The organism is Yoonia vestfoldensis SKA53 (assembly GCF_000152785.1).
Taxonomy (GTDB): domain Bacteria; phylum Pseudomonadota; class Alphaproteobacteria; order Rhodobacterales; family Rhodobacteraceae; genus Yoonia; species Yoonia vestfoldensis_A.
Genome location: NZ_CH672414.1, coordinates 2,890,319 through 2,946,694 on the forward strand (window position 1 = coordinate 2,890,319; position 56,376 = coordinate 2,946,694).

The 56,376-nt window shown below is 61.4% G+C and carries 58 protein-coding genes (2 of these 58 only partly in view); 26 read left to right on the top strand and 32 right to left on the bottom strand.

Features of this window, described 5'->3' with window-relative positions; genetic code table 11:
* On the bottom strand, positions 1–876 hold the 5' portion of the coding sequence (gene sucC / locus SKA53_RS14095) for an ADP-forming succinate--CoA ligase subunit beta (RefSeq protein WP_007206845.1). Its footprint begins 318 nt before the window's first position; 876 of the gene's 1,194 nt are visible here — the first part of the coding sequence; the start codon lies at positions 874–876; its stop codon lies off the left edge, out of view.
* A gap of 247 nt (positions 877–1,123) precedes the next feature.
* Positions 1,124–2,086 (bottom strand): malate dehydrogenase, encoded by a 963-nt coding sequence (mdh, locus tag SKA53_RS14100; RefSeq protein ID WP_007206847.1) that lies wholly within the window; start codon positions 2,084–2,086, stop codon positions 1,124–1,126.
* Between the two features lie 157 nt (positions 2,087–2,243).
* Between mdh and SKA53_RS14105 the strand changes: the two genes are divergently transcribed.
* Positions 2,244–2,999, top strand: a complete 756-nt coding sequence (locus SKA53_RS14105) for a sulfite exporter TauE/SafE family protein (protein WP_007206848.1) — start codon at positions 2,244–2,246, stop codon at positions 2,997–2,999.
* Here the strand turns inward: SKA53_RS14105 and SKA53_RS14110 are convergent, their stop codons facing one another.
* Positions 3,000–3,302 (bottom strand): hypothetical protein, encoded by a 303-nt coding sequence (locus tag SKA53_RS14110; RefSeq protein WP_242601276.1) that lies wholly within the window; start codon positions 3,300–3,302, stop codon positions 3,000–3,002.
* Positions 3,303–3,471: 169 nt separating this feature from the next.
* Between SKA53_RS14110 and SKA53_RS14115 the strand changes: the two genes are divergently transcribed.
* From SKA53_RS14115 to SKA53_RS14150, 8 genes are all read left to right on the top strand, one after another.
* Positions 3,472–4,314, top strand: coding sequence for an HpcH/HpaI aldolase/citrate lyase family protein (locus SKA53_RS14115; RefSeq protein ID WP_007206850.1), 843 nt, complete (start codon positions 3,472–3,474; stop codon positions 4,312–4,314).
* On the top strand, positions 4,311–4,856 hold the full coding sequence (locus SKA53_RS14120) for an NnrU family protein (protein WP_007206851.1): 546 nt from the start codon (positions 4,311–4,313) through the stop codon (positions 4,854–4,856). The genes SKA53_RS14115 and SKA53_RS14120 overlap by 4 nt, the downstream gene beginning before the upstream one ends.
* Before the next feature lie 4 nt (positions 4,857–4,860).
* Positions 4,861–5,064: a DUF1737 domain-containing protein gene (locus tag SKA53_RS14125; RefSeq protein ID WP_007206852.1), complete on the top strand. Its 204-nt coding sequence runs from the start codon at positions 4,861–4,863 to the stop codon at positions 5,062–5,064.
* Complete coding sequence (locus tag SKA53_RS14130) at positions 5,061–6,086, top strand: MaoC family dehydratase (protein WP_007206853.1); 1,026 nt, start codon at positions 5,061–5,063, stop codon at positions 6,084–6,086. Before SKA53_RS14125 ends, SKA53_RS14130 begins: the two co-directional genes overlap by 4 nt.
* Positions 6,087–6,316: 230 nt before the next feature.
* A complete protein-coding gene (sdhC, locus tag SKA53_RS14135; RefSeq protein WP_007206854.1) occupies positions 6,317–6,700 on the top strand; it encodes a succinate dehydrogenase, cytochrome b556 subunit in 384 nt (127 codons plus the stop codon).
* A gap of 12 nt (positions 6,701–6,712) precedes the next feature.
* Positions 6,713–7,084, top strand: coding sequence for a succinate dehydrogenase, hydrophobic membrane anchor protein (gene sdhD / locus SKA53_RS14140; protein ID WP_007206855.1), 372 nt, complete (start codon positions 6,713–6,715; stop codon positions 7,082–7,084).
* Between the two features lie 18 nt (positions 7,085–7,102).
* Complete coding sequence (sdhA, locus tag SKA53_RS14145; RefSeq protein ID WP_007206856.1) at positions 7,103–8,908, top strand: succinate dehydrogenase flavoprotein subunit; 1,806 nt, start codon at positions 7,103–7,105, stop codon at positions 8,906–8,908.
* Entirely contained in the window at positions 8,908–9,183 is a 276-nt protein-coding gene (locus tag SKA53_RS14150) for a hypothetical protein (protein WP_007206857.1), read from the top strand. Before sdhA ends, SKA53_RS14150 begins: the two co-directional genes overlap by 1 nt.
* A 53-nt stretch (positions 9,184–9,236) precedes the next feature.
* Here SKA53_RS14150 and SKA53_RS14155 read toward each other — a convergent pair whose 3' ends face one another.
* Entirely contained in the window at positions 9,237–10,283 is a 1,047-nt protein-coding gene (locus SKA53_RS14155; protein ID WP_007206858.1) for a glycosyltransferase family 4 protein, read from the bottom strand.
* A gap of 201 nt (positions 10,284–10,484) precedes the next feature.
* Between SKA53_RS14155 and SKA53_RS14160 the strand changes: the two genes are divergently transcribed.
* A complete protein-coding gene (locus SKA53_RS14160) occupies positions 10,485–11,264 on the top strand; it encodes a succinate dehydrogenase iron-sulfur subunit (protein ID WP_007206859.1) in 780 nt (259 codons plus the stop codon).
* Positions 11,265–11,306: 42 nt separating this feature from the next.
* Positions 11,307–12,152, top strand: coding sequence for an urea carboxylase-associated family protein (locus SKA53_RS14165; RefSeq protein ID WP_007206860.1), 846 nt, complete (start codon positions 11,307–11,309; stop codon positions 12,150–12,152).
* Here the strand turns inward: SKA53_RS14165 and deoD are convergent.
* From deoD to SKA53_RS14180, 3 genes are all read right to left on the bottom strand, one after another.
* Positions 12,149–12,853: a purine-nucleoside phosphorylase gene (deoD, locus tag SKA53_RS14170; protein WP_007206861.1), complete on the bottom strand. Its 705-nt coding sequence runs from the start codon at positions 12,851–12,853 to the stop codon at positions 12,149–12,151. The genes SKA53_RS14165 and deoD overlap by 4 nt on opposite strands.
* 82 nt (positions 12,854–12,935) lie before the next feature.
* On the bottom strand, positions 12,936–13,262 hold the full coding sequence (locus SKA53_RS14175; protein ID WP_040483011.1) for an H-NS family nucleoid-associated regulatory protein: 327 nt from the start codon (positions 13,260–13,262) through the stop codon (positions 12,936–12,938).
* Between the two features lie 96 nt (positions 13,263–13,358).
* A complete protein-coding gene (locus tag SKA53_RS14180) occupies positions 13,359–15,326 on the bottom strand; it encodes a protein meaA (protein WP_007206863.1) in 1,968 nt (655 codons plus the stop codon).
* Positions 15,327–15,464: 138 nt separating this feature from the next.
* Between SKA53_RS14180 and SKA53_RS14185 the strand changes: the two genes are divergently transcribed.
* The 4 genes from SKA53_RS14185 to SKA53_RS14200 all read left to right on the top strand — a co-directional run bounded on the left by SKA53_RS14185 (position 15,465) and on the right by SKA53_RS14200 (position 20,678).
* Positions 15,465–16,862 (top strand): 1-acyl-sn-glycerol-3-phosphate acyltransferase, encoded by a 1,398-nt coding sequence (locus SKA53_RS14185; protein WP_007206864.1) that lies wholly within the window; start codon positions 15,465–15,467, stop codon positions 16,860–16,862.
* Between the two features lie 115 nt (positions 16,863–16,977).
* Positions 16,978–18,273: a crotonyl-CoA carboxylase/reductase gene (ccrA, locus tag SKA53_RS14190; RefSeq protein WP_040483012.1), complete on the top strand. Its 1,296-nt coding sequence runs from the start codon at positions 16,978–16,980 to the stop codon at positions 18,271–18,273.
* A 171-nt stretch (positions 18,274–18,444) separates the two neighbouring features.
* Complete coding sequence (locus tag SKA53_RS14195) at positions 18,445–19,971, top strand: ATP-dependent DNA helicase (protein ID WP_007206867.1); 1,527 nt, start codon at positions 18,445–18,447, stop codon at positions 19,969–19,971.
* Complete coding sequence (locus SKA53_RS14200) at positions 19,968–20,678, top strand: SDR family oxidoreductase (RefSeq protein WP_007206868.1); 711 nt, start codon at positions 19,968–19,970, stop codon at positions 20,676–20,678. The genes SKA53_RS14195 and SKA53_RS14200 overlap by 4 nt, the downstream gene beginning before the upstream one ends.
* On the opposite strand, the gene SKA53_RS14205 is transcribed toward SKA53_RS14200, so the two are convergent.
* The 14 genes from SKA53_RS14205 to trpS all read right to left on the bottom strand — a co-directional run bounded on the left by SKA53_RS14205 (position 20,675) and on the right by trpS (position 32,531).
* Positions 20,675–21,424 (bottom strand): TIGR02186 family protein, encoded by a 750-nt coding sequence (locus SKA53_RS14205; RefSeq protein WP_007206869.1) that lies wholly within the window; start codon positions 21,422–21,424, stop codon positions 20,675–20,677. The genes SKA53_RS14200 and SKA53_RS14205 overlap by 4 nt on opposite strands.
* Positions 21,421–22,338 carry a sulfite exporter TauE/SafE family protein gene (locus tag SKA53_RS14210; protein ID WP_007206870.1) on the bottom strand — a complete coding sequence of 306 codons (918 nt, stop codon included), beginning with the start codon at positions 22,336–22,338 and terminating at the stop codon, positions 21,421–21,423. Before SKA53_RS14210 ends, SKA53_RS14205 begins: the two co-directional genes overlap by 4 nt.
* Before the next feature lie 133 nt (positions 22,339–22,471).
* On the bottom strand, positions 22,472–23,278 hold the full coding sequence (locus SKA53_RS14215) for a purine-nucleoside phosphorylase (RefSeq protein WP_007206871.1): 807 nt from the start codon (positions 23,276–23,278) through the stop codon (positions 22,472–22,474).
* On the bottom strand, positions 23,262–24,230 hold the full coding sequence (locus tag SKA53_RS14220) for an ABC transporter permease (protein WP_007206872.1): 969 nt from the start codon (positions 24,228–24,230) through the stop codon (positions 23,262–23,264). The genes SKA53_RS14215 and SKA53_RS14220 overlap by 17 nt, the downstream gene beginning before the upstream one ends.
* The gene (locus SKA53_RS14225) at positions 24,231–24,653 is read right to left on the bottom strand and encodes a hypothetical protein (RefSeq protein ID WP_007206873.1); all 423 of its coding nucleotides are present in this window, start codon (positions 24,651–24,653) and stop codon (positions 24,231–24,233) included.
* Positions 24,650–25,744, bottom strand: a complete 1,095-nt coding sequence (locus SKA53_RS14230) for an ABC transporter permease (RefSeq protein WP_007206874.1) — start codon at positions 25,742–25,744, stop codon at positions 24,650–24,652. The genes SKA53_RS14225 and SKA53_RS14230 overlap by 4 nt, the downstream gene beginning before the upstream one ends.
* A gap of 2 nt (positions 25,745–25,746) precedes the next feature.
* Positions 25,747–27,351, bottom strand: a complete 1,605-nt coding sequence (locus tag SKA53_RS14235) for an ABC transporter ATP-binding protein (RefSeq protein WP_007206875.1) — start codon at positions 27,349–27,351, stop codon at positions 25,747–25,749.
* 76 nt (positions 27,352–27,427) lie between these two features.
* The gene (locus tag SKA53_RS14240) at positions 27,428–28,423 is read right to left on the bottom strand and encodes a BMP family lipoprotein (RefSeq protein ID WP_040483013.1); all 996 of its coding nucleotides are present in this window, start codon (positions 28,421–28,423) and stop codon (positions 27,428–27,430) included.
* 188 nt (positions 28,424–28,611) lie between these two features.
* Positions 28,612–29,031 carry a GNAT family N-acetyltransferase gene (locus SKA53_RS14245; protein WP_007206877.1) on the bottom strand — a complete coding sequence of 140 codons (420 nt, stop codon included), beginning with the start codon at positions 29,029–29,031 and terminating at the stop codon, positions 28,612–28,614.
* Positions 29,028–29,612, bottom strand: a complete 585-nt coding sequence (tsaB, locus tag SKA53_RS14250) for a tRNA (adenosine(37)-N6)-threonylcarbamoyltransferase complex dimerization subunit type 1 TsaB (RefSeq protein ID WP_007206878.1) — start codon at positions 29,610–29,612, stop codon at positions 29,028–29,030. The genes SKA53_RS14245 and tsaB overlap by 4 nt, the downstream gene beginning before the upstream one ends.
* Positions 29,613–29,629: 17 nt before the next feature.
* The gene (locus SKA53_RS14255; protein ID WP_007206879.1) at positions 29,630–30,193 is read right to left on the bottom strand and encodes a NifU family protein; all 564 of its coding nucleotides are present in this window, start codon (positions 30,191–30,193) and stop codon (positions 29,630–29,632) included.
* Between the two features lie 87 nt (positions 30,194–30,280).
* A complete protein-coding gene (locus SKA53_RS14260; protein WP_040483330.1) occupies positions 30,281–30,736 on the bottom strand; it encodes a universal stress protein in 456 nt (151 codons plus the stop codon).
* A gap of 190 nt (positions 30,737–30,926) precedes the next feature.
* A complete protein-coding gene (locus SKA53_RS14265; RefSeq protein ID WP_040483331.1) occupies positions 30,927–31,421 on the bottom strand; it encodes a VOC family protein in 495 nt (164 codons plus the stop codon).
* Between the two features lie 93 nt (positions 31,422–31,514).
* On the bottom strand, positions 31,515–32,531 hold the full coding sequence (gene trpS / locus SKA53_RS14270) for a tryptophan--tRNA ligase (protein WP_007206882.1): 1,017 nt from the start codon (positions 32,529–32,531) through the stop codon (positions 31,515–31,517).
* A gap of 87 nt (positions 32,532–32,618) precedes the next feature.
* Here trpS and SKA53_RS14275 point away from each other — a divergent pair, with 87 nt between their 5' ends.
* Positions 32,619–33,308, top strand: a complete 690-nt coding sequence (locus SKA53_RS14275; RefSeq protein ID WP_007206883.1) for a rhomboid family intramembrane serine protease — start codon at positions 32,619–32,621, stop codon at positions 33,306–33,308.
* A 52-nt stretch (positions 33,309–33,360) separates the two neighbouring features.
* Here SKA53_RS14275 and murJ read toward each other — a convergent pair whose 3' ends face one another.
* The 3 genes from murJ to SKA53_RS14290 are packed head-to-tail and all read right to left on the bottom strand — an operon-like array spanning position 33,361 to position 38,897.
* Positions 33,361–34,923, bottom strand: coding sequence for a murein biosynthesis integral membrane protein MurJ (gene murJ / locus SKA53_RS14280; RefSeq protein ID WP_007206884.1), 1,563 nt, complete (start codon positions 34,921–34,923; stop codon positions 33,361–33,363).
* A 22-nt stretch (positions 34,924–34,945) separates the two neighbouring features.
* Entirely contained in the window at positions 34,946–37,738 is a 2,793-nt protein-coding gene (locus SKA53_RS14285; protein ID WP_007206885.1) for a [protein-PII] uridylyltransferase, read from the bottom strand.
* On the bottom strand, positions 37,719–38,897 hold the full coding sequence (locus tag SKA53_RS14290; protein WP_007206886.1) for a penicillin-binding protein activator: 1,179 nt from the start codon (positions 38,895–38,897) through the stop codon (positions 37,719–37,721). The genes SKA53_RS14285 and SKA53_RS14290 overlap by 20 nt, the downstream gene beginning before the upstream one ends.
* Positions 38,898–39,003: 106 nt before the next feature.
* Between SKA53_RS14290 and rsmI the strand changes: the two genes are divergently transcribed.
* The 3 genes from rsmI (at position 39,004) to gshB (ending at position 41,238) form a co-directional block, all read left to right on the top strand.
* Positions 39,004–39,864: a 16S rRNA (cytidine(1402)-2'-O)-methyltransferase gene (rsmI, locus tag SKA53_RS14295; RefSeq protein WP_007206887.1), complete on the top strand. Its 861-nt coding sequence runs from the start codon at positions 39,004–39,006 to the stop codon at positions 39,862–39,864.
* Entirely contained in the window at positions 39,861–40,217 is a 357-nt protein-coding gene (locus SKA53_RS14300; protein WP_007206888.1) for a YraN family protein, read from the top strand. Before rsmI ends, SKA53_RS14300 begins: the two co-directional genes overlap by 4 nt.
* A gap of 67 nt (positions 40,218–40,284) precedes the next feature.
* Complete coding sequence (gshB, locus tag SKA53_RS14305) at positions 40,285–41,238, top strand: glutathione synthase (RefSeq protein WP_007206889.1); 954 nt, start codon at positions 40,285–40,287, stop codon at positions 41,236–41,238.
* A gap of 38 nt (positions 41,239–41,276) precedes the next feature.
* Here the strand turns inward: gshB and SKA53_RS14310 are convergent, their stop codons facing one another.
* Genes SKA53_RS14310 through cobU form a run of 4 tightly spaced genes read right to left on the bottom strand, consistent with a single transcriptional unit; the run spans position 41,277 to position 44,671 of the window.
* Positions 41,277–42,791, bottom strand: a complete 1,515-nt coding sequence (locus tag SKA53_RS14310) for a YifB family Mg chelatase-like AAA ATPase (protein WP_007206890.1) — start codon at positions 42,789–42,791, stop codon at positions 41,277–41,279.
* Positions 42,792–42,832: 41 nt separating this feature from the next.
* On the bottom strand, positions 42,833–43,522 hold the full coding sequence (locus tag SKA53_RS14315) for a glutathione S-transferase (RefSeq protein WP_040483332.1): 690 nt from the start codon (positions 43,520–43,522) through the stop codon (positions 42,833–42,835).
* Positions 43,523–43,580: 58 nt separating this feature from the next.
* Positions 43,581–44,159, bottom strand: coding sequence for a histidine phosphatase family protein (locus tag SKA53_RS14320; RefSeq protein ID WP_007206892.1), 579 nt, complete (start codon positions 44,157–44,159; stop codon positions 43,581–43,583).
* Positions 44,156–44,671 carry a bifunctional adenosylcobinamide kinase/adenosylcobinamide-phosphate guanylyltransferase gene (gene cobU, locus SKA53_RS14325; protein ID WP_007206893.1) on the bottom strand — a complete coding sequence of 172 codons (516 nt, stop codon included), beginning with the start codon at positions 44,669–44,671 and terminating at the stop codon, positions 44,156–44,158. The genes SKA53_RS14320 and cobU overlap by 4 nt, the downstream gene beginning before the upstream one ends.
* Positions 44,672–44,761: 90 nt before the next feature.
* On the opposite strand from cobU, the gene SKA53_RS14330 reads away from it, so the two are divergent.
* The 5 genes from SKA53_RS14330 to SKA53_RS14350 all read left to right on the top strand — a co-directional run bounded on the left by SKA53_RS14330 (position 44,762) and on the right by SKA53_RS14350 (position 50,425).
* A complete protein-coding gene (locus SKA53_RS14330; protein WP_081440142.1) occupies positions 44,762–45,640 on the top strand; it encodes an RNA polymerase factor sigma-32 in 879 nt (292 codons plus the stop codon).
* A gap of 66 nt (positions 45,641–45,706) precedes the next feature.
* Entirely contained in the window at positions 45,707–46,900 is a 1,194-nt protein-coding gene (gene coaBC, locus SKA53_RS14335; RefSeq protein ID WP_007206895.1) for a bifunctional phosphopantothenoylcysteine decarboxylase/phosphopantothenate--cysteine ligase CoaBC, read from the top strand.
* Positions 46,897–47,343 carry a dUTP diphosphatase gene (gene dut, locus SKA53_RS14340; RefSeq protein ID WP_007206896.1) on the top strand — a complete coding sequence of 149 codons (447 nt, stop codon included), beginning with the start codon at positions 46,897–46,899 and terminating at the stop codon, positions 47,341–47,343. Before coaBC ends, dut begins: the two co-directional genes overlap by 4 nt.
* Positions 47,340–48,407 carry a HesA/MoeB/ThiF family protein gene (locus SKA53_RS14345; RefSeq protein WP_007206897.1) on the top strand — a complete coding sequence of 356 codons (1,068 nt, stop codon included), beginning with the start codon at positions 47,340–47,342 and terminating at the stop codon, positions 48,405–48,407. The genes dut and SKA53_RS14345 overlap by 4 nt, the downstream gene beginning before the upstream one ends.
* Positions 48,404–50,425: a M3 family metallopeptidase gene (locus tag SKA53_RS14350; protein ID WP_007206898.1), complete on the top strand. Its 2,022-nt coding sequence runs from the start codon at positions 48,404–48,406 to the stop codon at positions 50,423–50,425. The genes SKA53_RS14345 and SKA53_RS14350 overlap by 4 nt, the downstream gene beginning before the upstream one ends.
* Positions 50,426–50,497: 72 nt before the next feature.
* On the opposite strand, the gene SKA53_RS14355 is transcribed toward SKA53_RS14350, so the two are convergent.
* Together SKA53_RS14355 and SKA53_RS14360 are read right to left on the bottom strand one after the other, a co-directional pair.
* Positions 50,498–51,406, bottom strand: a complete 909-nt coding sequence (locus SKA53_RS14355) for a cation diffusion facilitator family transporter (protein WP_007206899.1) — start codon at positions 51,404–51,406, stop codon at positions 50,498–50,500.
* A 45-nt stretch (positions 51,407–51,451) separates the two neighbouring features.
* A complete protein-coding gene (locus SKA53_RS14360; protein WP_040483014.1) occupies positions 51,452–51,982 on the bottom strand; it encodes an SH3 domain-containing protein in 531 nt (176 codons plus the stop codon).
* A 106-nt stretch (positions 51,983–52,088) separates the two neighbouring features.
* Here SKA53_RS14360 and SKA53_RS14365 point away from each other — a divergent pair, with 106 nt between their 5' ends.
* Positions 52,089–53,075, top strand: coding sequence for a 2-hydroxyacid dehydrogenase (locus SKA53_RS14365; protein ID WP_007206901.1), 987 nt, complete (start codon positions 52,089–52,091; stop codon positions 53,073–53,075).
* A gap of 99 nt (positions 53,076–53,174) precedes the next feature.
* Positions 53,175–55,667 (top strand): GcvT family protein, encoded by a 2,493-nt coding sequence (locus SKA53_RS14370; RefSeq protein ID WP_007206902.1) that lies wholly within the window; start codon positions 53,175–53,177, stop codon positions 55,665–55,667.
* Here the strand turns inward: SKA53_RS14370 and SKA53_RS14375 are convergent.
* Both SKA53_RS14375 and SKA53_RS14380 read right to left on the bottom strand, forming a co-directional pair.
* The gene (locus tag SKA53_RS14375) at positions 55,664–55,957 is read right to left on the bottom strand and encodes a hypothetical protein (protein ID WP_007206903.1); all 294 of its coding nucleotides are present in this window, start codon (positions 55,955–55,957) and stop codon (positions 55,664–55,666) included. The two genes, SKA53_RS14370 and SKA53_RS14375, sit on opposite strands and share 4 nt — an antisense overlap.
* A gap of 64 nt (positions 55,958–56,021) precedes the next feature.
* Positions 56,022–56,376, bottom strand: the 3' end of a protein-coding gene (locus SKA53_RS14380; protein WP_007206904.1) for an NAD(P)/FAD-dependent oxidoreductase. Its footprint extends 716 nt past the window's final position; the window shows 355 of its 1,071 coding nt (coding positions 717–1,071); the start codon falls outside the window, past its right edge — the gene reads right to left on this strand; the stop codon is at positions 56,022–56,024.

Here is a 56,376-nt window from a genome sequence, read left to right on the forward strand (position 1 = left end):
TTCGGCCCCATAAAGCTTGATGATATCCATCGTCGCCATGGCCAGACCGGCACCGTTGACCATGCAGCCGATTTCGCCATCCAGCGCGATATAGTTCAGGTCGTATTTCGAGGCGGCGAGTTCTTTGGGGTCTTCTTCTGTCTCGTCACGCAATGACGCGATATCGCCGTGGCGGTACATCGCGTTGCCGTCGAACGACACCTTGGCATCCAGCACCTTCAGATCGCCCTTGTCGGTCACGATCAGCGGGTTGATTTCCAGCATCTCCATGTCTTTTTCGGTGAAGGCTTTGTAAAGCTGGCCCATCAAAGTGACGCATTGCTTGATCTGGTTGCCGGTCAGCCCCAGCGTGAACGCCACACGGCGACCGTGAAACGCCTGATAGCCCGTGGCGGGATCAACGCTGAACGACAGGATCTTTTCGGGTGTCGCTGCGGCGACTTCCTCGATGTCCATGCCGCCTTCGGTCGAGACGACGAAACTGATCCGGCTGGTCTGGCGATCCACCAGCAGGGCCAGATACATCTCTGTTTCGATGCCCGAACCATCCTCGATATAGATGCGGTTGACCTGCTTGCCTGCGGGGCCGGTCTGGTGCGTCACCAGCGTGCGGCCCAGCATCTTTTTCGCCTCTTCGGCGGCTTCTTCGACGGACCGGCACAGGCGCACGCCGCCTTTGTCACCGGCGTCAGCCTCTTTGAATTTCCCTTTGCCACGGCCGCCGGCGTGGATCTGTGCCTTGACGACCCACAATGGGCCGTCCAATTCGCCAGCAGCGGTTTTTGCATCTTCTGCGCGGGTGACAGGGCGACCGTCGGAAACCGGCGCGCCGTAGCTGCGCAGTAGGGCTTTGGCCTGATATTCGTGGATATTCATAAGGCATGTCCAATTTGACTTCAGTTGGTACAGCCTAAATCACAACAAATCGTTCTTTTCTAACTGAAAAGCGAGTGGGGCACGGATAATCCGACATTTGTGATCACTTGATTGAAAAGTGTGATCACAAAATACAGACCCCCACGGTTCTCGATGATTTTACGCGATTTGGAAAGATTCGCACCCTTTCGCCAGCGCAACAAAAAAGGGCCGCCAATGGCGGCCCCTGTCATCAGACCCGCATGGCTTAGGCCAGCGTGCCGTCGATACCCTTGCAAGCCTCGACCAGACCTTTGACAGCGTCGACGGATTTGTCGAACATCGCCTGCTCGTCCTTGTTCATCTTGATCTCGACCACGCGTTCGATGCCGCCGGCACCAATCACGGTCGGCACGCCGACATAGAACCCGTTCAGGCCATAAGCGCCATCCACATGCGCGGCACAGGGCAGCACGCGTTTTTGGTCTTTCAGGAAAGCCTCGGCCATTTCGATCGCGGAGGTTGCTGGCGCATAAAACGCCGATCCGGTTTTCAGCAGGCCGACGATTTCGGCACCGCCGTCACGGGTGCGCTGCACGATCGCGTCCAGTTTGTCCTGCGAGGTCCAGCCCATTTCGACCAGATCTGGCAGCGGGATGCCTGCGACGGTGGAATAGCGTGTCAGCGGCACCATCGTGTCGCCATGTCCGCCCAGAACAAAGGCGGTCACATCGCGCATCGACACGTTGAATTCTTCAGCCAGGAAATGGCGAAAGCGCGCCGAATCCAGCACGCCTGCCATGCCGCAGACCATGTGATGTGGCAGGCCGGAAAATTCGCGCAGCGCCCAGACCATCGCATCCAGCGGGTTGGTGATGCAGATCACGAACGCATTCGGCGCGTGCGCGGCAATGCCTTCGCCCACGGATTTCATGACCTTGAGGTTGATCCCCAACAGATCGTCACGCGACATGCCGGGCTTGCGCGGCACACCGGCGGTCACGATGCACACGTCAGCGCCTGCGATATCGGCGTAATCGTTGGTGCCCTTGAAGCTGCCGTCGAATTTCGCGGCGGGGCCGGATTCGGCGATATCAAGCGCCTTGCCTTGCGGGATACCTTCGGAAATGTCGAACAGCACGACATCGCCGAGTTCTTTGACTGCCGCGAGGTGTGCGAGCGTGCCGCCGATCTGTCCGGCGCCGATAAGGGCGATCTTGGGTCTGGCCATGGAAATGGATCCTTTGGTGGTTTGGATTTGGCGCATTGGGTAAGCCTTTGCAGCCGCTCTGGCAAGTGTGCTGCAACGCGGCATCACGGTCGGGGTCATGGCCATCGTCCGGCAAAGCCGCTAATCAGGCCAAACAACAGGCATTTGGGGCAGACGCGTGATCGCATTCGATTGGGTTTTCTTTGCGGTCGGTATCCCCGCGATCATCTTTGGTGGCATCGCCAAGGGTGGTTTCGGCTCTGGGGCGGCCTTTGTCGCGGGGGCGATTCTGGCGCTGGTGGTCCCGCCCGGGCTGGCGCTGGGGATCATCCTGCCCTTGTTCATGCTGGTCGATGCGGCGACGTTGCGCCCCTATTGGGGGCAATGGCACTGGCCGTCCGCCAAGGGGATCATGCAGGGGGCGGTGCCGGGCTGTATCATTGGTGCAATGCTTTATGCGCTGGTCGATGCGGATGTATTCCGCCTGCTGATCGGGGCGATTTGTCTGGCTTTCGCCGCGTTTCAGCTTGCCCGTGCGCTTGGATGGCTGATGGTGCGCCAAATGCCGTTTTCGCGGAACTTTGCGTGGGCGGCGGGGCTGGTCGGCGGTTTCACCAGTTTCATCAGCCATGCAGGCGGCCCGCCCACGGCGATCTTTTTGTTGTCGCAAGGGCTGGGCAAGACCGCGTTTCAGGCGACGACCGTGCTGTCATTCTGGGCGATCAACTGGATGAAAGTCGTCCCTTACGCCTATTTGGGAATTTTCACGCTCGAGACGTTGAAGGCCAGCGCCGTGCTGGCACCATTCGCGCTGATCGGTGCGTGGATCGGGGTCAGGGCGCACAAGTTGGTGCCGGAACGCGCGTTCTTTGCGTTGACCTATGTGCTGTTGGTGGCCACGGGCCTGCGGTTGATCTGGGTCGCGCTGGCCTGATCAGGCGTTGTGCCCAAGCCGTGAAAGAACATCCTGCCAGTCAAAGGCCGCACCAGAGGCGACAAGACAAGCCTGCCCACCCGGCTGGGTGATCGTGATCGTCCAGCTGCCTGTGTCGGAGGCGGCATACACAGCGGTCACAGCACCGTCGGGGCCGGTTGCCACGAACTGCCGCCGTTCACCGTAAACCTGCGCCAGCCGCTGCGCGACGACGGCAGTGTCGGCGCAGGCCAAAGCCTGCGCCTGCGCCGCTCCTAAAAACGCCGCAATGCAACCAAAAAACAAGTAATACCAATACCGCACGATAGTCCGCCTTCTGCCGGATGACCTGTCCTTGCAGGTCTGTTACTGGGGATAGGGCAAACAGGTTAACATCCCGTCACCAGCCATTGCTGCGTCGCGGCAAGAACGGGGTTGAATCATTGGCACGACTCTGGCCATGTTCGCGCAATAATGTTGCGAGGAGGATTCGATGCACACCCGTCCCACACGGTCCGCGCTGTATATTCCGGGATCAAAGGATCGCGCCTTGGACAAGGCTCGCGGATTGCCCGTCGATGTGATCCTGTTCGATCTGGAAGACGCCGTCGCCCCCGATGCCAAGATCGCCGCGCGCGACACGTTGTTCGCCGCATTGGCGGGTGGCGGCTATGGCCCGCGCCAGCGGATCGTGCGGATCAACGGGTTGGATACCCAATGGGGCCGTGCCGATGCTGCTGCCGTCGCCGCGATGGATTGTGACGCGATCCTGTTGCCCAAGGTGAATAGCCCTGATGATGTCGATGCGTTGGCGGCGCTTGTCCCCGACCTGCCGATCTGGGCGATGATGGAAACGCCGCAATCTGTGCTGAACGCGGCCCACATCGCCGCGCATCCGCGCATGGCGGGCTTCGTGATGGGCACCAATGATCTGGCCAAGGATATGGGGTCGCGCGGACGGCCTGCCTTGATGATGGCCTTGCAGATGTGCCTGCTGGCGGCCAAGGCGGCGGGGATCGTGGCGCTGGACGGTGTTTACAACGCCTTTCAAGATGATGACGGGCTGCGCGCGGAATGTGCCGAAGGGCGCGATCTGGGTTTTGACGGCAAGACGCTGATCCATCCCGCGCAGATCGCCATCGCCAATGCCGCCTTTGGCCCGACGATGGATGACATCGCGCTGGCGCATCGCCAGATCGCGGCCTTTGCCGCGGCCGAGGCGCAGGGGCAGGGTGTCGCCGTCGTCGATGGCAAGATCGTCGAGAACTTGCATATCGTCACCGCAAAGGCGACTTTGGCAAAAGCAGAGGCCATCGCCGCATTGGAGAGCGCATGACATTATTGATTCTGGGCCTGGCCCTATGGGCGGGCGCCCATTTGTGGAAACGGCTTGCCCCTGCCAGTCGCGCGGGCATGGGCGACAAGGGCAGGATGATCGTTGCTTTGAGCGCGGTGCTGGGCATCGTGCTGATGGTGATCGGTTATAAGATGGCCGATGGTGCGGTCTATTGGGGCCGGACAGCCGCCATGACGGGCATCAATAACCTGCTGATGCTGTTCGCCTTTTATCTTTATGCGGCGAGCGGAGCGAAAACGCGGATCACGCGGACGATCCGGCATCCACAGCTGACGGCCGTCAAGGTCTGGGCGCTGGCGCATATTCTGGTGAACGGCGATGTGCCGTCTTTCGTGCTGTTTGGCGGCTTGCTGGCTTGGGCCGTGGGCGAGGTGATCGTGATCAACCGCGCCAATCGCGACTGGACACCGCCACCCGTGGTGCCGGTGAAAAAGGAAATCACCGCCATCATAGCGGCAGTGGCCGTTTATGCGATCGCCGCGGCGATCCATGTATGGCTTGGCTATAACCCTTTTGGATGATCCCATGAAAATCTACCGCTTGCTGACCGAAGACGACACATCCGCGTTTTGCCACAAAGTGTCCGAGGCCCTGTCCAAAGGTTGGGAGCTTTATGGCAGCCCGACCTATGCATTCGATCAGGCCAATGGCGTGATGCGCTGCGGACAGGCCGTCACCAAAGAGATCGACACGCCTTACTCGCCCGAAATGAAACTGGGCCAGCAATGACCAAGACAAACGCGGGCCGATTTTTTGAGGATTACGCCCTTGGTGACGTAATCACCCATGCGGTGCCGCGCACGATTTCGGGCGGGGAGCGCGCGCTTTATCACGCGCTTTATCCCGCGCGCCATGCGCTGCATTCATCCGATCTGTTCGCGCAATCCTGCGGTCTGGCGTCCAGCCCGCTGGATGATCTGGTGACGTTCCACACCGTGTTCGGCAAGACCGTGCCGGATGTGTCGCTGAATGCTGTCGCCAATCTGGGCTATGCCGAGGGCCGCTGGATCGCCCCGCTTTGGCCCGGTGATACGGTCACCGCGACATCCGAAGTGATCGGGATCAAGGAAAACTCGAACGGCACGTCGGGCGTGGTCTGGGTCCGCACCACAGGGCGCAACCAGCATGGCGCGGATGTGTTGAGTTATGTGCGCTGGGTCATGGTGCGCAAGCGCGGGTCCGGGCCCGCGCCACGGGCCGTCGTGCCGCAACTCGCGCCGGTTGTCGCCGCATCCGATCTGGTGATCCCCGCAGGGCTGGATTTCACCCGCTACGATTTCACATTGGCCGGAGAGCCGCACCGCTTGGGTGATTATACCGTGGGCGAGGTGATCGACCATGTTGACGCGGTCACGATTGAGGAGGCCGAGCATATGCTGGCCACCCGCCTGTGGCAGAACACCGCCAAGGTGCATTTTGACGCCACCAACCGTGCCGATGGCAAAAGGCTGATCTATGGCGGGCATGTGATGTCGCTGGCGCGGGCCTTGTCGTTCAACGGGCTGGCCAATGCGCAGATCATCGTGGCGCTGAACGGTGGCGCGCATGCAAACCCTTGTTTTGCGGGCGATACGCTGCGTGCCTGGTCCGAAGTGCTGGATGTGGCCGAAACGGCGGCCCCCGGCGTGGGTGCGATCCGGCTGCGGCTGGTGGCGACCACAGGGGCGGCGGGCGTATTGCGTGGCGCCGATGGGAAATATGACGCGCATGTGCTGCTGGACCTGGATTACTGGGCGCTCATGCCGGTTTGACATTGCTTGCACAATGCCAAGCCTCCGGCGGGGATATTTGGGCTTTGAAGATAGTAAAGGTGTGATCACACGCGAAAAATTCGTGATCACAAATCGAAAAAAGTGTCGGATCGCGGCAAATGGCCCACAAAAAGCCCTTGTGCTGCGCGTGACTCTGGCACTGGAATGGTGCAAGTAGGAAGCCAATGCGCTGTCGTGCCGGACAGTGCGCGCCACTGAAGGGAACGACCATGGCCGATGTGAACCGGGGCAATCGCCCGCTTTCACCGCATCTGACGATCTACCGTCCGCAATGGACCTCGATCACCTCTATTCTGGTGCGGATCACCGGCAATGCCCTGCTTGTCGCGGGTTTGCTGATCGTGTGGTGGTTCGTTGCCGCCGCAACCGGACCTGCGGCTTTTGCGCTGGCCGACGGTGTGCTGACCAGCTGGTTTGGCAAATTGGTGATGCTGGGGTCGATCTGGGCGTTGTGGTACCACAGCCTGGGCGGTTTGCGGCATCTGGTCTGGGATTCTGGCCGGATGCTGGACGTGGCCAGTTCGGAACGGGCAGGTCAGGCGATGGTCGCCCTGTCGGTCGTGCTGACGATCATCACCGTCATTATTTTGTAAGGATCGACAGAGATGGCATTTTTGACAGATCGCAAACGCGCGGTGGGCATGGGGTCGGCCAAGTCTGGCACGCATCACCATTGGCAGATGATGGTAACGTCGGTCGCACTTTTGGTGCTGATTCCGTTGTTCGTGTTTACCTTCGGCACGATCCTTGGCGCGCCTTACGCCGAGGTCATCGCTTATTATCAGCGCCCGTTTCCGGCGGTGGTGGCCATTCTGACGATGCTGGTGGGCTTTTTCCATTTTCGTCTGGGTGTCCAAACCGTGATCGAGGATTATGTTCATGGTTTCGCACGCAAGGCGGCGATCATTTTCATGATCTGCCTTTCTTATGCCGCGGCGGGGTTTGCGGTTTTCGCGATCATCCGCATCGCATTGTAATTTTCGGAGCACGACCACATGGCCGCTTATGATTACGAGACACATACCTATGACGCCATCGTCGTAGGGGCCGGGGGCGCGGGTCTGCGCGCCACTTTGGGGCTGGCCGAACAGGGCCTGCGCACCGCCTGCATCACCAAGGTGTTCCCGACACGGTCGCACACCGTTGCAGCCCAAGGCGGCATCGCTGCCAGCCTTGGCAATATGGGCCCTGACAGCTGGCAATGGCACATGTTCGACACTGTCAAAGGGTCGGATTATCTGGGCGACACTGATGCGATGGAATATCTCGCCCGTGAAGCGCCCAAGGCGGTGTACGAGCTGGAACATTACGGCGTGCCGTTTTCGCGCACCGAAGAGGGCAAGATCTATCAGCGGCCCTTTGGTGGCCACACGACCCAGTTCGGTGAAGGCCCCGCCGTGCAGCGCACCTGTGCCGCTGCCGACCGCACCGGCCACGCGATCCTGCACACGCTCTATGGTCAGTCGCTGAAACAGAAGGCCGAGTTCTATATCGAATATTTCGCGCTTGACCTGATCATGTCCGATGACGGCGTCTGTCAGGGCGTGATCGCATGGAAGCTCGACGATGGCACCATGCATGTGTTCAATGCCAAGATGGTTGTGTTGGCGACGGGCGGCTATGGCCGCGCCTATTTCAGCGCCACATCGGCGCATACCTGCACCGGTGACGGTGGCGGCATGGTCGCGCGGCAGGGGCTGGCGTTGCAGGATATGGAATTCGTGCAATTCCACCCGACCGGCATTTACGGCGCGGGTTGCCTGATCACCGAAGGCGCGCGCGGCGAAGGCGGCTATCTGACCAATTCCGAGGGCGAGCGTTTCATGGAACGCTATGCCCCTAATTACAAAGACCTTGCCCCGCGCGATTACGTCAGCCGCTGCATGACGATGGAAATCCGCGAAGGGCGCGGTGTGGGCGCGAATGGCGACCATATCCACCTGAACCTGAACCACCTGCCCAAAGAGGCTTTGGCCGAACGTCTGCCCGGTATTTCCGAAAGCGCCAAGATTTTTGCCGGCGTCGATGTGACCAAGGAACCGATCCCCGTGCTGCCCACCGTGCATTACAACATGGGCGGTATTCCGACGAATTATCATGGCGAGGTGCTGAACCCGACCAAGGATGATCCCACCGCGATCGTGCCCGGCCTGATGGCCGTGGGCGAGGCGGGCTGTGCCTCTGTGCATGGGGCGAACCGGTTGGGGTCGAACAGCCTGATCGACCTTGTGGTCTTTGGCCGTGCCGCCGCGATCCGGGCTGGTCATGTCGTCGACCGCAAGGCGGCCAACCCGACCCTGAACAAGGCGTCTGTCGATGCCAGCTTTGGCCGCTTCGACCAGTTGCGCCATGCCAAGGGCAATGTCGGTACGGCCGAGCTGCGTCTGGAAATGCAGCGCGCCATGCAGGAAGATGCAGCCGTGTTCCGCACCGACAAGACGCTGGCCGAAGGTGTTGCCAAGATGACCGCGATTGCGGGCAAGATGGACGATCTCAAGGTCACTGACAGGTCGTTGGTCTGGAACAGCGACCTGATGGAAACGCTGGAACTGGACAACCTGATGCCCAACGCATTGGCAACCATCGTGGGCGCCGAGGCGCGCAAGGAAAGCCGTGGTGCGCATGCGCACGAGGATTACCCCGACCGCGATGACGCAAAATGGCGTGTTCACACGCTTGCGCATGTCGATGGCGCGAAAACCACGCTGTCGTATCGCCCTGTCATCACCAAGCCGCTGACATCCGAGGCCGAAGGCGGCATCGCCGAAGACCGGATCAAGCCGAAAGTGCGCACTTTCTAATGCGCTGGGCGGCGGGTCTTGTGCTGGGGCTGGCGGCCTGCGGACCGGTATCACCGGAAAGCGCCGCCGATCGCTGCGAAGACCGCGCCCGTGCCGCCCAAGGCCCCGAAGTCGGTGTGACCTTAGGTGCCAACAGCAACAGCGGCCCGTTTGCCAGCGGCAGTATCAGCATCACATCCGACGCAATCCGCGGGCGTGATCCGGTGCAGTTATATGATGAATGCGTGTTCCGGCTGACGGGTGAAATGCCGGTCCGGCCGGTTCGGTTGCGGTGATCATCGCGCGTCAGCGGTGAAAAAGCCCATGGCGTGGTCGATGCGCGCTGTCGTCATGCTGTTACGGGTCCCAGACTGCGAATGGCGGTGGTGAGCGACGCCGCGATCAGCTCACTACGGGTCGATTGTGCGAAATCAAGGCACAGCAGGCGTCTTTGCTGCAATTCTTCATCCGGCATGTCGATCAGCCGCTTCATCATCTGCACCAATGGCTTCGGGCGGTGGCCTTCGTACAGCAGATCATGGTTTTCTGGTGGGGTGATGGCGCGCATTTCTGCGCGGTCGGGGCCGATCACCGGCAGGCCGAAGGTTTGCGCCAGCATGACGCTGCCCGATGTGAAGAAATCACCGAAAGGCGCAAGAAATACCTGCGCTGTGCCAAAGATGTCGGGCACATCAGCATCGGGGATGAACCCGTCCCTGACGCTGACCTGCGGCAGATCAAGCACCGGCTGCATCCGCCGCATCGCGCGGGGCATGGTCTTGCCCGCGATCAAGAGGTCGAAATTTGTCCGATGGCGCGCCAGCCGCGCGATGGTGTCGGGCAGCAGCGCGACCCCCTTGTTGCCGCGCATCGTGCCAAAGAACAAAAACCGGCGGTTGGGCGATGATGGCAGGGGGCGGCCCAAGGTGACCGCGGCCGGTTCATAGGCATCCAGATAGCTGGGATGCGGAATGAGTCTGATCTTTTCGGGGGCCACGCCCCAATCCTCGATCATATGCCGCGCGGCATGTGGGGCATGGACATGCACCAGATCAGCCAGCGCGCAAAGCTGGCCGCGCCCCCAGGCGAAACTTTCCGCATCACGTTCAAAATGGGCGCGTTTGTTGTGGATCGTCCAAAGAATTTTGCCGCCTGCGTTCTTGAACGCCTGCAACCGATCAACCAGTGTTTGTGCGTTAATCCGGTTCGCATCCGGATCGTCATCGCGCCCGAACATCCGGTCATCCCAATGCAGATGCACAACGGGGCTGACCTGCCCTGCGGCATATTGTGCAAGCTGGCCCAGATCCTTGGCGCCCGGCAAAGGGGCATAAGGCCCCGCCGGTCCATAAAGCAGCCGATGATACGGGTTCCCATGCGCATAGGGTATGTTCAAGATGCTGATAATATTAACAAATTCCTAATAAACACACATGGTTGGCCAGCTTTTGTCCCTATCACACCGCGCTGCCGCAACGCGCGACGTTTGTGTCTGATACAATGCTTTGAATACAGTACTTTCGATCCTGCTGGAAAGGTTATATGTCTTGGGTAACACCAGCAAACGACGATGAAGACGCGGATAAAGGTCTGAAAAATGGTACAACTGACACTTCCAAAAAACTCCCGGATGACGACAGGCAAGACCTGGCCAAAGCCCGCGGGCGCGACCAATCTGCGCAAGGTGCAGGTCTATCGCTGGAACCCCGAAGACGGCAAGAATCCGCAGCTGGATACTTATTTCGTTGATATGGACAGTTGCGGGCCGATGGTTTTGGACGCGCTGATCAAGATCAAGAATGAAATCGACCCGACCCTGACATTCCGCCGGTCCTGCCGTGAAGGCATCTGCGGGTCTTGTGCGATGAACATCGACGGGATCAACACGCTGGCCTGTATCTATGGCATGGATGAGATCAAGGGCGATATCAAGATTTACCCCCTCCCGCATATGCCCGTGATCAAGGATTTGATTCCTGATCTGACGCATTTTTATGCCCAGCATGCCAGCATCATGCCCTGGCTGGAAACAAAGTCGAACACCCCTGCCAAGGAATGGAAACAATCGGTCGATGACCGCAAAAAGCTGGATGGTCTTTACGAATGCGTCATGTGCGCCTGCTGTTCGACATCCTGCCCGTCGTACTGGTGGAACGGTGATCGCTATCTGGGGCCAGCCGCGCTGTTGCACGCCTATCGCTGGATCGTGGACAGCCGTGACGAGGCCACGGGCGAGCGGCTGGATGAATTGGAAGATCCGTTCAAGCTCTATCGTTGTCACACGATCATGAACTGCGCCAAGACCTGCCCCAAGGGGTTGAACCCGGCCAAGGCCATCGCCAGCATCAAGGGCATGATGGTGGAGCGGGTGGTCTAAAAACTTTTATGCGCGCCGCGCGGGGATATTTAGGCTCGAACGATGATGAATATTCCCGATGATGCCGATGCGCGGCGCGCCGTCACACCGGTGATCTGCTATCCCACCGATAGCTTGCCACGCCCTGATATGACCGTTTTGCAGGCGGCTGCGGCGGCGGCCCAAGGGGTGGAGCGTGTTGTGGTTGCCCCGCGCGATGCGGCTGCGATCCGCGTGCCTGCGGGGTCTGTGTTGCGGATTTCTGCGCTGGATGGGCCGCAGGTCGGTGATCTGAACCTTTTTGCTGCGGATAACCTCGATGAGCGGTTCTACTCTGGCAAGACCCGCGCGTTGCATGGCACCCATGTCACAACCGGCGACAGGCTGTGGTCGTCGTTTCCCTATCTGCGCCCGATGGCGACCATCGTGGCCGATACGCTTGGCTGGTACGGGATCGACCAGTTTGGCGGGTCGGTGCATGATGTGATCGGCACGCGCTGCGATCCTTATACGGGGCGATTGCTGGCGGGGGTGGATTACCACCAATGCTGTCATTCCAACCTGACCCGCGCCTTGGCCGATGCGGCGCAATTGCCCTTGGCGCAGGCGGAACGCCATGTGCATGACGTGCTGAATGTCTTTATGTGTACCGGTTTCACCCGTGACACCGGCCAGTATTTCATGAAGGCCAGCCCGGTGCGCCCGGGAGATTATATTGATCTGTTTGCGGAAATTGACCTGCTGGCGGTGCTGAGCGCCTGTCCGGGCGGCGATTGCAGTGCCGAACATTCATCCGATACCGCGGCCTGCTATCCTTTGGTCATGGAACGGCGGGTGCCACAGGCGGGTGATCTGGACGGATGGGTGCCGCCTGCGGTCAACGCCTATGACAGATCGCACGGCCGCTAGGCAAAGGCTGCTTGCAAGGCGATTTCCACCATGTCGCCAAAGCTGCGTTCACGGTCTTCGGCGGGCAGGGCTTCGTGCGTGATCAGGTGGTCGCTGACCGTCAGAACCGCCAGCGCGCGCCGTTTGTACCGCGCGGCGAGGATATAAAGCTCGGCGGCTTCCATTTCGACGGCGAGGATGCCGTGGCGCATCATCTGATCGTTCAGGTCGGCCCGTTCGTCATAGAAGACATCAGATGAATAGATGCCGCCGACATGGGTGGTCGTGCCTTTGGCCAGTGCCGCGTGATGTGCCGCCGCCAGCAGCCCGAAATCGGCGCAGGGTGCGAAATTCAGATCCTTGAATATCCCGCGCGAGGGTGTTGACAGCGTCGTCGCCGTCATGGCGAGGATCACGTCGCGGATGCCGACATGGTCCTGCATGCCGCCACACGACCCGATCCGTATCAGGGTTTGCGCATCGTAATCGCGGATCAGTTCATTTGCGTAGATCGACAGCGAGGGCATGCCCATCCCCGACCCCTGGATCGTGACCGGATGACCGTGCCATGTGCCGGTAAATCCCAGCATGCCGCGCACCTGGTTGATGCAGCGCGCATCGTCGAGAAAGGTTTCAGCAGCCCATTTCGCGCGGTAAGGGTCGCCCGGCATCAGCACGGTCGGGGCGATGTCGTCTTTTGCTGCACCGATATGTATTGTCATCTATCTCTCCTGTCATGATAGGAAAGCTAGCCTGCCGCGCAGGCGAGCGGGAGAGGGCAAAACCCTTTCCCGCGTTTATTGGTCAGATTTCCATCGCTTCGGGCGAGGTGCCGTTGGACAATGCGTCCTTGAACCAAGCAGGCTGGCGGCCTTTGCCGGTCCAGGTCTGGCTGATATCGGTGGGGTTGCGGTATTTCGCAGGCGCCGAAGATTTTGGCCCGGTCTTGCCTTTGCGCGGGGCCATGCCGGTGATTTCTGCCAGCGAAAAGCCATGGTCCGCGGCGGCCTTTTCGGCGGCGGCGAGCGCGGCTTTCCTGTCTTTTTCTGCCACGTCAACCATGGCCTTTTCGACTTGCCGCTTCAACGTTTCGAGTTCGCTGCGCGTCATGGAGGAAAGGTCTTTGTTCATCGATGCAAATCCATTTGGGTGTCTGATCGGCATTGCATATCAGGATTACTATCGAAAGAAAATAAAAACAACTTTTGTATATTCAAAAGGATATGATCATTCCGCTGCGGTAGCGCGGGGGTCTGCCAATGCGATGATGTCTGCCATAATCTTGTTCAGTTGGAAATCTTTTGGCGTATAGACTTTTGCGACTCCCATTGCGCGCAATGCAATTGCATCTTCGTCGGGGATGATGCCGCCTGCAACCACAGGTATATTTCCCAGCCCTGCGGCGTATAATTTCGTCATGACGTCGCGGACCAGCGGCACATGCGACCCTGACAGGATCGACAGACCGATGACATCGGCCCCGTTGGCGCGGGCCGAGGCGATGATTTCATCTGGCGTCAGGCGGATACCTTCATAGGCGATGTCCATCCCGCAATCGCGCGCGCGCGCGGCGATCTGTTCAGCCCCGTTTGAATGTCCGTCAAGTCCCGGTTTTCCCATCATGAATTTTAACCGTCGCCCCAGCGCCGTACTGACCTGATTGACCTGTTCGCGCAGATCGTCCAGCCCTTCGGTTCGGTTGGACGGGTTGGTGCTGACCCCTGTGGGCGCGCGGTATTGGCCGAAAACGGCGCGGATCACGTCGGACCATTCGCCGGTGGTGACGCCTGCGCGCGCACAGGCGATCGACGGGATCATGATATTGGTGTCGCTGCTGGCCGCGGCGCGCAGGGCGGTCAGGGCTGCGCGCACCTGCTGCGGATCGCGGGCGGTCTTCCACGCGGCCAGTCGGTGCAACTGGTCGGCTTCGGCCTTGGGGTCGGCGACCATCACCGCGTCGTCACCCGCTGTCAGCGGCGAAGGCTCGCCGGCCTGCCATTTGTTCACCCCAACGACTGTGGTGCTGCCGGTTTCAATCCCGGTGATTCGCGCAGCATTGCTTTCGACCAGACGCGATTTCATATAGCCGATGGCCTTGACCGCCCCGCCCATGCCGTCGATCTGCGCCAATTCGGCACGCGCGCCGTCTTTTAATGCGCTGACCTTGCGATCGATGGCCGGATTGCCATCGAACAGATCGTCGAATTCCAGCAGGTCGGTTTCATAGGCCAGAATTTGCTGCATCCGCAAAGACCATTGCTGGTCCCAAGGGCGCGGCAGGCCCAGGGCTTCGTTCCAGGCGGGCAATTGCACGGCGCGGGCGCGGGCGTTTTTCGACAGGGTCACCGCAAGCGTTTCCAGCAAAATCCGATAGACGTTGTTTTCAGGCTGTTGTTCAGTCAACCCTAGGGAGTTTACTTGCACACCATAGCGGAAACGGCGGTATTTGGCATCCTCGACCCCGTAACGCGTGGCGCAGATTTCATCCCATAATTCGACAAAGGCGCGCATCTTGCACAATTCGGTCACAAACCGGATTCCGGCATTCACGAAAAATGAAATGCGCCCGACCATTTCGGGGAAATGTTCCGCAGCCACCTTGCCGCGCAGATCGTCCAGCACGGCGGTCGCGGTTGCCAGTGCAAAAGCCAGTTCTTCCTCGGGCGTCGCCCCCGCCTCTTGCAGATGATAGGAACAGACATTCATCGGGTTCCATTTCGGCAGATGTTCGCGGGTATAGGCTGCGATATCGGTGATCATCCGCAGGCTGGGTTCGGGCGGGCAGATATAGGTGCCGCGCGACAGATATTCCTTGATGATGTCGTTCTGCACGGTGCCTTGCAGCGCGCTGATATCGGCGCCCTGTTCCTCGGCCACGGCGATGTACAGCGCCAGCAGCCACGGGGCTGTCGCGTTGATTGTCATTGATGTGTTCATCTGGTCCAGCGGGATATCGGCAAACAGCATCCGCATATCGCCCAGATGCGCCACTGGCACGCCGACCTTGCCCACCTCGCCCTTGGCCAGAATGTGGTCGCTGTCATAGCCGGTCTGGGTGGGCAGATCAAAGGCGACCGAGAGGCCCGTCTGCCCCTTGGCCAGATTACCACGATAGAGCGCGTTCGACGCCGCAGCGGTCGAATGGCCCGCATAGGTGCGGAACAGCCAGGGGCGGTCTTTTTGCATCTGCGACATCGGGCGTCTCTCCTGAATCAAGTTGCGTAATTTAATTGCGCTTTGGGCCATTTATCGGACATTTTGTGGCGCTGTCAATTCGCTGCGTTGCGGCATGGCGGGATTTACCTTGGCGGGGAAGCCTGTCATTTTCTGAGGATGACGCAAACCATCTCCATGCCGGTATGGGCCTTTGTTCTGATCATCTTGTTCGCAGGTGTCACTTTTGCGTCGCATTTCCTGTTTCCTTCGGTGCGCTGGTTTTTCCGCAAACGCGCCGAACGGGTGATCGCGCGGGTCAACAAGAATCTGCAACGCCCGATCGAGCCGTTCAAGCTGGCGCATCGCTATGACATGATCCAGCGTTTGATCTATGACCCAGAGGTGACGCAGGCCGTCGTGGACCATGCCCGCGCCAATAATGTCCCCGAAAACGTCGCCTTTGAAAAAGCCCGCAGCTATGCGCGCGAGATCGTGCCGTCGTTTTCCGCGACCGCCTATTTCAGCATCGGGATCAGGCTGGCGCGCTGGTTATCGAAATCGCTCTACCGGATTCAGCTGGGCCGCCTCGACCGCAAGCGCATGGCCGAGATCGACCCAGAGGCGGCGGTGGTTTTCGTCATCAACCATCGCAGCAACATGGATTACATGTTGGTCACCTATCTGGCGGCCAATGCCGGTGCCTTGTCCTATGCGGTCGGCGAATGGGCGCGGGTCTGGCCGCTGTCGCCGGTGATCCGGTCGATGGGGGCCTATTTTATCCGGCGCAATTCGCGCGGCGCGCTGTATCGCAAGGTGCTGGCGCGCTATGTGCAGATGGCCACGCGCGCGGGCGTGACCCAGGCGGTATTCCCCGAAGGCGGCCTGTCGCTGGATGGCATGCTGGCTGCGCCGCGCACCGGATTGTTGAATTACATTATCGAAGATTTCGACCCCGCAAGGCGCGAGGTGATCTTTATCCCCGTCGCACTCAATTATGACCGCGTACTGGAAGACACGATCCTGATCGCGGCGCATAAGGCCGGCACGCGCCGTTTCCGCCCGCCTTTGGTGCATGTCCTGCGGCGTGTGGCGCATCATGTCTGGCAGCGGATCACGGGCCGGTTTCAGGGTTTCGGCACCGCCTCGGTCAGCTTTGGTGAACCGTTGGAGCTGTCGTCTTTTACGGTGACCGCGCAGGGGGATGTAACGCAGGCCCTGGCGCAAACCCTGATGCAGCGGATCGCGGATGTGACGCCGGTGCCTGGTGTCCCGCTTGTCGCGCGCCATTTGCTGGCCGACGCGCCGGTCACCACCGAGCAGTTGATGCACGATGTCGTCGGGTCGCTGGCGATGTTGGCCCAAAGGCAAGTCCCGCGCCCGCGCCGCGCGACCGAAGATGTTGTCACCGAGGCATTGGACCGCTTGCATTCGCGCCACCTGATCGCGCGGGACGGCGATCATTGGCGCGTGACCAAGCTTGGCGGGCCAATTCTGACCTATTACGCCAATTCCATTGCACATCATTTTGACATCACGGTCGATACTGCGCCTATTTCTGCGCCGCAGCAGACATAAAATTACAAAACGATGCGCTGTAGTGTTGCAATCTTGCGCGACGATTCGTATCAATTCTTCAGCGCCGCGTGATTCTGCACTGCGGCGCAACGGAATGATCGCGATGGAGAGTGACATGGCCCTTGATCTGACCACCGGCGAAGCGGCCTATGCCGCCGAACGCAAAGACCTGTATGCCATGGGCGAAATGCCCCCCTTGGGCCATCTGCCCGCGCAGATGCATGCCTGGGTGCTGCGCCGCGAACGGCATGGTGAACCTGAAACCGCCCTGCAATTAGAGGTCGTCGATTGCCCCAAGCCTGACAGCAACGAAGTGATCATTCTGGTGATGGCGGCGGGGGTGAATTACAACGGCGTCTGGGCCTGTCTGGGCCAGCCTGTTTCGACCTTTGATGTGCATAAGGCCCCTTACGCGATCCTTGGGTCCGATGCGGCAGGCATCGTCTGGGCGGTGGGCGACAAGGTCAAGCGCTGGAAAGTCGGTGACGAAGTCGTGGTGCATTGCAATCAGGACGACGGCGACGACGAAGATTGCAATGGCGGTGATCCGATGTATTCGCCCAGCCAGCGGATCTGGGGCTATGAAACCGCCGACGGGTCATTCGCGCAATTCACCCGCGTGCAATCGCAGCAATTGATGGCGCGTCCGCAGCACCTGACGTGGGAAGAAAGCGCCTGTTACACGCTGACGCTGGCCACCGCTTACCGCATGCTGTTTGGCCATGAACCGCATGACCTGAAACCCGGGCAGAACGTGCTGGTCTGGGGGGCGTCGGGTGGCCTTGGGTCTTATGCGATCCAGCTGATCAATACCGCAGGGGCCAATGCGATCGGTGTGATCAGCGACGAAAGCAAGCGGGATTTCGTGATGTCGCTGGGTGCCAAAGGTGTCATCAACCGCAACGATTTTTCCTGTTGGGGCCAGTTGCCTACGGTCAATACCGCCGCATACGATATCTGGCTGAAAGAGGCGCGCCGGTTCGGCAAGGCAATCTGGGACATCACCGGCAAGGGTAAGAATGTCGATATGGTGTTCGAACATCCGGGCGAGGCCACGTTCCCCGTGTCGTCGCTGGTCTGCAAGAAAGGCGGCATGGTCGTGATCTGTGCAGGCACCACGGGGTTTAACTGTACTTTTGACGTCCGCTATATGTGGATGCACCAGAAACGGTTGCAGGGCAGCCATTTCGCCCATCTCAAGCAGGCGAGTGCGGCCAACAACCTGATGGTCGAACGCCGTCTGGACCCGTGCATGTCGGAATGTTTCGGCTGGGACGAGATTCCGCTGGCCCATACCAAGATGCGCCGCAACGAACACAAGCCCGGCAATATGGCCGTGCTGGTGCAGGCCCCGGTGATGGGTCTGCGGACCTTTGCCGACACGATCGAAGCGTCACGGGAGGGGCGCTGAGATCACCCTTTGCGCGCCATCGCCACCGGGTGGTGGCGCGCAAAGGGCATGATGCGCTCCGCGCGGGAGTATTTGAAACAAAGCGATGGCAGGGTCTTTGCGCTGAAGTTTTTCTGTGCCGTGGATCAGATGGCGGTGGTGACGCGGGGCGCGCGCGGATAATGTCGCGCCATGAATGCCCCCGTGATCACCTTTTCCGACGACCAGGCCGACGCCTGGGATAATGTTGCATCCGCGCTGCGCCAGGCGGGCGTTGATCTGGACGACAGCCTGCTGCAACCGCCGCAAAGCGACACATCATCCGTGCTGGCCGTGATCGGCAAGGCGGGGTCGGGCAAGACCATGCTGCTTGCGGCCTTGTACAAGGCCTTGGCCGAGGCGGGCGTTGATGTGATTTCCGGCGATTGGGAAGGCCGCAAGCGCAAGGACCGCCGCACGCTGGCGATTCTGGCGCCGACCAACAAGGCCGCGAGCGTGTTGCGCAACCGCGGCGTGCCGGCCACGACGATCCACCGTATTCTGTATACCCCCGTCTATGACCCCGAATATGAAAAGATCGCCGAATGGCTGGCGGGCCAAGGCGAGCGGCCCGATATCGACAGTCTGACCGATGTGGCGCTGGACCGCGCATGGGCGTCTTATCAGATCAATACCTCGGTGCCTGCGGCCCTGGCGGCGGCGGGCCTGCGCGGCAGCGATTTCATCACCGGCTGGAAACGCCGCGAGGAGCCGCTGGATATCGGGTTTGTCGACGAAAGCTCTATGCTGGATGCCAAGCAGTTTGCCGATCTCAAGGAGATTTTTCCGACCCTGCTGTTGTTCGGTGATCCTGCACAATTGCCGCCCGTGCAATCCAGCGGGGGCATGGTGTTTGAAACTCTGCCCAAGGACCGGGTTCTGACGTTAAGCCGGATTCACCGGCAGGATGCCGATAACCCGATCCTTGATCTGGCCCATGCCTTGGCCGATCCGATGCTGGATTTCTACACGTTCGAGCGCATGGTGGCCGAGGCCGCCGCCCGCGACGACCGTGTCGTCATGGCCCAACGGGTCGAGGCCGATCTGATGGCCCGCTCCCCCTGTCTGGTCTGGCGCAATGCGACGCGGATCAAGCTGATCCATGCGTTCCGCGCGGCGTTCAACGCGCCGCCCGATGCGCTGTTGCCGGGCGAGCCGCTGATCTGCGACGGGATCGAATTGCCGCTGAAACACCGCAAGAAACGGCTGGATCTCGAGGCGCGCGGGTTGATCAAAGGCGCGCAGGTGATCTATCTGGGTGCGGGCAAGAAGCCCGGTTTTTCGCGGCTGCATGTGATCGGTGCCGAAGACCCGCGGATTTCCGCCGCCAGCATCGTCAAGATCGAGCTTGAGGGCGATGCAGAGCCGTTCATCCCCTTTGCAGCCAAGATGGGGGCGACCTTTCTGCATGGCGCGGCTGTCACCATCCACAAGGCGCAGGGGTCGCAATGGGACACGGTGCAGGTCTTTGCCCCCGATATCGAGGTGGCCAGCCGCATGGGCCGGATGGAGGCGGGCCAGCCTTTGTGGAAACGCCTTGCCTATGTCGCAATCACGCGGGCGGAAACGCAATTGCGTTGGGTCGTGCGCAACCGGCTGGCAAGGCCGGAATTGGCACTGGGGGTGGATGATCTGGATGTGCCGGTCTCGACCCTGGAGTTGAAAGCGGAGGAATTATGAAAACCATCATCATCACAGGGGCCAGTGCCGGGATCGGGCGGGCGACGGCGTTGCATTTTCTGGATCAAGGCTGGCGTGTCGGCCTGATCGCGCGCAGGCCCGAGGTTTTGGCCGAAATGGCGCATCCCAATGCGGTGCCTTTGCCTTGCGATGTGACTGATGAGGCAGGGGTCGATGCGGCCTTTGCCGCGTTTGGCCATCTGGATGTGCTGTTCAACAATGCGGGCATGTTCGGCCCCCAGACCACGATTGACGAAATCGCGCTGGAGGATTGGCGCGCGGTGCTGGATGTGAACCTGACGGGTATGTTTCTGTGCGCGCGCGCGGCGTTCCGCCAGATGCGCCATCAGACGCCACGGGGTGGGCGGATCATCAATAACGGGTCGATTTCCGCGCATACCCCGCGTGAAGGGTCGATCTGTTACACGACCACCAAACACGGTGTTTCGGGCCTGACCAAGACGCTGACGCTGGATGGCCGCGCGTTCGACATCGCCTGCGGGCAGATCGACATCGGCAATGCGCGCACCGAGCTGGTGCAAGGGCTGGAGGTCAAGCGCGCCGCCGACGGCCTGCCCCCCCTGCCAACGATGGCGGTGGAGGATGTGGCGCGTGCGGTGTTCCACATGGCGTCATTGCCGCCAGAGGCGAATGTGCAGACCATGATGGTGATGGCCTCCAAGATGCCGCATATCGGGCGGGGTTAACGCCGCAGCAAGGTAAAGACCGCAGAGGCGAGCCAGCCCGCGCCGATCGCAATGGCCAGGGACAGCAGGCCATAGATGAACGCCTGTTCATGCGCGAGGTTGTAAAGCCAGCGTTCCAGCCCGACCTTGTTGACCGGAATCGTGGTCATGTAAGTGTCGATCACCGTGCCATTGCGGGTCAGGTAGATGCGCACGTCATAATTGCCTTCGGTCAGGTTGGCAGGCATCGAAATCGCGCTGCGGAACAATGTGTCCTGATCCAGCGTCACAGCGCCTTGGCGCATCTGGTACAGGTCCTGATCGGTTTTGATGCGGATCAGCGCCTCGGTAAAGGCAACGCTGTCGGCGACCACGGCCCCTGCCGACCGGATCGCGCGGGGGATGGTGATGCGGTGGCGCAGGTCTTCGACTTCGCGCAGGATGTCAGTGATCGGGGCGCTGGTGGCGACCGCATAGAACGAAGGCGCGGAATTGACGAAAACCGCGTCGGTGTTGACCCAGATGCCCATCTGCTGCGCCTTGCGCCGCACGGTGACAGGCTCGCTTGGGCCTGCGATGGTGATGATGACGCCAAGCGCGCTGTCTTGTGGCGGGGGGGCCGTGCGGCTGACCGCGCCGAAGACGATGATTTCGGACCCTTCAAAGGTGACGGTGATGGCGACTTCGTCCTGGCTCAGGCCCAGCACGATTTGCTCGGCCCGCGCGGGCAGGGCCAGCAGCATCAGAATGGCAAACAGGCGGATCATGAATGTCCCCCTGCGCCGAGCGAATAAAGTTCGGATGGCATGATCAGCAGGTCGAGCGCGATCTTGCCGCAGACGATCAGCACCATGATGGCCAGCAGGATGCGCAATTGTTCCGCCTTCATCTTGACCCCGATCCGGGTGCCGACCTGCGCGCCGATCACGCCGCCGATCAGCAACAAAAGCGCCAGCAACACATCGACCGTCTGGTTGGTGGTCGCATGCAGCATCGTCGTAAAGCCCGCGACAAAGATGATCTGCAACAGCGACGTGCCGATCACCACCTTGGTTGGCATGCCAAGGATATAGATCATCGCCGGCACCATGATAAATCCGCCGCCCACCCCCATGACGGCGGCCAATATCCCCACCAGCATCCCCACCATGATTGGCGGGATGACCGAGATATACAGCCCCGACACCCGGAATTTCATCTTGAAGGGCAGGTTATGGACCCAGTTATGCTTGCGCCGCTGCGGCACGGCACTTGGCCCGCGTGACCGTCTGATCGCGCGCAGGCTTTCGACGAACATCAGCATGCCGATGGCCCCCAGAAAGACGACATAGCACAGCTGCACCAGCAGATCGACCTGACCCAGCGCGCGCAGGTAGTTGAAGATCACGATCCCGATCGCGGACCCGATCACCCCGCCGACCAGCAACACCCCGCCCATGACCGGATCGACGGTTTTGCGTTTGAAATGCGCCAACACGCCCGAAATCGACGAGGCAACGATCTGGTTGGTGCTGGTCGCCACGGCCACCGCAGGCGGGATGCCGATGAAAAACAGCAAAGGTGTGATCAGAAACCCGCCGCCGACGCCGAACATTCCTGACAACACGCCCACGATGCCGCCCAACCCGAGTAACAGGAACGCGTTCACCGAAACTTCGGCGATAGGAAGATAGATGTACATGGGCTGTTCCGGGGCTTGTGCCTCTGGCCGCACCAAAGACGTTTCGGTGCGCTGTGTCAAACGCTCTCATGCAGGAAAGGCGGCATTCGCGGCATTTGCGCCACTTGGCATCAACGCTGGTCGGGAACTGGACCTATGCCAGCCCGCGCAGATAGGCGCGCAGCACCTTTTCGAGCTTGGCCGCACCGATCGGGGCCATCGCCTTGGTATGTTCGTGGCTGATCGCCTCGTCGCTAAGCCCTGCCGCCATATTGGTGATGGTGGAAATGGCGGCAGCTTTCAGGCCAAGGAACCGCGCAAGGATCACCTCTGGCACGGTGGACATGCCCACGGCATCTGCCCCCAACATCGCAATCGCGCGGATTTCGGCGGGGGTTTCAAACGACGGGCCGGAATACCACGCATAAATCCCGTCGGCCATCTGAGTGCCGGTGCTGTCGGCGGCGGCGCGCAGCGCGCTGCGGATCGCGGGGTCATAGGCGTCTTTCATCGGGACGAACCGCGCATCGGTGGGTTCCCCGATCAGCGGGTTCAGTCCGGAAAAATTGATGTGGTCCGACAGGCACATGATCGACCCCGTGGGCATATCGGCGCGCATCGACCCTGCAGCATTGGTGGCGATCACGGCTTGCCCGCCCAAGGCGCGCAACACCTCCAACGGCAGGCGCATGACATCGGCGCGCCCCTGTTCGTAATAATGCGCACGTCCGCCGAACACCGCGACACGCACGCCTTCCAGATCGCCGATCACCAGCTTGGGATTATGACCCGACACGCCCGCATGCGGAAACCCCGGCAGATCATCGTAAGGGATCGCCACACCGTCCACCGCATCCGCGATATGACCAAGCCCTGACCCAAGGATCAGGCCCAGACGCACGGGGGCCGCGCCCGCGAGGGACTTGATCTGCTGGCTCAGGGTGTCAGCGTTCTTTGACATAGGGTTGTCCGCCTGCGCGTGGGGGGATCGCCTTGCCGACAAAACCGGCAAGGATGATCACGGTCAGAATATAAGGAAGCACATCAAGGAACTGGCCGTTGACGCGGAAACCGATCACTCCGGTGATGATGTCAGGGCGCAGCGACAAGGCTTGCAGGAAGCCGAACAGCAGGCAGGCATAAAGCGCATACCAGGGCCGCCATTTGGCAAAGATCAGCGCCGCCAGCGCGATATAGCCGCGCCCGGCGCTCATGTCCTTGACGAAACCGGCCTGCAAGGCGGTCGCCAGATAGGCACCCGCGATCCCGACCAGCACGCCGCAAATGCCGATTGCGGCAAAGCGCAGCCCGACGACAGACACACCGGCGGTATCGACTGCGGCGGGATTTTCACCCACCGCGCGCAGGCGTAGGCCAAACCTTGTGCGATACAAAATCCACCATGTCAGTGGCACCATCGCAAGTGCCAAATAGACAAGGATCGTATGGCCCGAAATCAATTCGAAATAGATCGGCCCGATCACCGGCACATCGCGGATCGCATCGGCAAAGGGCAGGGTGATCGGGTTGAACCGCCCGTCACCCGACAATTGCGGGGTGCGCCCGCCTTGGCGGAACCAACTTTGCGCGACGACAACGGTCAGCCCTGCCGCCAGAAAATTGATCGCCACCCCTGAAATCAGCTGATTGCCCCGAAAGGTGATCGACGCCACCCCGTGGATCGCCGACAGGACCAACGACGCGCCGATCCCCGCAAGCAGCCCCAGCCAGACATCGCCGGTGACGGCCGCAATTGCCGCCGACATGAATGCGGCGGCCAGCATTTTGCCTTCCAGCCCGATATCAAAGATACCGGCACGCTCTGAAAACAGGCCGGCCAGACAGGCCAGCAAAAGCGGTGTCGCCAGACGCAATGTCGCGTCCAGCATCTGCAGAAGGGTTGCAAAATCCATTTAGGCAACAGCCTCCGTCAGGAAGGGGAACAGCGCGAAAAAGCGGTCGGCAACCTCGGGGTTGCGGCGCAGGGCGGCCTCGGCCTGCGCTTGGGTGATGTCGTTCACCTGCGGTTTGTCGCGGCGCATGAAAAATTGCAGCCCCAGCATCGCGTCGAACCTTTCATCGGTGATGAACGGATCATGCGGGATACGGGCCATCACGGCTTCGTTCGGGCGGAACACATTGGCGCGGTTCTTGACCGCCAGCAGCGCCACCAGATGCGGCGGCACGGCGCCATCCGGGGTCTGCGCGATCACATGATAAATCCAGCGGTGCAATTCATCCATCGTAATCATGCCAAGCGCCAGACAGCTGAGTACAAAGCCAAGGTCAGCGCCGGTGTCATCGTCGACACCGATCTTGAAAGGGCCTGCGATCATTGTTTTGCTCTCCTCATCGCCAGGAAAAGCCGCTCCAGCGGCATGCGCACCATATTGTCCAATGCGCCCGTGAACAGGATCACCAAAGCCTGTATGACGATGATCAGTTCACGCGGAATCGAGGTCCATAGGGCAAGCTCTGCGCCGCCTTGATACAGAAAACCAAATAGCAGGGCCGCCAGCAACACCCCGAAAGGATGGCTGCGCCCCATCAATGCGACGGCGATGCCGATAAAGCCCGCCCCTTCGACGGCGTTCAGGACCAGCCGTTCAGCCTCGCCCTGCACGTTGTTGATCGCCATCATCCCGGCCAGACCGCCGGACACCAGCATGGTGACCATGATGATCTTGGTCGGGCTGATGCCCGCATATTTCGCGGCTGATTCCGAATGGCCAAAAGACCGCAATTCATATCCCAACCGGGTGCGCCAGATTAGCGCCCAGATCGCGACACAGGCCGCGACCGCCACGAAAAAGGTGACATTGGCCGGTGCGCCCCGGAAAAAGGTCGTCCCGCCGAAATTGAACATATCCTGAAACGACGGCAGATGCGTCGCGGGCGGAAAGGTGGCTGTCGCCGGTTCCATCGACCCTGGTACCTTGAGAGCGCCGATCAGCAGGTAATTCAACAAGGCGGCCGCGATAAAGTTGAACATGATCGTAGTGATGACAATATGGCTGCCGCGCTTGGCCTGCAAAAACGCAGGGATCGCGGCCCATGCCGCGCCAAAGGCCGCCGCCATCAGGCAAGCGCCGATCAGGGCCAGCGACCAATGCGGCCATGGGATATACAGACAGGCCAGCGCCACACCCAAGCCGCCCAGCACGGCCTGACCTTCGCCGCCGATGTTGAACAGCCGCGCGTGAAAGGCGACGGACACCGCAAGACCGGTAAAGATGAAATTGGTGGCGTAATACAGCGTGTAGCCCCACCCATAGGTCGACCCCAGCGCGCCATCGACCATCAGCTTGAGCGCGGCCCACGGGCTTTCACCGATGGCAAGGATCACCAGCGCCGACAGCATCGCCGCCAGCAGGATCGAGATCAGCGGGATCAGGATCACATCGGCCCATTTTGGCATGACATCCATGATCAGGTCCCCTTGACGGCGTCGCCGCCTGCATAGGCAAGGTTTTGCGCAACGGCCTGAAACGGATCGCCTGCGGGCGCGGTCGTCATGCCTGCCATCAGCAGACCGAGTTCTTTTTCATCTGTGTCCTGTGGCATCCGCTCGCCCATGATTTTGCCGTCAAACATAACGGCGATCCGGTCGGATAGCGATAAAATCTCCTCCAGCTCGACCGAAACCAGCAAGATTGCCTTGCCCTGATTCCGAAGCGCAACAATCTGCTGGTGGATAAATTCGATCGCGCCGATATCGACGCCGCGTGTCGGCTGGCCGATCAGCAACAGGTCAGGGTTGCGTTCAATTTCGCGGGCCAGCACGATTTTCTGCTGGTTGCCGCCGGAAAAGCTTTTGGCGGCCAGTCTGGGGTCGGGCGGGCGCACGTCGAAACGGGCCATTTTCTCGGCGGTGTCGCGCAGGATCGCCTGATTGTCCATGAACAGCCGTGAGCGTTGATAGCGCGCGTCATGGTGATAGCCAAAGGCGGTGTTTTCCCAAGCCTCGAAATCCATGATCAGACCTTCGCGCTGGCGGTCCTCGGGGACATGGGCGATGCCATGCGCGCGCCTGCTTTGCCCGTCGGAATGCGCGCCGGTCAGGTCGATATCCGCGCCGTTCATCCGCACGCTGCCGGTGGCGCGTTCATAGCCGCCCAGCACCTCGAGCAATTCGGACTGACCGTTGCCCGCCACCCCCGCGATACCCAATATCTCGCCTGCATGGACGTCGAAACTGACGCCTTTGACGCGGTGGACGCCTTTGTCATCTGTGACGTTCAGATCGTGGACTTCCAGTATCTTGCGCCCGATCACGGGCGGTGTCTTGTCCACGCGCAACAGCACCTTGCGGCCAACCATCAGTTCGGCAAGCTGGGCGGGGCTGGTTTCGGCGGTCTTGACGGTCGCTGTCATCTCGCCACGGCGCATCACGCTGACGGTGTCGGTGATATCCATGATTTCGCGCAGCTTATGGGTGATCAGGATGATCGTTTTGCCTTCGCGGCGCAGGTTTTCAAGGATACGGAACAAATGATCCGCCTCGGCGGGGGTCAGCACGCCGGTCGGTTCGTCCAGAATAAGAATGTCGGCCCGCCGGTAGAGCGCCTTGAGGATCTCGACACGCTGCTGCATGCCGACGCCGACATCCTCGATCACGGCATCGGGATCGACGTTGAGTTCGTATTCTTCCGCCAGCGCCTGTAACTCGCGCCGCGCGCGCGCCAGCGAGGGGCGCAACAGACCGCTGTCCTCGGCCCCCAGAATGATGTTTTCCAGCACGGTGAAGTTTTCCACCAGTTTGAAGTGCTGGAACACCATGCCGATCCCTGCGGCGATGGCGGCTTGGCTGTCGGTGATATTGATCTTTTTGCCTGCGATGAAAATCTCGCCTTTGTCGGCCTTGTAGAACCCGTAAAGGATCGACATCAGGGTCGATTTGCCGGCGCCGTTTTCACCGATGATCCCGTGGATCGTGCCGGGCATGACGCGGATGGAAATATCCTTGTTGGCCTGCACCGGGCCGAATGCCTTGGAAATACCTTTGAGCTCGATGGCGGGGGCTGGGGCGGTCATGCGGCGCTTGTCCTTGTACAAAGGGCCGCGCGGATGGATATCAGCGCGGCCCCGTTTTTATGGCCTGTCGGACGTCTTAGAACGTCAGGGCAGGGCAGCTTTCGTCGGATGAATAATCGTGAACAGCCAGCGTACCTGCCGCGATGTCGGCAGCGGCGGCATCGACGGCGGCCTGCATGTCTGCGGTCACCAGATCTGCGTTGAATTCATCCAGCGCGTAACCCACGCCGTCGTTCGCCACGCCCATGACGTTAAACCCTGTTTCCAGTGCCTCGCCTTGGGTGAATGCGTCATAAACCGCGTTATCCACGCGCTTGAGCATAGAGGTCAGAACCTGACCGGGGTGCAGATAGTTCTGGTTGGCATCGACGCCGATCGACAAGATGTCGCTGTCGGCGGCGGTCTGCAACACACCCACACCGGTGCCACCGGCCGCGGCAAAGACCACGTCGGACCCTTGGCTGATCTGTGCCAGCGTCAGTTCGGACCCTTTCACCGGATCGTTCCACGCCGCAGGTGTGGTGCCGGTCATGTTGGCGATCACGGTTGCATCGGGGTTCACGGCCAGCACGCCCTGGGCATAGCCGCAGGCGAATTTGCGGATCAGCGGGATGTCCATGCCACCGACAAAGGACACTGTCCCGGTTTCAGAGGCCATCGCAGCCATCATACCGACCAGATAGGACCCTTCATGTTCGTTGAACACGACCGACCGGACGTTGGGCGCGTCAACGACCATGTCGATGATGGTAAAGCTGGTGTCGGGATAGTCGGCAGCCACTTTTTCCAGCGGCGTGGCCCATGAAAAGCCCGCCATCACAATCGGGTTGGCACCGGATTCAGCGAAACGGCGGATCGCCTGTTCACGCTGTGCATCGGACTGGATTTCCACCTCGGCATAGGTGCCGCCGGTTTCGGTGGCCCAACGCTCTGCCCCGTTATAGGCGCTTTCGTTGAAGGATTTGTCGAACTTGCCACCCAGATCGAACAGGATGGCTGGATCGGCGGCAGCGGCACCGGCGCTCAGAGCCAGTGCTGCGGATGCGCCAAGAAGTTTATGCATAACGGTCATCGTCGTCTCCCAAGTCGTTTTTCGAAGTCTTGCCGGCTGTTCGCCTGCGCCTTCGGTTGATTGCTTAGCCGACCATTGTCGGGCCATCGCAAGATAAGGCATGGGCGGCTGACGAAGATCAACAGGTTTTTGCGCCAAATCGGGCATCTGTCAGAGGATTGATCGCCGGTCATGCACCTGACGCCGCGTTACTGGGCGACAAGTGCCTTGCGCAATACCAATGCCGCGACAGGTGCTGCATCTTTGGGCAGATAATAACCGGGCCGCCGCCCGATCTGGGCATAGCCCGCCTGCGCATAAAGCGCGCGCGCGGCGTCATTATCCTCGGCCACCTCAAGAAAGATCACGGCGGCACCCAGCGCCTGTACCGCCGTTTCCGCCTGCGCCAGCACCGCGCGGGCCAGCCCCTTGCGGCGATGTTCGGGGGCGGTGGCGATCGTCAGCACCTCGGCCTCGTCCAGCGTCACGCGCAGCAGGGCAAAGGCACGGTCGTCGCCCGTCAATATCATGCCGCGTTGGTCCAGCAGGTCGCGGAATTCTGCTGCCGACCATGCGCGCGTGCTGGAAAACGCCAGCGCGTGGATGTAGGCCAATGCCTCTGGCGTCATGGCAGGATCACGGGTGCCGCATCGCGCGCGGGTGCCGCATCGGCAGCGCGCACATAAAGCGGGGTAGGGCGCGGATGATCCCCGCCGATCCGGCTTGCCGCGATCTGCGCCATGCAGCCCACATGTGCCGCAGGGCTGTGGTCGGTCGAAAGCGCGGCAGCGCCCAAACCCCCGAAAGGCACAATGACCGCCTTGGCCATCGTGTCAAAGTCCATCAGATAGGCTTGGTCGCGCGGCGCAGGCACAGCAACCTGTGCGCGATTGGACAGCCGCTGTGTCGTGTCAAACACCGACACCCCAACCGCAGGCTTGCCCAGCCCCAAGGCCAGACCGCGCGCGGCGCTGACCGAAATGCGGATGCCGGTGAAATTGCCCGGGCCGGTGCCGACGCCGATCCCGTCCAGATCGTGCCATGTCAGCCCTTGGGCTGTCAGCATCTCTTGCAGCATCGGCATCAGATGTTCGGCTTGCCCTTTGGCCATATCGTCGATGCGGGTGATGATCCGGTCGCCCAACAGCAAAGCGGCGGCGCAATGCGCCGCCGATGTGTCGAATGCGATCAGTCTGGTGTCAGGCAGCATGATTGATGCGCGTCCGCTCAGGCCGCGACAGGCCGGACCTCGATCACCTCGGGGATATAGTGGCGCAGCAGGTTTTCGATGCCCATTTTCAGCGTCAGTGTGGATGACGGGCAACCGGCACAGGCCCCTTGCATGTGCAGATAAACAATCCCGCGGTCAAAGCCGTGGAATGTGATGTCGCCGCCATCCTGCGCCACGGCAGGGCGCACGCGCGTATCCAGCAATTCCTTGATCTGTGTGACGATGTCGCCATCTTCGCCGCTATGTTCGGCATGTCCGCTGACGGGTTTGTGGTCGGCGGCCATCACCGATTGCCCCGATTGGTAATGTTCCATGATCGCGCCCAGGATGCCGGGCTTGATATGGTCCCATTCCGCGCCATCGGCCTTGGTCACGGTGACGAAATCAATGCCAAAGAACACGCCCGAAACGCCACCAGCGGCAAAGATGCGCTGGGCCAGCGGCGAATGCTGCGCGGCCTCGGCATTGGGGAAATCGGCGGTGCCGACCTCCAGCACGTTTTGTCCGGGCAGGAATTTCAGCGTTGCGGGGTTCGGGGTCGATTCGGTCTGGATGAACATGATGCGGACCTTCTGTTTCAGGCTTTGAATATGCGCATGCAGGCGCGATCTGTCAAGGATTTGGAACGATTCTAAACTACGCTGGCGTCAGGTAATCGATTCGAGCCGTTCTTTCGACAGATCCCCCGGCACGATGGTGATCGGCACCGGCAGGCTGCCGGCCTGACGGCTGAGCTGTGTGACCAGCGGGCCGGGGCCTTTGGTATCGGTGCCAGCCCCCAGCACTAGAACGCCGATTTCGGGGTCTTCGGTGATCTGCGCAATGATCTCATCCAGCGGTTCGCCTTCGCGGATGATCAGTTCGGGATGGATATTCTGCTTGTCGCGCATCCATTTGGCGAAAACCTCGTAATGCACCTCGATCCGTTCGCGGGCCTCGGCACGCATGATTTCACCAACGCCGATCCAGTGGTTGAATTCGTCGGGCGGGATTACCGACAGGATCGTCACACCACCGCCCGACCGTGCGGCGCGCATCGCGGCGAACCGCATCGCGTTCAGACATTCGCGGCTGTCGTCCAGCACCACCAGAAACTTGCGCATGTTCATACTCCTGTTCGGGGCATAGTGCAGCAGGAACATGGCGCTGGCAACGGGTGGGCCGCATTGGCACCCGGTGCCGGGGAACACCGGGTGCCTGCGAGACCATGGTGTCACTGGGGGAGACGACACCTAGCCGGGGCGGAGCAGAGCGAATCCATGCAGCGCGCTTGCAACCTCCCACCTGCCGGATTCAGTTTTGTGACACCTTATGCGCGAAATCGACCAGCGCCCGCACGTCAAGCCTGTTGTTGGTCATCCGCAAGGCGCCGCTGGCATCGCGGGGCCAGTCGGCCTGCGGTTTGTCGGTATAAAGCTCGACCCCGTTATTGTCGGGGTCACGCAGATAGACGGCCTCGCTGACGCCGTGGTCGGCCGCTCCGTCCAGCGGAAGGCCCGCCGCCAGCACCCGTGCAACGACCGCCCCCAGCGCTGCGCGATCGGGAAAAAGGAATGCGGTGTGGTAAAGCCCCGTATGCCCGGCAGGCGGTGGCGTGGCGCCAAGGCTGTCCCAAGTGTTCAGCCCGATATGGTGGTGATAATCGCCTGCGGCGAGAAAGGCTGCACCTGTCCCGAACCGCTGTGTGATGTGAAAGCCCAGAATATCGCCATAAAAGGCAATCGCGCGGTCAAGATCGGACACGCGCAGATGCACATGGCCGATACGGGTGGTGGCAGGGGCAGACATGGGTGTGATCCTTTCAGCTATGCTGTCAGGATAAGCATGGTTCGCCCCGTCGTCATCGGGCAGCAATACAGAGCGGCTGTGCGCCTTTGCAGATCAGCCGCGCAGCAGCCCCACGATATCATAGGTCCGTTGCAGCACGGGTTGCGCGATGGCGCGGGCCTTATCGGCCCCTTGGGCCAGGATGCGGTCAATCTCGGCGGGATCGGCCATGAAACGTGCCATGTCTTGCGAAATGGGGGCCAGTTTCGCCACCGCCAGATCGGCCAGCGCGGGCTTGAAAGTGCCCCAGCCGGCACCCGGATATTGCGCGATCACGGCCTCTGGCGTGGTGTCGTCAAGGGCGGCATAGATGTCCACCAGATTGCGCGCCTCTGGGCGTGTTTTCAACCCTTCGACTGTTTCGGGCAAAGGCTCGGCGTCGGTCTTGGCCTTTTTGAACTTTTTGGCGATCGTGTCGGCATCATCGAGCATGTTGATGCGTTCCATATCGCTGTCGCCGGATTTGGACATTTTCTTGGTCCCGTCACGCAGGTTCATCACCCGCGTCGCAGGCCCGTCGATCACCGGTTCGGTCAGCGGAAAGAAATCGATGCCGTAATCGTGGTTGAATTTGGCGGCGATATCGCGCGTCAGTTCCACATGCTGTTTTTGATCCTCGCCCACTGGCACATGGGTCGCATGATAAAGCAGGATGTCCGCCGCCATCAGCGACGGATAGGCATAAAGCCCGAGCGACACCTTTTCCGCATTCGACCCAGCCTTGTCCTTGAACTGGGTCATCCGGTTCATCCAGCCCACACGCGCCACACAATTGAAGATCCAGCCCAATTCGGCATGGCCCGACACACGGCTTTGGTTGAACAGGATGGATTTCGCAGGGTCGAGGCCAGCCGCCAGATAGCCCGCCGCAACCTCGCGCGTGCCATTGGCCAGATCCTTGGGGTCCTGCCAGACGGTGATCGCATGCAGATCGACAACGCAATAGATGGTTTCCATCGTGCCTTGCATGCCGACGAACCGTTTGATCGCGCCCAGATAATTGCCCAGTTGCAGGCCGCCCGAAGGTTTGATCCCGGAAAAAACGCGCGGGGTAAAGGTCGGCTGGGTCATGGGGCAACGTCCGGGCTGGATTTCAGGGCAAGCGTCGCATACCCATGCCAGACAGGCCCGTCAACTTCAACTGCCCGAAGGTTCCCGATGTCCAACAACATGTCCGAGAAACCGATCAATGACCTTTCACCTGTCGTGATCGGCCTTGCGCTGCTGATTATTGGCGCTGAGGCCGCGTTCCAGCTGGCCAATGCCGGGCTGATCGGCGGGCCGCGTGGTCTTGGCTGGCGGATGGAGGCGGTGGGCCGGTTCGGCTTTTCGCCCGCCGTGCTGGACCGCGTGCTGGTGCAGGGCGATTGGTCGGTCGATATGCTGATGCGCTTTGTGACCTATCCCTTCGTCAATGGCGAAATCGTACAGAGCGCGTTTTGTGCCGCGCTGACGCTGGCCTTGGGCAAGTTCACGTCGGAATATTTCGGCGGGCTGAAGGTGCTGGTGATTTATCTGGCCAGCGCGATTGCGGGCGCGGTCGTCTACGGACTGCTGGTCACGGGCAATGCGCCGTTGCTTGGCGGGTTTACACCTGTGTACGGCCTGATCGGGGCTTATACCTATGTGCTTTGGCTACGGCTGGGGCAGGCGGGGGAAAACCAGCTGATGGCGTTCCGGCTGATCGGGTTTTTGCTGGCGCTGCAACTGGGGTTCGGGCTGATCTTTGGCGCGGGCCAGTCATGGATCGCGGAACTGACAGGGTTCGCGGCAGGTTTTATGCTGGCGGTGCCATTGGCACCCGGTGGCTGGGCCATGCTGCTGACGCGGGTGCGGCAGAGGTCGTAAAGGACTTTTATGCCTCCGGCGGGGATATTTATGCTCGGACGATGAGGGGCGATCAGCGTTTCATCGCGCGCCGGAACTCGGCGAGTTTGAAGGCGCCGATCAACTGTCCCGTGCCGAAATAGGTGGTGATGCCTGCCATGATCAGGGCCAGCAGCGCCAGATAGCGCCATGTCGGGATGTCGAAATAGGGTGCCATCACGGCGGACAGTGCGGCCAGCACCAGCGCCATCACAGCCGAGGCCGCGATGATCCGCGGCAGCCGCGATTTGAACCTTGCGTCGAAATTGGCCGCATCCCCCATGTCGCGGCTGCCGCGCCAGAGCAGCCAGACCATCGCCCAGCCGGTCAGGCTGGTGCCCCATGCCGCGGCGATAAAGCCGATCAGGGGCGACAGACCCACGGCAAGGGCGGCATTCAGCACCAGCGCGACGAGCGCGTAATAGAATGGCCGTTTGGTGTCTTCGCGTGCAAAGAACAAAGGTTGCAGCGTCTTTTGCATGACAAAAGCGGGCAGCCCCAGCCCATAGACCGCGACCGCCAATGCGGTGGCGCTGGTGTCAGCGGCGTCGAACGCACCCCGTTCGAACAACACGCCGACCAAAGGCAGGGCTATGACCACCAGTGCCACGGCGGCGGGGATCGTCAGCGCGAGAGAGACTTCGCAGGCGCGGTTGAACGCATCTTTGCTGCCCGCCAGATCCTGCGCGCGCAACCGCCGTGACAGATCGGGCAACAGCACCACGCCGATCGCGATGCCGACGACCCCCAAGGGCAGTTGATACAGCCGGTCGGCATAGGAAAGCCACGCCACCGCACCGTCGAAATAGCTGGCCACCTGACGGCCCACCAGCAGGTTGATCTGCACCACGCCGCCCGCCAATGCGGCCGGTGCGGCGATGAGCGCCAGCCGTTTCAGCGCCGGTGTCCAGCGGGGTTTGCCGATCCGCAGGGCAAAGCCCGCGCGTTTCGCCGCCCACCAGACCATCGCCAATTGCCCGATCCCCGCCAATGGCACCGCAGAGGCGAGCCATAGGCCCATCCGTTCGGGATTGGCGACCGCGGGGCCTGTGCTCGTGGCTGCCGCGATCAGCAAGGCCACGACAAAGCCCGCGTTCAGGATTACCGGTGCGGCGGCGGCGGCGGTGAACCGGCCTGTCGCATTCAGCACGCCCGACAAAAGGGCCGTCAGCGAGATGAACAGGATATAAGGAAAGGCGATCCGCCCGTAATAAACGGCCAGATCGAACCTTTCGGTCCCGATAAACCCGCTGGCCATCGCCGCAACAAGCGCGGGCATCGCCACGATCCCGATCACGGTGAAAACCGACAAGATCACCGACATTGCAAGATAGGCATCCTGTGCAAATTGATGCGCGCCGTCGTCGGCTTCGAGCTTTTTGGCGAACATCGGCACGAAGGCCATGTTGAACGCGCCTTCGGCAAAGAACCGGCGGAACAGGTTGGGCAGCGAGAAGGCGACCAGAAACGCCTCGGCCACTGGCCCCGTGCCCAGATAGGCCGCGATAAAGATGTCGCGCACAAAACCCGCCACCCGGCTGAGCAGGGTCCACAGCCCCACCGTGAAAAAGCCCGCCATCAGGCGCACCTGTTTCATGGCCTTGCCCGCCGCGCAAAACTCACGATATGGCCCGTTGTGCGCCTTGCGCGATGGCCTCGCGCAATTTGCGTTCAAGGCTTTGGCGCTTGGCCTCCGAATAATATTTCAGCCCGACCATGTCCTTGACGTAGAACGTATCGACCACCTGTTCGCCATAGGTCGCGATCACGGCAGAGGCGATATAGACATGCGCATTGGCCAAGGTGCGCGTCAGATCATACAAAAGGCCGGGGCGGTCGCGGGTGTCCACCTCGATGATCGTATAGATTTCGGACCCGTCATTATCAAAGGTGATCTTTGTATCGACGCGGAAGGCGCGTTCGCGTTTCTTGATCTTGTCCTTGTCTTTGAGCGCCTCGCGCGCGACCACCTCGCCGCGCAGGGTGCGCACGATCATCTGGCGCAGGCGTTGCAGGCGGCTTTCCTCGTAAGGATTGCCGTCGCCGTCCTGCACCCAGAACACCGCAGTGGCATAGCCGTCCTTGGACGTATAGGTGCGCGCATCCACGATATTGGCCCCCACCAGCGCCAGCGCGCCGGTCATCCGGCTGAACAGGCCCGGGTGGTCCACCATGGCAAAACAGGCGCGGGTCGCGTCGCGGTCGGCATCCAGCATCAGGTCGATGCAGACCTGATCATCGTCGATGTCGCGCAACAGATTGGCAAAGATCACCTGCGCGGCATTGGGCAGGCCCTGCCAATAGGGGCCGTAATGGCGCCCAACCTCGGTTTTCAGCGCCTTGGCGTCCCAATCCGACAGCGCAGCGCGCAGGGCGCGTTTTGCCTCGGCCTCGCGGCTTTCGCGGTTGAGATCCTCCAGCCCGGTTTCCAGCGCGGCGCGCGTGGCCTTGTAAAGGTTGCGGATCAGCACCGCTTTCCAATTGTTCCATGTGCCGGGGCCAACGCCGCGGATGTCGCAGACCGTCAGCACGCTCAAAAGGTCCAGCCGTTCCACCGATTTGACCGCATTGGCAAAGCCGCGCACGGTGCGCGGTTCGGCAATGTCGCGTTTCTGGGCAACATCCGACATCAGCAGGTGATAGCGGATCAGCCATTCGACAGTGTCGCTTTCTTTCTTGCTCAGCCCCAGACGCGGGCAAAGTTTGCGCGCGATCTGTGCGCCAAGGATGGCGTGATCTTCGGGGCGGCCCTTGCCGATATCATGCAGCAGCAGCGCCACATACAGCACCTTGCGGCTGATCCCGTGCTTGAGAATGCCCGACACCACCGGCAATTCCTCGATCAATTCACCGCGTTCGATCTGGGCAAGGTTGCTGATGCATTGGATCGTGTGTTCATCGACGGTGTAATGGTGATACATGTTGAATTGCATCATCGCCACGATCGGCGCGAATTCGGGGATGAAGGCCCCCAGCATCCCCAGTTCGTTCATCCGCCGCAGGCCCCGTTCGGGGTTGCCGTGCTTGAGCAGGATATCAAGGAAAATCCGGCTCGCCTCGCGGTCTTGACGCATGGCGTCATCGACCAGATGCAGATGCGATGCGATCAGGCGCATGGCGTCGGGATGCAGCAGGGTGCCAGTGCGCAGGGCTTCTTCAAAGATGCGCAGCATGTTCAGCTTGTCGGCAAAGAACGCAGGTTCGTCAGCGATGGTCAGCCGGTTCTGTTTGATCGCATAGGGCGGTTTGGCCGCCTTGCGGCGGGTCAGAAACCGCACCAGCATTGGTTCGGGCTTGGTATGGGTCGCCTCGAGCGCGGTCAGGAAAATGCGGGTCAATTCGCCGACGCGCGTGGCCTCGCGGAAATAGGCCTGCATGAAATGTTCGACCGCCCGCCTGCCGCCGTGATCGGTATAGCCCATGGCGGATGCCACCTCGACCTGCATGTCAAAGGTCAGCTGGTCCACCGCGCGGCCCGCGATCAGGTGCAGATGGCAGCGCACGGCCCACAGAAAATCCTCGGCCTTCACGAAGGCTTCGAATTCGTCTTGGGTAAAGACCCGCAGACCCACAAGCTCGGCTGCATGTTTGACGCCATTGACGTATTTGCTCATCCAGAACATGGATTGCAGGTCGCGCAGCCCGCCCTTGCCCTCTTTCACATTGGGTTCGACCATATAGCGCTGGCCACCCTGTTTACGGTGCCGTTCGGCGCGTTCGGCCAGTTTCGCTTCGATGAAATCGCTGGCGGTATTGCGGAAAAGATCCTGCCACAGCCGCTGACCCAGCGATTGCGCCAGCGCCGCATCGCCCGCCAGATAGCGGTATTCGACCAAGGCGGTGCGGATCGTGTAATCCTCGCGCGCAAGACGCAGGCAATCCTTGATGGTCCGGCTGGCGTGACCGATTTTCAGTTTCAGGTCCCACAGCATGTACAGCATGGATTCGATCACGCTTTCGGCCCAGGGGGTGATCTTGTAGGGGGTCAGAAACAGCAGATCGACATCCGAATAAGGGGCCATTTCGCCGCGCCCGTAACCGCCGACAGCGATCAGCGCCAGCTTTTCCGCCTCGGTCGGGTTCGGGGCCGGATGCAGGCGTTGGGTCGCCACATCCAGCACGATGGTCACGATCTGGTCGGTCAGCCAGCAATAGGCGCGCGTCGTCGGGCGCGATGCAAAAGGCTGCATCGCAAAGGCCGTGCTGATCTCGGCAAGGCCCGCCTGACGGGCCTCGGTCAGGATGCGCACCGCGATGGCGCGCACCTCCTTTTCCGATGCGACACCGGCGGTTTCGGCGGCGATCCGTGCGGATACGGCGGCCGTGTCAAAAATGACAGCGGCCGGACAGATCAACCCGTCCGGTGCTTCGACATGGCGGGTGCGGACGGGTTCAGAACCCGGCTGTGCCAAAGTTTCTAGGGGCTTGTTCAAGGATCATGACCTGATTTTGTTGGATGGTGGCAACGGCCAACCCGCGTTCGTTTTGCCCGTTGGGCAGCAGACGGAAAACCCCTGATGTGCCGCGAAAGCCCTCTGGCGTGGTCAGCGCATTGTGTGTCAGCGCGCCGTCACCCGTGGCGATCAACGCCCCCACAGCGGCGATCCCGTCATAGGCCAGCCCCGCCAGCGGATGTGGCTGCGATCCATAGGTCGCGGCATAGCGGTCCTGAAACAGGGTCGCGGGGCCGTGGTCGGGCATGGCGAACAGACCGCCCTGCACACCGGGCAGCGCCAAAAGCTGCGGCACGGCATCCCAGCGGGTCAGCCCGATCAGGCGGGTCTGGGTGGGGTCAAGCCCGGCCTCTGGTAGGCCGGTGGCGATGATCGGCAGATCGGCATTGGCCCCCGCAGTGGTAAAGATCGCCTGCGCGCCGGTCGCCTGCGCCGTGTCGACCAGCTGGCGCGTCGCGGAAAAGATGCCGGCCTGCGACAGCGGATAGGCTTCGGCCGCGACCAGCAGCGATCCGTTCTGACGCACGGCGCTGGCGATGGCATCGCGGCCCATCTCGCCGCCGATGTCCTGGCCATGCGCGATCATGAACCGGTCCACGCCTTGCCCGCTTGCATATTGGACCAGCCTGCGCGCGGTATCGTCAAAAGTCTGCCCCAGGATAAAGACATTGCCACCCGCGATGCTGGTGTTGTTGGAAAAGGCCAGCACGTTGACATTGCTGTTGGCCACGGCAACGCCCACGGCATTGGCGGCCTCGCCGAACAATGGCCCAAGGATGATCTGGGCACCGTCATCCACCGCCATCCGCGCGACAACAGCCGCCTGCGTGGCATCGGACGCCGTGTTATAGACCCGCAAATCGATCATCGGCCCGTTCAGATCGGCAATTGCCATGCGCGCCGCGTTTTCAAAGTTCTGCGCAAGGAAAGCATTGCTCCCCTCGCCCGATCCGCCGGGCACCAGCAGCGCGACCTGCACAGCGCGCATGGAACTGACCATCGGTCCAAGATTGGTACCGGTCTGCAACGGCGCATCACAGGCCGCCAGCCATGCCAGAGACAAAAAGGCAAAAAGACGTGTGACCGGCTTGCAGCCCTGACGAAAAGCGGCGAACATGGTGTTATTCCTTCTGATTGTTGGACAAGCTGGCAGGTCCACTAGACCGCGCGTTCCGTGCGGTGTTCGTAACACATCATAAAGCAGGGGCGACAAGGGTCCAGCCATGAATCATCTGACCAAGCCACTCTCTGCCGGTCTTTATTTCGTCGCGACCCCGATCGGGTCGGCGCGCGATATCACGCTGCGCGCGCTGGATGTCCTGGCCTCTGCCGATCTGATCGCCGCCGAGGATACCCGCACCGCACGCAAGTTGATGGAAATCCACGGTGTGCCGCTGAACGGGCGCAAGGTTGTGGCCTTTCATGACCATAGCGGCGAAGGCGCGGTTGACCGGTTGGTCGCGGATATGGCTGCAGGCAAATCCGTGGCCTATGTCTCCGAAGCTGGTACGCCGCTGGTCGCCGATCCGGGCTATGAGCTGGGGCGCGCCGCGATTGCGGCCGGGGTGCCGGTGACGACGGCGCCGGGTGCTTCGGCGGTGCTGGCGGCGCTGACGGTGTCGGGGCTGCCCACCGACAGGTTTGCCTTTATCGGGTTCTTGCCCGCCGCGCGCCAGCAACGCGAAACCGACATCGCAGCACTGCGCGATGTGCCGTTTACGCTGGTATTTTATGAAAGCCCCAAACGCGTTGGGGAAATGTTAGCAAGTTTGCGCGATACATTGGGCGGTGAAAGGCAAGCGGTGGTGTGCCGCGAACTCACCAAACGATTCGAGGAAACCACACGCGGTACGCTGGACGAGGTGGCAACGTATTATGCTGACCGCAACATTAAGGGCGAATTGGTCGTGCTGGTGGGGCGGGCCGGGGCCACGGATGTGGCTGATGGCGATGTGACCGAAGCATTGAAAGAAGCGATGAAAACCATGCGTGTGAAAGATGCGGCCACTGTTGTTGCCGGTGCGCTGGGCTTGCCGCGGCGGCAGGTTTACCAGATCGCCTTGGGGCTGGGGGACGGGGCATGACAGGTCTGGTCAGCTATCACGCCGGTCTTGCCGCCGAAGATATCGTCGCGCGCAATTATGCCGCACGCGCCCATCAGGTCGCGGCCCGGCGCTGGCGCGGCAAATCCGGTGAAATCGATCTGGTCCTGCGCGATGGGGAAACGGTGGTTTTCGTCGAGGTCAAGAAAAGCGCCAGTTTCGCCCAGGCAGCACAACGCCTTGGACGGCGGCAGATGGACCGGCTTTGCACAAGTGCGGCGGAATTTCTGGCGGGTGAACCACGGGGCCAATTGACCGATATGCGCTTTGATCTTGCGCTGGTTGACCGGCTTGGTGCTGTCAATGTGATCGAAAACGCCTTTATGGAGGCGTGAACACGCCATTGCGCCGGACGGCGCGCTGCGGCATGTAGCGGTATCATTCGCTAACAAAGGTGGCACCATGGCGTTGAAAGTCGCGTTCCAGATGGACCCGATCGGGCCGATCAACATCGATGCCGACAGCACCTTCCGCATTGCGGAAGAGGCGCAGGCCCGTGGACATGAGCTGTTCTATTACACGCCGGACATGCTGGCCTATGACCGTGGGCGCGTGACCGCCCGTGGCTGGCCGTTGCAGGTGCAGCGCGTCAAAGGCGATCATTTCCGCCTTGGTGCGCCTGCCGAACTGGACCTGCGGGCCATGGATGTTGTCTGGCTGCGGCAGGACCCGCCCTTTGATATGGGGTATATCACGACGACGCATATTCTGGACATGATCCACCCTGCCACGCTGGTGGTGAATGACCCGTTCTGGGTACGCAATTCCCCTGAAAAGCTGTTGGTGCTGAACTTTCCTGACCTGACACCGCCCACGATGATCGCGCGTGATCTGCAGACCTTGCGTGCCTTCCGCGAGGAATACGGCGATGTGATCCTGAAACCGCTCTATGGCAACGGCGGGGCCGGTGTGTTCAAGCTGTCAGCGGGTGACGCGAACCTTGCGTCGCTGCATGAATTGTTCGCAGGCATCAACCGCGAACCGCTGATCATGCAGCAATTCCTGCCTGCCGTGTCCAAGGGCGACAAGCGCATCATCCTTGTCGATGGCGACCCCGCCGGCGCGATCAACCGTGTGCCTGCCGCGGGCGAAACCCGGTCCAACATGCATGTGGGCGGGCGGCCTGAAAAGGTTGCGTTGACCGACCGTGATCGCGAAATCTGCGCCCGGATCGGGCCGGTTTTGCGCGAAAAGGGGCAGGTGTTCGTCGGCATCGACGTGATCGGCGACTGGCTGACCGAAATCAACGTGACCTCGCCCACCGGCATTCAGGAACTGGAACGGTTCGACGGCGTCAATATTGCCGAAAAGATCTGGCAGGCCATCGAAAGCCGGCGCGCGCGCGATGTGGCGTAATCACCGTGTGTAGTGCCGGAGGCCAACGGAACCCGAAACTACACCTCTTTCGCCATGGCCAGCCGATAGCCCACTGCCTCGGCCACATGGTGGCGTGCGACAGCATCTGACCCGTCCAGATCGGCGATGGTGCGTGCCACCCGCAAGATCCGGTGATAGCCGCGCGCCGACAGGCCGAATTTCTCGGCGACGCGCAGCAAGAGCGCGCGCCCTTCGGCGTCGGGCGTGGCGATCTGTTCGAGCAGATGGCCCTCGGCATCGGCATTCACCCGCGCCTGCGGATGACCTGCGAACCGCGCCGTTTGCCGTGCGCGGGCCGCCGCGATGCGGGCCGCGATCACGGCGGACCTTTCGCCCGATTGGGGCAGATCAAGATCCTGAAACGCGACCGGCGGCACCTCGATGCGCAGATCGAAACGGTCCATCAGCGGGCCGGATATGCGGCCCATATAATCTTCGCCACAGACCGGCGCGCGGGTGCAGGCGCGGGCGGGGTCGGCCAGATAGCCGCATTTGCAGGGGTTGGCGGCGGCGACCAGCATGAACCGGCAGGGATAGCGCACATGCGCATTGGCGCGCGCGACCACGACTTCGCCGGTTTCGATCGGCTGGCGCAGTGTTTCCAGCACGGTGCGCGGGAATTCGGGGAATTCGTCCATGAACAGCACGCCGTTATGCGCCAGTGAAATCTCGCCCGGTTTCGCGCCGCGCCCGCCGCCGACGATGGCTGCCATCGACGCTGTGTGGTGCGGTTCGCGGAAGGGCCGTTCGCGGTTGATCCCGCCATCATCCAGCAGCCCCGCCAGCGAATGGATCATCGAGGTTTCCAGCGCCTCTGCAGGCGACAGGGACGGCAGGATGCCTGCGATCCGCGCGGCCAACATGGATTTGCCCGACCCCGGCGCGCCGACCAACAACAGGTGATGCCGCCCCGCAGCGGCGATTTCCAGCGCGCGTTTGGCGCGTTCCTGGCCCTTTACGTCTGCGAAATCACGGCTTTGCTTGGCGGTCTGCGCCTCGCCCGGTACGGATGGCGCGATCACGCTTTGCCCGGTGAAATGCCGCACCATCGCGGCAAGACTGCGGGGCGCGATCACATTTGCTGCCCCGACCCAGGCCGCCTCTGCCCCGCAGGCAGCCGGACATAGCAGCATCCGCCCTTCGCTGGCTGCCGTCATCGCGGCAGGCAGCGCACCCACGACCGGCACCAGCGTGCCATCCAGCGATAATTCCCCAAGCGCCACGGTCTGCACCGCATCGTCGCGCGGGATGATATCCAGCGCCGCCAGCAGCGCCAGCGCGATAGGCAAGTCGAAATGCGACCCTTCCTTGGGCAGATCGGCAGGTGACAGGTTGACAGTGATCCGTTTCGACGGCAGCGCGATGGCCATCGCCGTCAGCGCCGCGCGCACCCTTTCGCGTGCTTCGGACACGGCCTTGTCCGGCAAACCGACAATCGAAAAGGCAGGCACGCCGGGGGTGACGGCGCATTGCACCTCGACCAGACGGGCCTCGATCCCTTCAAAGGCCACTGTATAGGCGATGGCGACCATGCGCTGCTCCCGCTTTTGGTTAACGGGTAGCGTGTGGCGGTTTACGAATGGTTAACGGGCCAGTCGCGGCAAGGCAGGTCCATTGGATAGGGCCAAGGATCATGGATTTCGGTCATCGCATCCTTGCGCCAATCGACAAAGGCCGGATCGCGCAGATGGGCATCGACATAGGTCTGTGCCGCAGCACTGACCGGCAGGCCATAGGTGGTGATCCGCATCGCCACAGGGGCATAGAAGACATCCGCAAGTGAATAATCCCCGAACAGCCACGGGCTGTCCGTGCCGTGCCGCGCGCGGGCCAACGCCCACAGCTCCTCGATCCGCGCCAGATCGGCCAGCACGGCGTCGGATGGGGTGAACCCGTCCCAGACATGGGCAATCATATTCGGGCATTGCCCACGCAAGGCACCAAAACCGCTGTGCATTTCGGCGCAGATCGACCGCGCCAGCGCGCGTGCCGCCGGATCGTGCGGATAAAGCGCCATATCGGGATGGCGTTCCACCAATGTCTCGGCCATGGCAAGGCTGTCGGTCAAAACAAAGCCTTCGGGTGTCGTCATCGCGGGCACGGTGCGTGCAGGCGCAATATGGGCCAGTTCCGCCGCCATGGTCCCGGCATAAAGCCCGACCATGCGGGTCTGATAGGGCAGGCCGAATTTTTCCAGCATCAGCCAGCCGCGCAAGGACCAGCTGCTGAATGTCCGGTCACCGATGTAAATTGTATATGTCATGCGCAATGAATAGCCGCCAATACTGGCGCGGCAAAGCGACATTGCGTGATCCGCCCCATCACGGCAAATGATTGACCGCGCCCAAGGTCCAGCCTGCGCCGTTGCGCGCCATCCGCGTCACCGACAGATTGTCGATCTGATGCCCCAGCGCCTGATAGGCCGTGCTGCCGGAGGCGCGCTGGATCTGGGTCATGATGACGCCCATATGCGCGACCAGCACGATATCGCGGCCTGCGAAACGCAGGGTCAGATCATCCACCGCGCGGGCGACACGGGCGCTGACGTCGTTCCAGCTTTCGCCATCCGGCGCGCGCAGATCGCCGGGCTGTTCCCAGAACCGGCGGCTCAGGTCAGGGTCACGCGCGGCGACGTCGCGCCAATCCATCCCGTCCCAGATGCCGAAATCCATCTCGCGCAGGGCGGGCATATCGGGCAGGCGGTGGCGCGCCCCGCCAATGGCATCCGCCGTGGTTGATGCGCGCTGCAGGTCAGAAGCCACGATCACCGCACCCGCGGGCAGATGGTCCGCCACGCGCCCGATCATTGCGGTATCGGACAGGTCGGCAGGCACATCGCGCCAGCCGACAAAGGATTTTTCATGCGTCGGTGCATGCCGCACCCACCAGAGCTGCGTCATTTCAAAACCAGCGGCAGGCCCGCCATCACCACGACCACGCGGTCGGCCTGACCCGCGATTGCCTGATTAAGCGCGCCCTGCGCATTGCGGAACCGCCGTGCCAGCGCATTGTCGGGAACAATCCCCTGTCCGACCTCGTTTGACACGACAACCACAGGGGCCGCGCAATCCGCCATGGCCTGCACGAAAGCGGCGCAGGCGGCCGGCACGTCTTGGTCGGCCAGCATCACATTGGTCAGCCACAGCGTGGCGCAATCCACCAGTACCGCGCTGTCGGGTCTGTGCTGCGACAAGATGGCGCCGGGGTCCAGCGGTTCCTCAACCGTGGTCCAGCCGGTGCCGCGCAGATCGCGGTGGCGGGCGACTTTGGCCGCCATTTCATCGTCAAACACCTGTGCCGTGGCGATATACAGCTTTTCCAGACCGCTGTTGACGATCAACCCTTCAGCATAGCTGGATTTGCCAGAGGCCGCGCCGCCTAGGACAAGTGTGAGGTTTGGCAATGGTGACATGAATATTCAAGTGATCCGTTTTCAGAATGCTCTCGTAACAAGGACATAAAGAAAAGTTAATCCATAGCTCGACAAACTGGGGGAAGAATAATGGCCGTTAGTGGTTTTTCCGATCAAACACTGTCACGCACCGCGATGCGCGCCGAATTGCTCGATGCTGAAACAGAATTGCGCCTTGCCTATGCCTGGCGCGACCAGCGCGACGAAGAAGCGCTGCACCGTCTGATCACCGCCTATATGCGGCTGGCGATTTCCATGGCGTCGAAATTCAAACGCTATGGCGCGCCGATGAATGATTTGATCCAAGAAGCGTCGGTCGGCCTGATGAAAGCCGCAGACAAATTCGACCCCGACCGTGGCGTGCGGTTTTCGACCTATGCGGTCTGGTGGATCAAGGCGTCTATTCAGGATTACGTCATGCGCAACTGGTCCATGGTGCGCACAGGGTCAACATCGTCGCAGAAATCGCTGTTCTTCAACATGCGCCGCGTGCAGGCCCGTCTGGAACGCGAGGCTGCGGCCGAAGGGCTGCATCTGGAAACCCATGAATTGCACGAAAAGATCGCGATCGAGGTGGGTGTGCCGCTGCATGACGTGCAGATGATGGATGGCCGCCTGTCGGGGTCCGATTTTTCGCTGAACGCAACACAGTCGATGGAAGATGAAGGGCGCGAATGGATCGACGCGCTGGAAGATGACGCACCGCAGGCCGCCGAAAAGGTCGAAAATTCGCATGACACCGACACGTTGCGCCAGTGGCTGGTCACTGCGCTGACCGCGCTGAACGACCGCGAACAATTCATCGTGCGCGAACGCAAATTGCGTGACGATCCGCGCACGCTGGAAAGCCTTGGGTCGGAACTTGGTCTGTCAAAGGAACGCGTCCGTCAGCTGGAGGCTGCGGCCTTTGGCAAGATGCGCAAAAGCCTCGAGGCGCAAAGCACCGAAGTGCAATCGTTCTTCGCCTGATACGCCACATTGTCTTTCCGGTCGGTTCCGCCCTAAGGTCCGACTGGAATTGACCGGAGAACGACAATGCTGGCGGGGCGACATATTCTGCTGATCGTGGGCGGTGGTATTGCCGCCTTTAAATCTTTGGACCTGGTGCGCCGCCTGCGCGATCAGGGCGCGCATGTGACGCCTGTGCTGACCAAGGCGGGCGCGGAATTTGTCACCCCACTCAGCCTGTCGGCACTGGCCGCGTCCAAGGTCTATCAAGACCTGTTCGACCTGACGGACGAGGCCGAAATGGGCCATATCGAATTGTCCCGCGCCGCCGATCTGGTTGTCGTGGCCCCTGCCACCGCCGATCTGATGGCGAAAATGGCGGCGGGATTGGCAAATGATCTGGCCTCGACCCTGCTTTTGGCGACGGACAAGCGCGTGTTGATTGTGCCTGCGATGAATGTGCGAATGTGGAACCACCCCGCGACCCAGCGCAATCTGGCGATCCTGCGCGGCGACGGCGTGCTGGTGGCAGGCCCGGATGACGGCGTGATGGCCTGCGGCGAATTTGGCCCCGGGCGCATGGCTGAAGTGCCGCAGATTATCGCCGCAATCAGCGCTGCGCTGGCCGATGGGCCGTTGCAGGGCAAACATATCCTTGTCACATCCGGCCCCACCCATGAACCGATTGATCCTGTGCGCTATATCGCCAACCGCTCGTCCGGCGCGCAAGGCACGGCGATTGCCCGTGCGCTGGCGGGGCTTGGCGCGGATGTGACATTCGTAACCGGCCCGGCCGATGTGCCGCCGCCTGAGGGCGTGCATGTGGTGCGCGTGCAAACCGCCGCCCAGATGCTGGCTGCGGTGCAGGCAGCCAGACCCGCCGATGCCGCCGTTTTCGCCGCCGCCGTCGCGGATTGGCGTGTCGCCAACGCAGGCCAAAGCAAGATCAAGAAAGATGCAGCCGGCCTGCCGCATCTGGCATTTGCCGAAAACCCCGACATTCTGGCGACGGTATCGCAGATGGGCGCAGGCCGGCCGCCCTTGGTCGTGGGCTTTGCCGCTGAAACCGATGATGTGATCGCCAATGCCACCGCCAAACGCCTGCGCAAAGGCTGCGACTGGATCGTGGCCAATGATGTCTCGCCCGCAACAGGCATCATGGGTGGCACCGAAAACGCCGTGACCCTGATCACCGATCAGGGTGCCGAAAGCTGGCCGCGCATGACCAAAGACGCCGTCGCCGCCCAACTGGCCCAACGCATCGCGCAGGTGATCGCATGATTAATGTGGTCTGGGACGCCGGTGCAGACCAATCGTTTGGCCTGCCCCGCTATGAAACGGCCGGGGCGGCGGGTGCCGATCTGCGCGCCAATCTGCCCGACAAGGGGGTGGTTGACCTGTCCCCCGGCGCGCGCGCCTTGATCCCCACGGGGCTGCGGATGCAGATCCCCCAAGGCTATGAGGCGCAGATCAGGCCACGCTCTGGTCTGGCACTGAAACAGGGGCTGACCCTGCTGAATGCGCCCGGCACGATCGACAGCGATTATCGCGGGCCGGTGGGGGTGATCGTGGTGAACCACGGCACCGAAGCGGTCCAGATCACCCATGGCATGCGGATCGCGCAGATGGTCGTGGCCCCCGTGGTGCAGGCGCAGTTCGTGCTGGTCGATACCCTGTCAGAAAGCCTGCGTGGCGCAGGCGGTTTCGGGTCTACCGGCACATGATTATGGTGGGCGCAATGGCGGCCGCCCTGTGGGGGATCGGCACGGTGATGAAAGCGCCCTATCACGCGCGCTGGACGATGCTGGGTATCCTGCTGGTCAGCGTGATGATGCTGCATGTGGTCCTGCCTGCGGGCCATCCGTTACGCCTGGCGACAGGGGGCGATGCACGGCTGTGGGGCTTGCTGATCGCGTTCGGGTTTATCGTCGCAGCCTATCGGCGGGGCCTTGCGCGGTTGCGCGCGCGGGTCACACCCGTTGCAGCCCCTGTGGTGCGCGCAGGCAGCTTTTCTGATACAGAGCTGAACCGCTATGCCCGCCATATCGTGCTGCGCGAAATCGGCGGGCCGGGGCAAAAGGCGTTGCGCGATGCGCGCGTGCTGGTCGTTGGGGCAGGCGGGCTGGGTGCGCCAGCCTTGCAATATCTGGCCGCCGCTGGTGTCGGCACCATAGGGGTGATCGACGATGATACGGTCGAGAATGCGAACTTGCAGCGGCAGGTGATCCATACCGACAAGAATATCGGCATGCCCAAGGTCCATTCCGCCGCCGCCGCGATGGTGGCGCAGAACCCGTTTGTGACCGTGCGGCCCTATCACCGGCGGCTGACGGCCCAGATCGCGGCCGAGCTTTGCGCCGAATACGATCTGGTGCTGGATGGCAGCGACAATTTCACGACCCGCTATCTGGTCAACGCAACCGCCGTGGCCCAAGGCATCCCGCTGATCGCCGCCGCCCTGACGCAATGGGAAGGGCAGATCAGCCTTTATGACCCCGCCCATGGCACCCCTTGCTATGCCTGTGTCTTCCCCCAAGCGCCTGATCCCGCGCTGGTCCCTTCCTGCGCCGAGGCGGGCGTGCTGGGTCCGCTGCCCGGCGTGATCGGCGCGATGATGGCGGTCGAGGCGATCAAACAGATCACGCAGGCAGGTGACGGGCTGGCCGGGCGGCTGCTGATCTATGACGCGCTTTATGCCCAGACCCGGACCATCGCGATCAAGCCGCAGCCCGATTGTCCAGTCTGCGCTGGCAAGGTTTTGACATCATCGACAGGAGTTTCGCCATGACCAACCCGCTGCTGACCGACTGGGACACGCCGTTTGGCCTGCCGCCTTTTGGCATGATCTCGGATGATGATTTCGCGCCCGCGGTGGATGCGGCTTTGGCCCTGTCCCGCACCAATATCGCGGCCATTGCAGATGATCCCGCGCTGCCCGATTTCGCCAATACCATCGCGGCGTTGGAACAGGCCGATGCCACGCTGAACCGCGTGCTGGGTGCGTTCTATAGCCTTGCAGGCGCTGACAGTAACCCCGCGCGCGAAGCGTTGCAGCGCGATTTCGCGCCCTTGCTCAGCGCCTATTCCTCCGAGATTTCGGAAAACAAGGCGCTGTTCGCGCGGATCGAGGCGCTCTGGGCCAGCCGCGACACGATCGGGCTGACCGCCGAACAACAGCGCGTCCTGATGCTGACGCGGCGTGGCTTTTTGCGCGCGGGCGCGTTGCTGGACGGGGACGCCGCCGCCCGCCTGCGCGCTGTCAAATCGCGGCTGTCGGTGCTGGGCACGCAATTCGTGCAGAACCTGCTGGCTGACGAACGCGACTGGGTGATGCCGCTGGGGCCGGATGATCTGGGCGGGCTGCCCGATTTCGTTCTGGCGACAGCCCGCGCCGCAGGGGCCGAAAAAGGCATGGACGGTCCTGTCGTGACCCTGTCGCGTTCGCTGATCGTGCCGTTCCTGCAATTCTCTGACCGGCGCGATCTGCGGCAAAAGGCGTATCGGGCTTGGGGCGCGCGCGGGGCCAATGGCGGGGCCACCGACAACCGCGCGATTGCCGCCGAAACGCTGGCGCTGCGGCAGGAACGTGCGGCGCTTTTGGGCTATGACAGTTTTGCCGATTTCAAACTGGAAACCGAAATGGCGGGCAATCCTGCCGCGGTGCGCGATCTGCTGATGCAGGTCTGGGACCCCGCCAAAGCCGCCGCCGAGGCCGATGCGGCATTGCTGGAACAGATGCTGCTTGCCGATGGGCATGCAGGCCCGTTGGAACCCTGGGACTGGCGCTATTATTCCGAAAAACGCCGCCGCGCGCTGCATGATCTGGATGAAGCGGAAATCAAACCCTACCTGCAACTCGACCGGATGATCGCCGCGGCCTTTGCCTGTGCCAACAGGCTGTTCGGGCTGGATTTCACCCCCATCGACGGCCCCGTCTACCACGCGGATGTGCGGATCTGGGAGGTGACGCGCAATGGCGCGCATGTCGCGGTTTTTATCGGCGATTATTTCGCGCGCGGATCAAAACGCTCGGGTGCGTGGTGTTCGGCGATGCGGTCGCAAAAACGGCTGGGCGGCGATACCCGCCCGCATGTCATCAACGTGTGCAATTTCGCCAAACCCGAGGCGGGCAAACCCGCGCTTTTGTCCTTTGACGACGCGCGGACGCTGTTTCATGAATTCGGCCATGCGCTGCACCAGATGCTGTCGGATGTCACCTACGAAAGCATCAGCGGCACATCCGTCGCGCGCGATTTCGTGGAACTGCCCAGCCAGCTTTATGAACATTGGCTCAGCGTCCCCACCGTGCTGTCCGAATTCGCGACCCATGCCGATACCGGTGCTGCAATGCCAGACGCCCTGCTGCAACGACTGCTGCGGGCCACGACCTATGATATGGGCTTTCAGACCGTCGAATATGTCGCCTCGGCGCTGGTCGATCTGGGGTTCCACGACGGGCCGGCCCCCGCCGATCCGATGCAACGACAGGCGGAAATCCTTGCTCACATCGGGATGCCGCGAGCCATCGGCATGCGCCACGCGACCCCGCATTTCGCGCATGTCTTTGCCGGTGACGGCTATTCCAGCGGCTATTACAGCTATATGTGGTCCGAGGTGATGGACGCCGACGCTTTCGCAGCCTTCGAGGAAGCAGGCGATCCGTTCGACGCTGCTACCGCCGCCAAGCTGGAAAAAACCGTGCTGTCGTCCGGCGGATCGGTGGATGCTGCCGATCTTTATACTGCCTTTCGTGGCCGGATGCCGGGGGTGGATGCCTTGCTCAAAGGGCGCGGTCTGGCCGCCTGACCATCTTCCGAGCCCAAATATCCCGGGGGGCCCCGGACCAGGTCCGGGGCGGGGGCAGCGCCCCCTGCACCCTTAGGGGCGTGTATCATCGGGGTGGCGTTCCACGCCGACAGGGTCTTTGTGGATCAGCACATCGGCGCTGGGGTAGGCTGCTATAATTGACCGGCGCAGGGCTGCACCAATCGCATGCGCCTGATCCAGCGTTTGTGCGCCATCCAGCTCGATATGCAGGTTCACAAAAACGCGGCTGCCTGCGACCCGCGTCTTCAGGTCGTGATGCCCGCGCACACCGTCGCAACCTTCGACGATCTGCCGGATACCTGCAATCATCGCGGGATCAGCCTGCCGGTCCATCAACGCATCCCATGCCCCTTTGCCGATACGCAACGCGCCAACCGCCAGAAAGGCCGCAGCCCCCAACGCCACGACGCTGTCGATCTCGTGCAGCCCGAACCGCGCCGCAGCCCAGAGCGCGACAATCGCCCCGATATTGGGGATCAGATCACCCATGTAATGCAGGCTGTCGGCCAGCACGACCTTGTTGCCGGTGCGCCGCGCGACATGGCGCTGCCAGCTCACCAGTCCCAGCGTCACGATGATCGAAAACACCATGACGCCGATGCCAAGTCCTTCAGATTTCGGCATGGCGGTGGTGTCGTCCAGAAGGCGCAGCACCGCCGCCACTGCGATCACGCCAGCCGACACAAGAATGAACAAAGACTGGCCCAGTGCTGCCAGATCTTCGGCCGAGGTATGGCCAAAATTATGGTCGTCATCGGCGGGTTTTGCGGCATAGGCGATAGCGGCCAGACCGCCCAGCGACATCATCAGGTCGAGCGCGCTATCCGCCAAGGTCGCGGCCACCGCCAGCGATCCGGTTTCCGCCAACGCCCAAAGCTTGGCTGCGACCAGCACAGCCGCAACCGTCACGGACAAAAGCCCGGCGGACAGGTTCAGGCGGGTGTCATGTGGCGCGCTCATGCGCGGTGCTTAGGCAATCATGGTGCCGCTGGCAATGCGCAGCGCTCAGTCGCGCAATTCTTCGAGCGTGACGCCCCAGATATCCGATTTCGGCACCCAGCCGCGATAGCCGCCCGCGTTCAGCTGGCACCAGTCGGGTTCACACTGGCCCAGCCGTCCGATCACGCCTTGTTCCAGGATGGCGTTTTCAGGTGCCGCAGGGTCGGGCAGCGTGCGCAGGGGGGTCGGGGTTTCAGTGACCAGCACAGTGCGTGCGCCTGACAGCAAAGTATAGTGAATCCACCCGCCCTGACCGTCATGGTCGATGACACGCCGCCATTGGCCATATTCCGCGACCAGTTGCAGCGGCATGTTGCGGCGCTTGAACACCCAGTCGATCCGGTGTGACAGCGACGGGCCGCGGCGCACATTCGCCTCTGCCGCGTTCAACGACACGAAACGTGGCACCGGCAGGTTGGTTTCAGGCCCGATCGCGGGGCCGTCGCTGGCCTCTTGTGCAACCGCTGCGGCACTGGCCAGCACCATGGCGCAAAGGGCCATGCGCATCACGCGGGACCACCGAACGAAACTGTTCATTTTCTGCCTTTTATGCCCGTTTCGGGCGCGCTGTTCTTGTGCTGCGCGTCCCTTTCGCGCAACCTGCCACGCAAGACCGGATTTGAAAAGCCAAGAGGGACGCACCATGCCAGGAAAGCATCTTACTGTTGTTGTCACGCGACAATTGCCGCAGCAGGTGGAAACCCGGCTGAAGGAATTGTTCGACGTGCAATTGCGCGACAATGACGCGCCGATGACGCCGGACGAACTGGTCGATGCGATGCAATCCGCCGATGTGCTGGTGCCGACGATCACCGACCAGATCGACGCGAAAATCCTGGCGCGGGCCGGCGACAAGCTCAAGCTGATCGCCAATTACGGGGCGGGCGTGGACCATGTCGATGTGGCCACCGCACGCCAGCGGGGCATCCATGTTTCTAACACGCCGGGCGTGATGACTGATGACACTGCCGATATGGTGATGGCGCTGATCCTTGGCGTTACCCGCCGCATGGGCGAGGGGATCAAGCTTGCGCAATCGGATACATGGCAGGGTTGGACCCCCACCGCGATGATGGGGGGCCGGATCAAGGGGCGGCGTCTGGGGATTCTCGGCATGGGGCGGATCGGGCAGGCGGTCGCAAAACGCGCTGCCGCCTTTGGTTTACAAGTCCATTACCACAACCGCCGCCGCCTGCGCCCCGAGGTGGAAGAGACGCTGGATGCGACCTATTGGGAAAGCCTTGACCAGATGGTCGCGCGCATGGACATCTTGTCGATCAACTGCCCGCATACGCCATCGACCTTTCATCTGATGAACGCGCGGCGGCTGAAGCTGATGAAGCCGAACGCTGTGATCGTGAACACATCGCGCGGCGAGGTGATCGACGAAAACGCCCTGACGCGGATGCTGTGCGCGGGCGAAATCGCGGGGGCGGGGCTGGATGTGTTCGAACGCGGGCATCTGATCAATCCGCGTCTGAAAGAACTGCCCAACGCGATCCTTTTGCCGCATATGGGGTCTGCCACGCTCGAAGGCCGGGTCGAGATGGGCGAGAAAGTCATCCTCAACATCAAGACCTTTGCCGATGGGCATCGCCCGCCCGATCTGGTGGTTCCGTCCATGCTCTGACCCCTTTGTCGTATTTGTGCGTAAAGCGGTCGGCTGGTTCTGTCAGCGCGGGCGCATTTCGCGCAACTTAGCGCAAAAGTGGCAATGGGGAATCGCAGCATGAAAACGCAAGTCAAAGCATTGGTTGTGGGCGGCGGCGCTGTCGGCACCTCGATTGCTTATCATCTGGCCAAGGCGGGCTGGGATGATGTCATGCTGCTGGAACGCGATGAATTGACGTCGGGGTCCACTTGGCACGCTGCGGGCCTGTTGCCTTTGTTCAACATGTCCTTTGCTACGACCCATATCCACAAATATTCGGTCGATTTCTATAAATCATTGGAGGCGGAAACCGGCCTGAACGCGGGTTTCGCCGTCGTCGGCAATTTGCGCATGGCACAGACGCAAGAACGCATGGATGAATTCATGCTTTACGCATCAACAGCCGAAACATGCGACGTGCCTTATGTCTGGATGACGCCCGACCAGATCAAGGCGAAATGGCCGTTGATCCGCACGGATGATCTGAAAGGCGCGCTTTATCACCACACCGACGGCTATATTAACCCCGCCGATGTGACGCAGGCGATGGCCAAGGGCGCGCGCCAGCGCGGGGTTGCGATTGAACGCAAATGGCAGGCCGATGCGTTCCACTGGAACGGCACGCATTGGGAAGTCACCTGCACCAAGATGGTGGAAAAGGGCGGCAACCTGGTGCCGTCTGACGAACAGATCACCATCACCGCCGAACATGTCGTCACCGCCAGCGGCAACCATGCCCAAACGACTGCGAAAAAGCTTGGCATCAAGATCCCCGCGATCCCCGTTGAACACCAGTTCATCGTGATGGACCAAGACCCCGCGCTGGTGCAGTTCCGTGCCGAAGGCAATGTCGAACATCCCGTGGTCCGCGACGCGGATGCGCAATCCTATGTGCGCGAAGAACGTGGCGGCTGGATTTTGGGCGTCTATGAAAAGAACGCGCCCGCTGTGTTCGAATATGGCGTGCCTGACAGTTTCCGCGCCGATCTGTTCCCGCTGGATCTGGAGCGGATCGAAGACCAATATATGGCGATGATCCACCGGATTCCGTCTTGCGAAAACTCTGGCCTGAAGGACGATTTCAACGGGCCGATCTGTTACACCCCCGATGGCAACCCGCTCGTTGGTCCGGCACCCGGATTGCGCAACATGTGGCTGGCCGAAGGGTTTTCCTTTGGGATCACCGCCGCTGGCGGCACCGGCTATTACCTTGCGCAGATGATGGTGCATGGCGAGGCCGAGATCGACATGGCATCGCTTGACCCCAAGCGGTACGGCAATTGGATGACCACCGAATTTGCCGCGCGCAAGAACGAAGAATGTTACGACCACGTCTATATCCTGCACCATCCGGACGAAGAACGCCCCGCCTGCCGCCCGCTGCGCACATCGCCCGCCTATGACCGCCAATCCGCGCGCGGCGCGCAATTCGGCTTTGTGAACGGCTGGGAACGGCCCAATTACTATGCCCCTGCTGGTTTCAACGACCATGACGCGCGGTCCTTCCGGCGTGGTGGCTGGTGGCAATATGCGGTGGAAGAGGCCAAGGCGATCCGCGAAGGTGTCGGCCTGATCGACGCGACCGCCTTTACCAAGCACCGGATCACGGGTGCCGGTGCCACGGCATTTCTGGACTGGTTCACAACCAACAAATTGCCGCGCATTGGCCGGATCAACCTGACCTATGCGCTGACCGCGCACGGCACGACGCGCACCGAATATACCATCGTGCGTAACGCCGAGAATGATTATTACCTCGTTTCTGCGGGCGCATGGACCGCCTATGATCAGGATTACCTGCTCAAGGCGATTGAAGACAAAGAAGCCGAATTTGGCCGCATCAACGCCCAAGACGTGACGACACAATGGGGCGTTTTCGCCATTGCTGGCCCGAAATCCCGTGATGTGCTGGCCGCGGTGATCAAGGATGCAGACCCCGCCACCGCCCTGTCGAACAAGCGTTTCCCATGGCTGTCCGCACAAAGGATCGAACTGGGCATGTGTCCGGTGAATGCGATCCGCGTCGCCTATACCGGCGAGCTTGGCTGGGAATTGCACCACCCGATCGAGATGCAGAATTATCTGTTCGATCTGCTGGAAAAGGCAGGCGCGCCACATGGCATGAAACTGGTCGGCGCGCGGGCGCAAAACTGGCTGCGGCAGGAAAAATCGTACCGCGCCTTTGGCAATGAACTGGGCCGCGATGCCACCCCGCTCGAGGCTGATCTGCCGCGTTTCGTGGACCTGTCCAAAGATTTCCACGGCAAAGACGCGCTGCTGGAAAAGGGTATCCGCAGCAAATGCGTCACCTTGCTGATCGACGGGCCAAGCGATGCTGACCCATGGGGCCGCGAGGCATTGTATCACGGCGACACCCGTGTCGGGCGTCTGACCTCGGGCGGCTATTCGGTGGCTTTCGGCAAATCCATCGGCATGGGCTATGTCAAACCCGAAATGGCGGTTGTCGGCACCAAGCTACAGGTCAAGATGCTGGACCAATTGTGGCCTGCCGAGATTGTCGAAGACAGCCCCTATGACCCGCAGAATGCCAAGATCCGTATCGACGGCTAGCGCCTGCGCCGCAGCGCGATCCACCTGCGGCCCCGTATCAAAAGACGCGAGACGGGGCCTTGCAGGATAGGCAGGTCGATGGCCAGCAACAGCAGCCCGACAGGGATCATCCACAGGCCCAGGACCGGCAAAACGGCCAGCAGGCCAGCGATCACGAACAAAAGGCCGAATACGACGCGAAAGACCATCCAGCCCGGCTGACCCAATCGCTTCATCCCCGGGACGCGGAGCGCGATCTTGCGATACTGCCGGTCGAATCTGGCCTTGATATGGTGGTCTTTGCGCTGCATCGAGTGCAGTTATATCGGCGCTTTACGCTTTGTAAGGGCGCGATGCTGCGCCTTGTGCAAAAAATCAGCGGAACCGCGCAGGTAGCAGCGCCGCCACCATTTCAGCGCCAATTTCGAGCGGCTTTCCGCCGACAAGATCGGCCAGGAACTGGCTGGCTCCGGGTGCAGATTGCATGCCGTAGCCACCTTGGCCCGCGCACCAGATGAAACCGGGATGCGCGGGGTCCGGCCCCAGCACAAGGTTGCGATCCGGCGAAAACGTGCGCAGCCCCGCCCATGACGCCAGCAGACGGGTCACGGGCGTGGTGACGTTTTGTGCATAACGCGCCAGCCCTTCGGCCAGCACCATGTCATCGGCATAGGCGTCATGGGGGTCTGTGGGGTCTTCCTCGGCGGGGGACACGATCAGCGCGCCGGCA

Coding starts and splice junctions, on each gene's coding strand:
- SKA53_RS14300 (WP_007206888.1), top strand. CDS start 39,861: ATGACAGGTCTGGTCAGCTATCACGCCGGTCTTGCCGCCGAAGATATC.
- deoD (WP_007206861.1), bottom strand. CDS start 12,853: ATGACAATACATATCGGTGCAGCAAAAGACGACATCGCCCCGACCGTG.
- SKA53_RS14265 (WP_040483331.1), bottom strand. CDS start 31,421: ATGTCTGCCCCTGCCACCACCCGTATCGGCCATGTGCATCTGCGCGTG.
- SKA53_RS14360 (WP_040483014.1), bottom strand. CDS start 51,982: ATGAACAGTTTCGTTCGGTGGTCCCGCGTGATGCGCATGGCCCTTTGC.
- SKA53_RS14210 (WP_007206870.1), bottom strand. CDS start 22,338: ATGTACATCTATCTTCCTATCGCCGAAGTTTCGGTGAACGCGTTCCTG.
- SKA53_RS14230 (WP_007206874.1), bottom strand. CDS start 25,744: ATGGATGTCATGCCAAAATGGGCCGATGTGATCCTGATCCCGCTGATC.
- cobU (WP_007206893.1), bottom strand. CDS start 44,671: ATGTCACCATTGCCAAACCTCACACTTGTCCTAGGCGGCGCGGCCTCT.
- SKA53_RS14275 (WP_007206883.1), top strand. CDS start 32,619: ATGTCCAACAACATGTCCGAGAAACCGATCAATGACCTTTCACCTGTC.
- SKA53_RS14160 (WP_007206859.1), top strand. CDS start 10,485: ATGGTACAACTGACACTTCCAAAAAACTCCCGGATGACGACAGGCAAG.
- SKA53_RS14345 (WP_007206897.1), top strand. CDS start 47,340: ATGATTATGGTGGGCGCAATGGCGGCCGCCCTGTGGGGGATCGGCACG.
- SKA53_RS14235 (WP_007206875.1), bottom strand. CDS start 27,351: ATGACCGCCCCAGCCCCCGCCATCGAGCTCAAAGGTATTTCCAAGGCA.
- SKA53_RS14330 (WP_081440142.1), top strand. CDS start 44,762: ATGGCCGTTAGTGGTTTTTCCGATCAAACACTGTCACGCACCGCGATG.
- SKA53_RS14130 (WP_007206853.1), top strand. CDS start 5,061: ATGACCAAGACAAACGCGGGCCGATTTTTTGAGGATTACGCCCTTGGT.
- SKA53_RS14125 (WP_007206852.1), top strand. CDS start 4,861: ATGAAAATCTACCGCTTGCTGACCGAAGACGACACATCCGCGTTTTGC.
- sdhA (WP_007206856.1), top strand. CDS start 7,103: ATGGCCGCTTATGATTACGAGACACATACCTATGACGCCATCGTCGTA.
- SKA53_RS14240 (WP_040483013.1), bottom strand. CDS start 28,423: ATGACCGTTATGCATAAACTTCTTGGCGCATCCGCAGCACTGGCTCTG.
- SKA53_RS14245 (WP_007206877.1), bottom strand. CDS start 29,031: ATGACGCCAGAGGCATTGGCCTACATCCACGCGCTGGCGTTTTCCAGC.
- SKA53_RS14195 (WP_007206867.1), top strand. CDS start 18,445: ATGAATGCCCCCGTGATCACCTTTTCCGACGACCAGGCCGACGCCTGG.
- SKA53_RS14200 (WP_007206868.1), top strand. CDS start 19,968: ATGAAAACCATCATCATCACAGGGGCCAGTGCCGGGATCGGGCGGGCG.
- sdhD (WP_007206855.1), top strand. CDS start 6,713: ATGGCATTTTTGACAGATCGCAAACGCGCGGTGGGCATGGGGTCGGCC.
- SKA53_RS14370 (WP_007206902.1), top strand. CDS start 53,175: ATGAAAACGCAAGTCAAAGCATTGGTTGTGGGCGGCGGCGCTGTCGGC.
- rsmI (WP_007206887.1), top strand. CDS start 39,004: ATGAATCATCTGACCAAGCCACTCTCTGCCGGTCTTTATTTCGTCGCG.
- SKA53_RS14350 (WP_007206898.1), top strand. CDS start 48,404: ATGACCAACCCGCTGCTGACCGACTGGGACACGCCGTTTGGCCTGCCG.
- SKA53_RS14120 (WP_007206851.1), top strand. CDS start 4,311: ATGACATTATTGATTCTGGGCCTGGCCCTATGGGCGGGCGCCCATTTG.
- ccrA (WP_040483012.1), top strand. CDS start 16,978: ATGGCCCTTGATCTGACCACCGGCGAAGCGGCCTATGCCGCCGAACGC.
- murJ (WP_007206884.1), bottom strand. CDS start 34,923: ATGAAACAGGTGCGCCTGATGGCGGGCTTTTTCACGGTGGGGCTGTGG.
- SKA53_RS14220 (WP_007206872.1), bottom strand. CDS start 24,230: ATGGATTTTGCAACCCTTCTGCAGATGCTGGACGCGACATTGCGTCTG.
- SKA53_RS14255 (WP_007206879.1), bottom strand. CDS start 30,193: ATGTTCATCCAGACCGAATCGACCCCGAACCCCGCAACGCTGAAATTC.
- SKA53_RS14310 (WP_007206890.1), bottom strand. CDS start 42,791: ATGGTCGCCATCGCCTATACAGTGGCCTTTGAAGGGATCGAGGCCCGT.
- mdh (WP_007206847.1), bottom strand. CDS start 2,086: ATGGCCAGACCCAAGATCGCCCTTATCGGCGCCGGACAGATCGGCGGC.
- sdhC (WP_007206854.1), top strand. CDS start 6,317: ATGGCCGATGTGAACCGGGGCAATCGCCCGCTTTCACCGCATCTGACG.
- trpS (WP_007206882.1), bottom strand. CDS start 32,531: ATGACCCAGCCGACCTTTACCCCGCGCGTTTTTTCCGGGATCAAACCT.
- SKA53_RS14165 (WP_007206860.1), top strand. CDS start 11,307: ATGATGAATATTCCCGATGATGCCGATGCGCGGCGCGCCGTCACACCG.
- SKA53_RS14320 (WP_007206892.1), bottom strand. CDS start 44,159: ATGACGCAGCTCTGGTGGGTGCGGCATGCACCGACGCATGAAAAATCC.
- gshB (WP_007206889.1), top strand. CDS start 40,285: ATGGCGTTGAAAGTCGCGTTCCAGATGGACCCGATCGGGCCGATCAAC.
- SKA53_RS14185 (WP_007206864.1), top strand. CDS start 15,465: ATGACGCAAACCATCTCCATGCCGGTATGGGCCTTTGTTCTGATCATC.
- dut (WP_007206896.1), top strand. CDS start 46,897: ATGATTAATGTGGTCTGGGACGCCGGTGCAGACCAATCGTTTGGCCTG.
- SKA53_RS14355 (WP_007206899.1), bottom strand. CDS start 51,406: ATGAGCGCGCCACATGACACCCGCCTGAACCTGTCCGCCGGGCTTTTG.
- SKA53_RS14375 (WP_007206903.1), bottom strand. CDS start 55,957: ATGCAGCGCAAAGACCACCATATCAAGGCCAGATTCGACCGGCAGTAT.
- SKA53_RS14225 (WP_007206873.1), bottom strand. CDS start 24,653: ATGATCGCAGGCCCTTTCAAGATCGGTGTCGACGATGACACCGGCGCT.
- SKA53_RS14315 (WP_040483332.1), bottom strand. CDS start 43,522: ATGACATATACAATTTACATCGGTGACCGGACATTCAGCAGCTGGTCC.
- tsaB (WP_007206878.1), bottom strand. CDS start 29,612: ATGCTGCCTGACACCAGACTGATCGCATTCGACACATCGGCGGCGCAT.
- SKA53_RS14175 (WP_040483011.1), bottom strand. CDS start 13,262: ATGAACAAAGACCTTTCCTCCATGACGCGCAGCGAACTCGAAACGTTG.
- SKA53_RS14215 (WP_007206871.1), bottom strand. CDS start 23,278: ATGTCAAAGAACGCTGACACCCTGAGCCAGCAGATCAAGTCCCTCGCG.
- SKA53_RS14205 (WP_007206869.1), bottom strand. CDS start 21,424: ATGATCCGCCTGTTTGCCATTCTGATGCTGCTGGCCCTGCCCGCGCGG.
- SKA53_RS14150 (WP_007206857.1), top strand. CDS start 8,908: ATGCGCTGGGCGGCGGGTCTTGTGCTGGGGCTGGCGGCCTGCGGACCG.
- SKA53_RS14180 (WP_007206863.1), bottom strand. CDS start 15,326: ATGTCGCAGATGCAAAAAGACCGCCCCTGGCTGTTCCGCACCTATGCG.
- SKA53_RS14290 (WP_007206886.1), bottom strand. CDS start 38,897: ATGTTCGCCGCTTTTCGTCAGGGCTGCAAGCCGGTCACACGTCTTTTT.
- SKA53_RS14115 (WP_007206850.1), top strand. CDS start 3,472: ATGCACACCCGTCCCACACGGTCCGCGCTGTATATTCCGGGATCAAAG.
- SKA53_RS14365 (WP_007206901.1), top strand. CDS start 52,089: ATGCCAGGAAAGCATCTTACTGTTGTTGTCACGCGACAATTGCCGCAG.
- SKA53_RS14260 (WP_040483330.1), bottom strand. CDS start 30,736: ATGCGCAAGTTTCTGGTGGTGCTGGACGACAGCCGCGAATGTCTGAAC.
- coaBC (WP_007206895.1), top strand. CDS start 45,707: ATGCTGGCGGGGCGACATATTCTGCTGATCGTGGGCGGTGGTATTGCC.